Origin of the sequence: Streptomyces sp. NPDC002734, assembly GCF_040295685.1 — a bacterium.
Classification (GTDB): Bacteria; Actinomycetota; Actinomycetes; order Streptomycetales; family Streptomycetaceae; genus Streptomyces.
The window spans coordinates 1-57671 of record NZ_JBEOVU010000037.1 but is presented as its reverse complement, the minus strand read 5'-3'; the positions used below and the strand labels follow the sequence as shown (position 1 = coordinate 57671).

The 57671-nt window shown below is 72.5% G+C and carries 48 protein-coding genes, 1 tRNA gene and 1 pseudogene (1 of these 50 running past the window's edge); 28 read left to right on the top strand and 22 right to left on the bottom strand.

Annotated features, from left to right (window positions below):
- Positions 1-1288 carry the 5' portion of a bifunctional metallophosphatase/5'-nucleotidase gene (locus ABT026_RS27080; protein ID WP_351117770.1) on the bottom strand. Its footprint begins 533 nt before the window's first position, so only the first 1288 of its 1821 coding nucleotides appear in the window; its start codon is at positions 1286-1288; its stop codon lies off the left edge, out of view.
- Positions 1289-1460: 172 nt separating this feature from the next.
- Here ABT026_RS27080 and ABT026_RS27075 point away from each other — a divergent pair, with 172 nt between their 5' ends.
- Both ABT026_RS27075 and pyk read left to right on the top strand, forming a co-directional pair.
- Positions 1461-2189: an SIMPL domain-containing protein gene (locus ABT026_RS27075; protein WP_351117769.1), complete on the top strand. Its 729-nt coding sequence runs from the start codon at positions 1461-1463 to the stop codon at positions 2187-2189.
- A 111-nt stretch (positions 2190-2300) separates the two neighbouring features.
- The gene (pyk, locus tag ABT026_RS27070; protein WP_351117768.1) at positions 2301-3725 is read left to right on the top strand and encodes a pyruvate kinase; all 1425 of its coding nucleotides are present in this window, start codon (positions 2301-2303) and stop codon (positions 3723-3725) included.
- 11 nt (positions 3726-3736) lie between these two features.
- Here pyk and ABT026_RS27065 read toward each other — a convergent pair whose 3' ends face one another.
- Both ABT026_RS27065 and ABT026_RS27060 read right to left on the bottom strand, forming a co-directional pair.
- Entirely contained in the window at positions 3737-4510 is a 774-nt protein-coding gene (locus ABT026_RS27065) for a transcriptional regulator (protein ID WP_351117767.1), read from the bottom strand.
- 103 nt (positions 4511-4613) lie between these two features.
- Positions 4614-4687, bottom strand: a tRNA-Leu gene (locus tag ABT026_RS27060).
- Positions 4688-4790: 103 nt separating this feature from the next.
- On the opposite strand from ABT026_RS27060, the gene ABT026_RS27055 reads away from it, so the two are divergent.
- Positions 4791-5441 (top strand): ANTAR domain-containing response regulator, encoded by a 651-nt coding sequence (locus ABT026_RS27055; RefSeq protein ID WP_351117766.1) that lies wholly within the window; start codon positions 4791-4793, stop codon positions 5439-5441.
- A gap of 94 nt (positions 5442-5535) precedes the next feature.
- On the opposite strand, the gene ABT026_RS27050 is transcribed toward ABT026_RS27055, so the two are convergent.
- The 7 genes from ABT026_RS27050 to ABT026_RS27020 all read right to left on the bottom strand — a co-directional run bounded on the left by ABT026_RS27050 (position 5536) and on the right by ABT026_RS27020 (position 14486).
- Entirely contained in the window at positions 5536-6252 is a 717-nt protein-coding gene (locus ABT026_RS27050) for an ABC transporter ATP-binding protein (protein ID WP_351117765.1), read from the bottom strand.
- The gene (locus ABT026_RS27045; protein WP_351117764.1) at positions 6249-7148 is read right to left on the bottom strand and encodes an ABC transporter ATP-binding protein; all 900 of its coding nucleotides are present in this window, start codon (positions 7146-7148) and stop codon (positions 6249-6251) included. The genes ABT026_RS27050 and ABT026_RS27045 overlap by 4 nt, the downstream gene beginning before the upstream one ends.
- Positions 7149-7153: 5 nt before the next feature.
- A complete protein-coding gene (locus ABT026_RS27040) occupies positions 7154-8929 on the bottom strand; it encodes a branched-chain amino acid ABC transporter permease (protein WP_351117763.1) in 1776 nt (591 codons plus the stop codon).
- 5 nt (positions 8930-8934) lie between these two features.
- Entirely contained in the window at positions 8935-9864 is a 930-nt protein-coding gene (locus ABT026_RS27035; protein ID WP_351117762.1) for a branched-chain amino acid ABC transporter permease, read from the bottom strand.
- Positions 9865-9974: 110 nt separating this feature from the next.
- A complete protein-coding gene (locus ABT026_RS27030; protein ID WP_351117761.1) occupies positions 9975-11204 on the bottom strand; it encodes a branched-chain amino acid ABC transporter substrate-binding protein in 1230 nt (409 codons plus the stop codon).
- Between the two features lie 448 nt (positions 11205-11652).
- Positions 11653-12105 carry a hotdog fold thioesterase gene (locus ABT026_RS27025; RefSeq protein ID WP_351117760.1) on the bottom strand — a complete coding sequence of 151 codons (453 nt, stop codon included), beginning with the start codon at positions 12103-12105 and terminating at the stop codon, positions 11653-11655.
- Positions 12106-12206: 101 nt separating this feature from the next.
- Positions 12207-14486 carry an FdhF/YdeP family oxidoreductase gene (locus tag ABT026_RS27020; protein ID WP_351117759.1) on the bottom strand — a complete coding sequence of 760 codons (2280 nt, stop codon included), beginning with the start codon at positions 14484-14486 and terminating at the stop codon, positions 12207-12209.
- Between the two features lie 253 nt (positions 14487-14739).
- Here ABT026_RS27020 and polA point away from each other — a divergent pair, with 253 nt between their 5' ends.
- A complete protein-coding gene (gene polA / locus ABT026_RS27015; protein ID WP_351117758.1) occupies positions 14740-17472 on the top strand; it encodes a DNA polymerase I in 2733 nt (910 codons plus the stop codon).
- A gap of 208 nt (positions 17473-17680) precedes the next feature.
- The gene (locus tag ABT026_RS27010) at positions 17681-18064 is read left to right on the top strand and encodes a hypothetical protein (protein WP_351117757.1); all 384 of its coding nucleotides are present in this window, start codon (positions 17681-17683) and stop codon (positions 18062-18064) included.
- On the opposite strand, the gene ABT026_RS27005 is transcribed toward ABT026_RS27010, so the two are convergent.
- A complete protein-coding gene (locus ABT026_RS27005) occupies positions 17967-18896 on the bottom strand; it encodes a DUF4184 family protein (protein WP_351117756.1) in 930 nt (309 codons plus the stop codon). The two genes, ABT026_RS27010 and ABT026_RS27005, sit on opposite strands and share 98 nt — an antisense overlap.
- A 334-nt stretch (positions 18897-19230) precedes the next feature.
- On the opposite strand from ABT026_RS27005, the gene ABT026_RS27000 reads away from it, so the two are divergent.
- Positions 19231-20934 (top strand): lytic transglycosylase domain-containing protein, encoded by a 1704-nt coding sequence (locus ABT026_RS27000; protein ID WP_351117755.1) that lies wholly within the window; start codon positions 19231-19233, stop codon positions 20932-20934.
- A 155-nt stretch (positions 20935-21089) separates the two neighbouring features.
- Here the strand turns inward: ABT026_RS27000 and hrpB are convergent, their stop codons facing one another.
- Together hrpB and ABT026_RS26990 are read right to left on the bottom strand one after the other, a co-directional pair.
- The gene (hrpB, locus tag ABT026_RS26995) at positions 21090-23675 is read right to left on the bottom strand and encodes an ATP-dependent helicase HrpB (RefSeq protein WP_351117791.1); all 2586 of its coding nucleotides are present in this window, start codon (positions 23673-23675) and stop codon (positions 21090-21092) included.
- A gap of 119 nt (positions 23676-23794) precedes the next feature.
- On the bottom strand, positions 23795-24748 hold the full coding sequence (locus ABT026_RS26990; protein ID WP_502968061.1) for a class I SAM-dependent methyltransferase: 954 nt from the start codon (positions 24746-24748) through the stop codon (positions 23795-23797).
- Positions 24749-25072: 324 nt separating this feature from the next.
- Here ABT026_RS26990 and rpsA point away from each other — a divergent pair, with 324 nt between their 5' ends.
- The 5 genes from rpsA to ABT026_RS26965 all read left to right on the top strand — a co-directional run bounded on the left by rpsA (position 25073) and on the right by ABT026_RS26965 (position 30757).
- The gene (gene rpsA, locus ABT026_RS26985; RefSeq protein WP_351117753.1) at positions 25073-26572 is read left to right on the top strand and encodes a 30S ribosomal protein S1; all 1500 of its coding nucleotides are present in this window, start codon (positions 25073-25075) and stop codon (positions 26570-26572) included.
- A gap of 280 nt (positions 26573-26852) precedes the next feature.
- Entirely contained in the window at positions 26853-28469 is a 1617-nt protein-coding gene (locus ABT026_RS26980; RefSeq protein ID WP_351117752.1) for a flavin monoamine oxidase family protein, read from the top strand.
- Positions 28470-28566: 97 nt separating this feature from the next.
- Entirely contained in the window at positions 28567-29508 is a 942-nt protein-coding gene (locus tag ABT026_RS26975; RefSeq protein WP_351117751.1) for a PAC2 family protein, read from the top strand.
- Between the two features lie 61 nt (positions 29509-29569).
- A complete protein-coding gene (gene coaE, locus ABT026_RS26970) occupies positions 29570-30172 on the top strand; it encodes a dephospho-CoA kinase (protein WP_351117750.1) in 603 nt (200 codons plus the stop codon).
- 186 nt (positions 30173-30358) lie between these two features.
- A complete protein-coding gene (locus ABT026_RS26965) occupies positions 30359-30757 on the top strand; it encodes a tetratricopeptide repeat protein (protein ID WP_351117749.1) in 399 nt (132 codons plus the stop codon).
- Positions 30758-30808: 51 nt separating this feature from the next.
- Here ABT026_RS26965 and ABT026_RS26960 read toward each other — a convergent pair whose 3' ends face one another.
- The gene (locus ABT026_RS26960) at positions 30809-31066 is read right to left on the bottom strand and encodes a DUF6343 family protein (RefSeq protein WP_351117748.1); all 258 of its coding nucleotides are present in this window, start codon (positions 31064-31066) and stop codon (positions 30809-30811) included.
- Positions 31067-31239: 173 nt separating this feature from the next.
- Positions 31240-31647 (bottom strand): RNA-binding S4 domain-containing protein, encoded by a 408-nt coding sequence (locus ABT026_RS26955; RefSeq protein ID WP_351117747.1) that lies wholly within the window; start codon positions 31645-31647, stop codon positions 31240-31242.
- Between the two features lie 140 nt (positions 31648-31787).
- Between ABT026_RS26955 and ABT026_RS26950 the strand changes: the two genes are divergently transcribed.
- Both ABT026_RS26950 and ABT026_RS26945 read left to right on the top strand, forming a co-directional pair.
- Positions 31788-33314, top strand: coding sequence for a YfcC family protein (locus ABT026_RS26950; RefSeq protein ID WP_351117746.1), 1527 nt, complete (start codon positions 31788-31790; stop codon positions 33312-33314).
- Between the two features lie 27 nt (positions 33315-33341).
- A complete protein-coding gene (locus tag ABT026_RS26945; protein WP_351117745.1) occupies positions 33342-34097 on the top strand; it encodes a uracil-DNA glycosylase in 756 nt (251 codons plus the stop codon).
- Here the strand turns inward: ABT026_RS26945 and ABT026_RS26940 are convergent.
- Complete coding sequence (locus ABT026_RS26940) at positions 34079-34543, bottom strand: GNAT family N-acetyltransferase (protein WP_351117790.1); 465 nt, start codon at positions 34541-34543, stop codon at positions 34079-34081. The two genes, ABT026_RS26945 and ABT026_RS26940, sit on opposite strands and share 19 nt — an antisense overlap.
- Before the next feature lie 57 nt (positions 34544-34600).
- Positions 34601-34933: pseudogene (locus ABT026_RS26935) on the bottom strand (RidA family protein); the annotation flags it as partial.
- A 229-nt stretch (positions 34934-35162) separates the two neighbouring features.
- Between ABT026_RS26935 and ABT026_RS26930 the strand changes: the two are divergent.
- On the top strand, positions 35163-37031 hold the full coding sequence (locus ABT026_RS26930; protein ID WP_351117744.1) for an FUSC family protein: 1869 nt from the start codon (positions 35163-35165) through the stop codon (positions 37029-37031).
- 97 nt (positions 37032-37128) lie between these two features.
- Positions 37129-37800 (top strand): DUF899 family protein, encoded by a 672-nt coding sequence (locus tag ABT026_RS26925; protein ID WP_351117743.1) that lies wholly within the window; start codon positions 37129-37131, stop codon positions 37798-37800.
- Here the strand turns inward: ABT026_RS26925 and ABT026_RS26920 are convergent.
- Positions 37790-38236, bottom strand: coding sequence for a hypothetical protein (locus ABT026_RS26920; RefSeq protein WP_351117742.1), 447 nt, complete (start codon positions 38234-38236; stop codon positions 37790-37792). The two genes, ABT026_RS26925 and ABT026_RS26920, sit on opposite strands and share 11 nt — an antisense overlap.
- Positions 38227-38802 carry an ATP-binding protein gene (locus ABT026_RS26915; RefSeq protein WP_351117741.1) on the bottom strand — a complete coding sequence of 192 codons (576 nt, stop codon included), beginning with the start codon at positions 38800-38802 and terminating at the stop codon, positions 38227-38229. The genes ABT026_RS26920 and ABT026_RS26915 overlap by 10 nt, the downstream gene beginning before the upstream one ends.
- Positions 38803-39032: 230 nt before the next feature.
- On the opposite strand from ABT026_RS26915, the gene ABT026_RS26910 reads away from it, so the two are divergent.
- The 5 genes from ABT026_RS26910 to ABT026_RS26890 all read left to right on the top strand — a co-directional run bounded on the left by ABT026_RS26910 (position 39033) and on the right by ABT026_RS26890 (position 42647).
- A complete protein-coding gene (locus ABT026_RS26910) occupies positions 39033-39896 on the top strand; it encodes a Sco1979 family transcriptional regulator (RefSeq protein ID WP_351117740.1) in 864 nt (287 codons plus the stop codon).
- Positions 39893-40129, top strand: coding sequence for a DUF397 domain-containing protein (locus ABT026_RS26905; RefSeq protein WP_108953941.1), 237 nt, complete (start codon positions 39893-39895; stop codon positions 40127-40129). The genes ABT026_RS26910 and ABT026_RS26905 overlap by 4 nt, the downstream gene beginning before the upstream one ends.
- A 138-nt stretch (positions 40130-40267) precedes the next feature.
- A complete protein-coding gene (locus tag ABT026_RS26900) occupies positions 40268-41083 on the top strand; it encodes an SAM-dependent methyltransferase (RefSeq protein WP_351117739.1) in 816 nt (271 codons plus the stop codon).
- Positions 41084-41156: 73 nt separating this feature from the next.
- Complete coding sequence (locus tag ABT026_RS26895; RefSeq protein ID WP_351117738.1) at positions 41157-41789, top strand: nucleoside/nucleotide kinase family protein; 633 nt, start codon at positions 41157-41159, stop codon at positions 41787-41789.
- A gap of 30 nt (positions 41790-41819) precedes the next feature.
- Positions 41820-42647 (top strand): methyltransferase domain-containing protein, encoded by an 828-nt coding sequence (locus ABT026_RS26890; RefSeq protein WP_351117737.1) that lies wholly within the window; start codon positions 41820-41822, stop codon positions 42645-42647.
- 111 nt (positions 42648-42758) lie between these two features.
- Here the strand turns inward: ABT026_RS26890 and ABT026_RS26885 are convergent, their stop codons facing one another.
- On the bottom strand, positions 42759-43334 hold the full coding sequence (locus ABT026_RS26885) for a methylated-DNA--[protein]-cysteine S-methyltransferase (protein ID WP_351117736.1): 576 nt from the start codon (positions 43332-43334) through the stop codon (positions 42759-42761).
- A 52-nt stretch (positions 43335-43386) separates the two neighbouring features.
- On the bottom strand, positions 43387-44259 hold the full coding sequence (locus ABT026_RS26880; RefSeq protein WP_351117735.1) for a glycerophosphodiester phosphodiesterase: 873 nt from the start codon (positions 44257-44259) through the stop codon (positions 43387-43389).
- Positions 44260-44541: 282 nt separating this feature from the next.
- On the opposite strand from ABT026_RS26880, the gene ABT026_RS26875 reads away from it, so the two are divergent.
- The 7 genes from ABT026_RS26875 to aroQ all read left to right on the top strand — a co-directional run bounded on the left by ABT026_RS26875 (position 44542) and on the right by aroQ (position 53730).
- A complete protein-coding gene (locus ABT026_RS26875; protein ID WP_351117734.1) occupies positions 44542-45450 on the top strand; it encodes an MHYT domain-containing protein in 909 nt (302 codons plus the stop codon).
- 131 nt (positions 45451-45581) lie between these two features.
- Positions 45582-47711, top strand: coding sequence for an excinuclease ABC subunit UvrB (gene uvrB / locus ABT026_RS26870; RefSeq protein ID WP_351117733.1), 2130 nt, complete (start codon positions 45582-45584; stop codon positions 47709-47711).
- Positions 47712-47932: 221 nt separating this feature from the next.
- Positions 47933-48511: a TerD family protein gene (locus ABT026_RS26865; RefSeq protein ID WP_351117732.1), complete on the top strand. Its 579-nt coding sequence runs from the start codon at positions 47933-47935 to the stop codon at positions 48509-48511.
- A gap of 58 nt (positions 48512-48569) precedes the next feature.
- Positions 48570-50777: a TerD family protein gene (locus ABT026_RS26860; RefSeq protein WP_351117731.1), complete on the top strand. Its 2208-nt coding sequence runs from the start codon at positions 48570-48572 to the stop codon at positions 50775-50777.
- A 221-nt stretch (positions 50778-50998) separates the two neighbouring features.
- Positions 50999-51991: a TerC family protein gene (locus tag ABT026_RS26855; RefSeq protein ID WP_351117730.1), complete on the top strand. Its 993-nt coding sequence runs from the start codon at positions 50999-51001 to the stop codon at positions 51989-51991.
- Between the two features lie 96 nt (positions 51992-52087).
- Complete coding sequence (locus ABT026_RS26850) at positions 52088-53197, top strand: calcium:cation antiporter (RefSeq protein ID WP_502968060.1); 1110 nt, start codon at positions 52088-52090, stop codon at positions 53195-53197.
- Between the two features lie 59 nt (positions 53198-53256).
- Complete coding sequence (aroQ, locus tag ABT026_RS26845; RefSeq protein ID WP_351117729.1) at positions 53257-53730, top strand: type II 3-dehydroquinate dehydratase; 474 nt, start codon at positions 53257-53259, stop codon at positions 53728-53730.
- Positions 53731-53749: 19 nt separating this feature from the next.
- On the opposite strand, the gene ABT026_RS26840 is transcribed toward aroQ, so the two are convergent.
- Positions 53750-54406 carry an MBL fold metallo-hydrolase gene (locus ABT026_RS26840; protein WP_351117728.1) on the bottom strand — a complete coding sequence of 219 codons (657 nt, stop codon included), beginning with the start codon at positions 54404-54406 and terminating at the stop codon, positions 53750-53752.
- Between the two features lie 240 nt (positions 54407-54646).
- Between ABT026_RS26840 and uvrA the strand changes: the two genes are divergently transcribed.
- The gene (gene uvrA / locus ABT026_RS26835; protein WP_351117727.1) at positions 54647-57547 is read left to right on the top strand and encodes an excinuclease ABC subunit UvrA; all 2901 of its coding nucleotides are present in this window, start codon (positions 54647-54649) and stop codon (positions 57545-57547) included.
- Positions 57548-57671: the final 124 nt, after the last annotated feature.

Genomic DNA, 57671 nt, shown 5'->3' with positions numbered 1-57671 from the left:
CCTGCGCCACCACCGGCAGCGAGGCGTACTCGGTGCCGGCCAGCGCGGCCTTCACCACGTCCTCCTGCACCTTCGCGATCAGGTCGATGATCGGCTCGTCCTTGTACCGCGCCTCCACCGTCGTCAGCGTCACCGTGGCCGTGCCGACCACCTGGTTGACGTACTCGACGACCGCGTCGTGCTGCTCCTGCAGCAGCCCCACGATCTCCGGGTCCTCGACCGCGTCCTTGGAGTCGCGCAGCGACGCCTTCACCGACTCCACCGACCAGCGGCCCTTGTCGAAGACCAGCTCGATGTCGAAGAGCGACAGCCGCTCACCCCACATCAGCGGCTCGGACAGCACGACCTCCTTGCCCGACTCCTCGTTCACCACCCGCAGCTCGGCGATCTCCTTGTGGGCGTGACCCACCAGGATCGCGTCGATGCCCGGAACCAGCCGCGCCACGTTCGCCGCGGAGTTCTCCACATACGGAAGCTGGTCGCTCCACGAGGACGTGCCCGAGGTGCCCGAGTGCGCCGAGACGATCACCACGTCCGCGCCCATCGCCCGCAGCTTCGGCACCCACAGCGCGGCCTGCTCCTCCAGACCCGGGAACTTCAGCTTGCCCTGCACATAGGCCTTGTCCCAGATCGCGATGCCCGGGTTCGTCAGACCCAGGACCGCCACCTTCACCGGACGCGCCGAACCGGGGACGTGGAAGGACTTGAGGAAGTACGGGGGGAACGCCGGCTTCAGCGTCGTCGCGTCCACCGCGTTGGCGCCGAGCAGCGGGAAGTCGCACTGCGACTCGAACTTCCGCAGCAGCTCGATGCCGTAGTTGAACTCGTGGTTGCCCAGCGCGACCGCGTCGTAGCCGATCTTGTTCATCGCCCGCGCCATCGGGTGCACCGGACCGCCCGCGGCGGTGATCGGGTCCACCTTGGCGTAGTAGTACGTCAGCGGCGTGCCCTGGATGGTGTCACCGGCGTCGATCAGCATCGTCCGCCCGGCGCCCTTCTCCTGGCGCACCTCCTTCACCAGGGAGGAGATGCGCGCCAGACCCAGCGCGTTGCCCGCCGCGTCCTTGTACTGGGCGTCCTTGTAGTAGTCCCAGTTGAAGACGTTGCCGTGCAGGTCGGTGGAGCCCATCACCGTCAGGGAGAAACGCTTCCCCGGACGACCCTGGGCCTCGACGGCCGCCACCGGGGCCGCCTGAGCGGCCGGAGCTCCCATCACACCTCCCGCCAGCGCCACACCCGCACCCGTCACAGCGGACTTCTTCAGAAACTTCCGGCGATCCAACGCCATGCTCCCGCACCTTCCCGACAACACATCCGGACAACAAGCCCAACGCTCAATACCAACGCGCGTAGATTCTTCACCACGCGCCCCCGTCGCCGACAGATCCGCCAGGTTGCGATCCGGTAAGCGACCAGCCAAAACCCGGCAACCCGCACCCGCGCCTGCCACCGTGACGCCCATGAGCGCCGAACCCGCCACCGAAGCGACGCCCCTCCCCGCCGCCGGCCCCACCGCCGAACACCCCCGCGTCGCCGTCCGCGGCGAGGCCCACCTCGAGGTCGACCCCGAGGTCGCCCGCATCACCCTCACCGTCACCGCTCGCGGCACCGACCGCCGCGACGCCGTCGGCAACCTCACCCGACGCAACAACGCCGCCCTCGAACTCCTCAAGACCTACGGCGACGCCGTCGCCCACACCGAGACCGGCACCCTCTCCATCACCCCCGAGACCGCCCAGCGCGGCCGCGGCGAACGCATCCGCGCCTACAACGGCCGCGTCACCCTCACCGCCGAGATCACCGACTTCACCGTCCTCGGCGAACTCACCACCCGCCTCGCCGACCTCGACCACACCAGCGTCCACGGCCCCCACTGGTCCCTGCGCCCCGACTCGCCCGCCCACCGCCGCGCCCGCCAGGAAGCCGTCCGCCAGGCCGTCGTCCGCGCCCGCGAATACGCCGAGGCGCTCGGCACCACCCTCACCGGCGTCATCGACATCGCCGACATCGGCGCCGACACCGGCGCCGCCTCCCGCAGCGGTGGCCGACCCGGCCTCGGCGGACCCGCGGCCGCCCCCGGAGCTTCCCGCGGAGCCGCCGAGGAGCCCGCCCTCGCCCTCGAACCCCGCCGCCAGCACGTCCGCGCGACCGTCAACGCCCGCTTCACCATGGCCCCGCCGACGCTCTGAACCGGTCCCGATATCGAACCCTCATTCACCTCAACCACTGTTGCCGTGCAGGTTGTTGAACAGAACGCCAACACGAACGGCCTACCCGCCGGTAAGCCCTAGGGTCGAACCATGCGCCGAGCAAAAATCGTCTGCACCCTGGGGCCCGCCACCCACGCCTACGACCGCGTCAAGGCACTCGTCGACGCCGGCATGGACGTGGCCCGCTTCAACCTCAGCCACGGCAGCTACGCCGAACACGAGGAGCGCTACCACCGCGTGCGCCAGGCCGCCGACGACACCGGCCGCAGCGTCGGCACCCTCGCCGACCTCCAGGGCCCCAAGATCCGCCTTGGCAGCTTCCGCGAAGGCCCCGTCCTGCTCGAGCGCGGCGACGCCTTCACCATCAGCGTCGAACCCGGCGCCGAGGGCGACCGTCACCGCTGCGGCACCACCTACCACGGCCTCGCCAACGACGTCGCCGTCGGCGAACGCGTCCTCGTCGACGACGGCAAGGTCACCCTCGAGGTCCGCCGCATCGAAGGCCCCCTCATCCACACCGTCGTCGTCGAAGGAGGCATGGTCTCCGACCACAAGGGCCTCAACCTCCCCGGCGTCGCCGTCTCCGTGCCCGCCCTCTCCGACAAGGACGAGGCCGACCTGCGCTGGGCGCTGCGCACCGGCTTCGACGTCATCGCCCTCTCCTTCGTCCGCAGCGCGCTCGACGTCAAGGACGTCCACCGCATCATGGAGGAGGAAGGCCGCCGGCTCCCCGTCATCGCCAAGATCGAGAAGCCCCAGGCGGTCGAGAACATCGAGGAGATCGTCGCCGCCTTCGACGGCATCATGGTCGCCCGCGGCGACCTGGGCGTCGAACTGCCCCTGGAACAGGTGCCGATCGTGCAGAAGCGGGCCATCAAGCTCGCCAAGCGCAACGCCAAGCCCGTCATCGTCGCCACCCAGATGCTCGACTCGATGGTCGACAACTCCCGGCCCACCCGCGCCGAGGCCTCCGACGTCGCCAACGCCGTCATCGACGGCACCGACGCGGTCATGCTGAGCGGCGAGACCAGCGTCGGCAAATACCCCGTGGAGACGGTGCGCACCATGGCGCGCATCGTCGAGGCGGCCGAGGAGGACATCCTCGCCAAGGGACTGCCCCCGATGACCGAGCGGAACAAGCCGCGCACCCAGGGCGGGGCGGTGGCCCGCGCCGCGGCGGACATGGGCGACTTCCTCGGCGCCAAGTTCCTCGTCGCCTTCACCCAGTCCGGCGACACCGTGCGCCGGCTCGCCCGCTACCGCTCCCCGATCCCGGTCCTCGCCTTCACCCCCGAGCCCGCCACCCGCTCCCAGCTCAGCCTCACCTGGGGCGTCGAGACCTTCCTCGGCCCGCACGTCGACTCCACCGACGCGATGGTCGACCAGGTCGACGAGCTGCTCCTGAAGTACGGGCGCTGCGCCAAGGGCGACACGGTGGTCATCACGGCGGGCTCCCCGCCCGGGGTCTCCGGCACCACCAACCTGGTGCGGGTCCACCACATCGGGGTGGACTGACCGCCCGGGGGTCAGTACTTGGGGCCGACGTGGGCGTCCATCAGCGCGACCGACGCCTTCCGGGCGACGGAGACGTTGAAGGGGTTCCCGTTGCGGGAGCAGACCTTCCACTCGACGCCGAGCCGATCGAGGGTGTCGGTGAACAGGCGCCGGATGTCGGCGGAGACGTTGGTGAAGAAGTACCGGGGATACTCGTAGCGCTTCACCTCGCCGCCCACCGTGCGGGTCGTCCAGTTGGTGACGCGGCACCCGTCGGAGTGGATCAGCCCTCGGACGAACTCCCAGGGGTGGGCCTCCACGACGGACTGCTGCCACGGGGCGAGGACGATGGCTCGGTCGTGCTTGCGTCCCGGGCCGTGCTGCGGGAAGAGGCAGGTCCAGTGCTTGCTGGCCATGGTCACCATCGTGCAGCCCTGTTTCGGTACACGGAACGCGCTGTGGTCGGGCCGGACCGCGCGAAGCGCGCTCTCGCACGCGTCGATCAGGCCCGGCCAGGCGTCGGCGCAGGCGATCCGCATGACGTAACTCGACGCGCGGCTCCTGCTGATGCATCCATCGCCGAGGTAGAGCCCCAGCAGGTACGAGTAGGCGGCGGGGTCGCCGGGCGGCTGCGGAATCGGCAGGCACCGCTCGCAGGAACCGCCCGTGCGCTGAAGGGGGATCAGCCGCACCTGCCATTCCCGGATCGCGGCGCGGGAGACACCCAGTTCCTTGCTCACGGAGTTGAGACTCCGGCCCTGGGCGACGAGGGCGAGGGCTCGTGCTCGTGTGGCGATGTGGTGCATGCGCTCACTGTCAGGTACTAGTGAGGGCGGCGCACAGCAAAAAGCGGATGTTCACCGAAAGGGAAGCATCCGCCGAATTTGCTGCCTTCGCATCGAAGGAAAGTGCCCCGGGTGGGATTCGAACCCACACTGAATACCTTTTGAGGGTATCGTCTCTGCCGATTGGACTACCGGAGCTCCTGCGAATCCAAGGTTCCTTAGGACCCGCTGTGTCTTTACCTTACCGCAGCTAGGTAAGGTCTTGTCAGCAGTACCCTGCCCTGATGCCCGAGGAGCCAGCGTGACCGCCCCCGAGTCCCCGCAGCCCGTTGAAGACGACGACAAGTCCCACGTCCCCCCGCAGACCACCCGTGTGGTGATCGCCGAGGACGAGGCCCTGATCCGGCTGGATCTCAAGGAGATGCTGGAGGAGGAGGGCTACACGGTCGTCGGTGAGGCCGGGGACGGCGAGCGGGCCGTGGAGCTGGCGCGGGAGCACCGGCCGGACCTGGTGATCCTGGACGTGAAGATGCCCAAGCTGGACGGCATCTCCGCCGCGGAGAAGATCGCCGAGGAGTCGATCGCCCCCGTGCTGATGCTGACCGCGTTCTCCCAGCGCGAGCTGGTGGAGCGGGCGCGGGACGCCGGCGCGATGGCGTACCTGGTGAAGCCGTTCTCGAAGAGCGACGTGGTGCCGGCGATCGAGATGGCGGTGTCCCGCTTCACGGAGATGAAGGAGCTGGAGAAGGAGATCGCCGATCTCTCCCAGCGGCTGGAGACCCGCAAGCTGGTGGACCGGGCGAAGTCGATCCTGCAGACGGAGTACGGGCTGAGCGAGCCGGCCGCGTTCCGGTGGATCCAGAAGACGTCGATGGACCGCCGGATGTCGATGCAGCAGGTCGCGGAGGCGGTTATCGCGGACTCCGAGGAGAAGAAGGCCGGCCGCGGCTGACCGCGGGCGGCGGCGTGCGTGAGGTGCGACGGGCGAGGCCCGTACCCCGGTTGCCGGGGTACGGGCCTCGTGCGTGGTGCGGGCGGCGGGGCGGTCAGTCCTCGCCGAGGTAGGCCTTGCGGACGGACTCGTCGTGGAGGAGTTCCCGGCCGCTGCCGGTGAGGGTGATCTTGCCGACCTCCATCACGTAGCCCTGGTCGGCGAGCGAGAGCGCCGCCTGGGCGTTCTGCTCGACGAGCAGGATGGTGGTGCCCTGGGACTTGAGCTCGGTGATGGTCGCCATGATCTTCTGCATCATGATCGGCGAGAGACCCATGGAGGGCTCGTCGAGCATGAGCAGCTTGGGCTGCGACATCAGGGCGCGGCCCATGGCGAGCATCTGCTGCTCGCCGCCGGAGAGGGTTCCGGCGGCCTGCCTGCGGCGTTCCCCGAGGATGGGGAAGAGGTCGTAGGCGCGCTGGATGTCCTTGGCGATGCCGGCCTTGTCGTCGCGGAGGTAGGCGCCGAGCCGCAGGTTGTCCTCGATGGACATGCGGGGGAAGATGTGGCGCCCTTCGGGCGAGTGGGCGAGGCCGAGGCTGACGACCTTGTGCGCGGGGACCTTGCTGAGGTCCTTGCCCTCGAAGCGGATGTTGCCGCCGCTGGGCTTGAGGAGTCCCGACAGGGTGCGCAGGGTGGTGGTCTTGCCGGCGCCGTTGGTGCCGATGAGGGTGACGACCTGGCCGGCGTCGACCTTGAAGCTGATGCCCTTGACGGCTTCGATCTTGCCGTAGGCGACGCGGAGGTCCTCGACCTCGAGGAGTGCGGTCATCGGTCGTTCTCCTTGCCGGTTCCGGCGTCGTCCTGCTCCGTGCCGTCGGCCCGGGGGGCCTCGGGTGCGGGGGCGGGTGCGGCGCTGTCGGCGGCGGTGGTGTCTTCGTAGGGTTCGCCGAGGTAGGCGGCGATGACGCGTTCGTCGCGCTGGACGACTTCGGCGGGGCCCTCGACGATCTTCTCGCCCTGGACGAGCACGGCGACGCGGTCGCACAGGTTCATGATGAACCGGATGTCGTGCTCGATCACGACGATGGCGATGCCGCGGTCGCGGATGGCGAAGACGAGTTCCTCGGTGGCCCGGGTCTCGGCGGGGTTCATGCCGGCGGTGGGCTCGTCGAGGAGGAGGAGGCCGGGCTCGCTGGCGAGGGCGCGGGCGATCTCGAGCTTGCGCTGCTCGCCGTAGGGGAGGTTGCGGGCGAGGTGGTCGGCCTTGTGGTCGAGGCCGACGAACTCGAGGAGTTCCATGGCCTTCTCGCGGGACTCCTCCTCGGCCCGCTTGAAGCCGGGCAGGCGCAGGAGGGCCGACCAGAGGCCTTCCTTGGTCCTGGTGTGGCGGCCGACGAGGACGTTCTCCAGAACGGTCATGTTGGCGAAGAGCCGGATGTTCTGGAAGGTCCGGGCGATGCCCGCCTGGGTGACCAGGTGCGGCTTGGGCGGGAGGACGGTGTCCTTGTACCGGACCGTGCCGCTGGTGGGGACGTAGAGGCCGGTCAGGCAGTTGAAGAAGGTGGTCTTGCCCGCGCCGTTGGGTCCGATGAGTCCGACGATCTCGCCGCTGTTGACGGTGAGGTTGACGTCGCGGACGGCGGTGAGGCCGCCGAACTTCATGGTGACGCCGGTGACGTCGAGGACCTTGGTGATGGTCGCTGCGGTGGTGCTCGTAGTGGTCATGGCGGTCACGCCCCTGCCTTGGCGACGCCGGTGGCGCCCTCGGGAAGCGTCGCGTCGTCCGGTACGTCGGTCTGTCCGGTCTCGTGGAACTCCAGCTGCTTGCGGCGGTCGGCGACCAGGCCTTCGGGGCGGAAGCGCATGAGGAGCATGAGCGCGATGCCGAAGAGCAGCAGCTGCCACTCCGCCATGAACTGGAGTTTGGCCGGGATGAGGTAGAGCAGGGCGGCGCCGATGAGGGGGCCGCTGATGGTGCCCATGCCGCCGAGGATGACGGCGGCGAGCAGGAAGGCCGAGTTGGGCGGCACGGAGCCGGCGAACTGGTACTGCTCGGGCGTGATGCTGTAGGAGACGTGGGCCTGGACCGAGCCGGCGAGGCCGGCGAGGCCGGCGCCGAGGGCGAAGGCGAGCAGCTTGAGCCGGAAGCCGTTGATGCCCATGGCGGTGGCGGCGGTCTCGTCCTCGCGGATGGCGACCCAGGCGCGGCCGATGCGGGATTCCGCGGAGCGGCGGAAGACCATCACGACGATCGCCGTGAAGAGGAGCATCAGCAGGTAGTAGTTGCCGGGGCGGGTCAGCTGGAAGCCGAGGACGTCGTGCGGCAGCCCGAAGTTGAACCCGAAGAGTTCGAGGTCGGGGATGTTGGGGATGCCGTTGGAGCCGTTGGTGACGTCGGGTCCGCTGGTGCCGTTGAGGCTGTTGACGGTGATGCGGAAGATCTCACCGAAGCCGAGGGTGACGATGGCGAGGTAGTCGCCGCGCAGCCGCAGGGTGGGGGCGCCGATGAGGACGCCGAAGATCAGGGACGCGGCGACGCCGGTGAGGGCGGCGGCCCAGAAGGGGAAGTGGACGCCGATGGTCGACTGCGGGGAGCCGGAAACCAGGGCGGCGGCGTAGGCGCCGACGCCGAGGAAGGCGACGTAGCCGAGGTCGAGGAGGCCGGCGAGGCCGACGACGACGTTGAGGCCCAGGGCGACCGTGGCGAAGATCAGGATGTTGGCGCCGATGAGCGCGAACTGGTCGTTGGTCTGGGTGAAGGGGAAGCAGATGGCGGCGGCGAAGGCCGCGGTGAGGGTGACGGTGCGGTGCTTGGCGGTGAGTGCCGAGAGCCGCTTGAGGAGTCCGGCGCGCAGGACGGCGGCGAAGCCGAAGGCGGCGAGGACGACGAACCCGATGAAGAGTTCGGAGTACTCGGTGGCGATGCCGTAGGCGAAGATCCACAGGCCGATGCCGAAGGCGGCGGTGATGATCAGGATCTCGGCCCAGGCGGGGAGGTCCTTGGCGCGGGCCGGGTCGGGCGCGGAGAACGCGTTGCGGAACCTGCCCAGGGCGTCGGCGTGGTCGTCGTGGGGCTGGTCGGCGGGGAGGCCGAGGGCGCCGATGACGGCGAGGAGGGCGCCTGCGCCGGCGAGCCAGCCGCCGGGCTCGAGGTTGACGAGGCCGCCGAGTTCGTAGCTGATGGCGCCGATGGCGTAGCCGGTCACGCCGAACACGCTGAGGGCGGCGAGGCGGACGGGGCTGTTGGTGCCGCCGGGGGTGAGCCAGGCGAGGCCCCGGATGCGGTATCCGGAGAGGGTGAACAGCAGGGTGAGGACGGCGCCGACGAGGGTGAGGACCTGGAGGCCGCCGGGGTAGCCGGTGACGGTGAGGTCGCCGGGGAAGGCGCTGGTCCAGGTCCAGGGGAGGAAGGTGCCGGCGAGGGCCAGGACGGCTCCGGCGAGGGTGACGACGCGTGCCGTGGAGGCCGGCAGGGAGATGAGCGGGCTGGTGTTCGTGCTGGTCATCGGTATCACGCCCTGTCCGCGACGCGTTCGCCGAGCAGGCCTTGGGGCCGGACCAGGAGGACGATGATGAGGAGGGCGAAGGCCCACACGTCCTTCCAGCCGCCGCCTCCGAAGAGTTCCATGCCGGGGATCTCGCTGATGTAGCCGGTGGCGAGGGACTCGGCGACGCCGAGGACGACGCCTCCGAGCATGGCGCCGTAGATGTTGCCGATGCCGCCGAGCACGGCGGCGGTGAACGCCTTGAGGCCCATGAGGAAGCCCATGCGGAAGCCGATCTGGCCGTTCTTGAGCCCGTAGGCGACGGCGGCGACGGCGGCGAACGCGGCACCGATGGCGAAGGCCATGACGATGATGCGGTCGGTGTTGATGCCCATCAGCTTCGCGGTGTCGGGGTCCTGGCTGGTGGCCTGCATGCCGCGGCCGGTGCGCGTCTTGTTGACGAAGAACCCGAGGGCGATCATGCACAGCGGTGCGGCGATCAGGACGAAGAGGTCACCGCGCTGGATGTGGGCGCCCAGGATGCTGAGGGCGTCGCCTTCGAAGCGGGGGAAGGGCACGTCCTTCTTGGCGTCGGGGTATCCCATCCAGACGAGCTGCTGGAGCGCGATGGAGAGGCCGATGGCCGTGATGAGGGGGGCCAGCCGCGGTGCGGTGCGCAGGGGGCGGTAGGCGAACCGTTCCGCCGCCACGGCGACGAGGACCGACACGATCACGCCGCCGAGGATCATCAGGGGGATGGCGGTGATCAGGCCGAGGCTGCTGGGCAGGGCCGTGTAGACGGTGAGCGCCCCGAAGCCTCCGACCATGAATATCTCGCCGTGGGCGAAGTTGATGAGCTGGACGATGCCATAGACCATCGTGTAGCCGATCGCGATGAGTCCGTACATCGCGCCGAGGATGAGTCCATTGGCCAGCTGTTGCGGCAGTTCGTGCACCGCAGGGCCTCCGTTGGGTGGTTCGGATATGGCGCCGCGCGGGAGCGCTGGTGGGCGCGCCCGCGCGGCCTAGGTCAATGCGTGGTGCCGGCCTGCTCGGCCTGCGTAGGTCAGCCGAGCTCGGGAGCGCCGCTGAACTCGGAGGCCCAGGCTCCGCTCTTGACCTTGTAGGCGGTCATCGTCTTGTTGGTGGTGTCACCGAACTCGTCGAAGGAGATCGGGCCGGTGACGCCGTCGAACTTGATCTTGCTCATGGCGTCCAGGACGGCCTTGCGGCTGTCGTCGGGGAGCTTGCCGTCGTTGCCCTCGACGGCCAGCTTGACGGCCTCGATGATGGCCCAGGTGGCGTCGTAGGTGAGGCCGCCGTAGGCCTCGTAGGCGTCCTCGTAGCCCTCGGCCTCGTAGTTGGCGAGGAACTCCTTGGCGGAGTCGAGCTTCTCGACGGGCTCGCCGACGGAGGTGGCGAGGTCGCCCTCGGCCTTCTTGTTCAGCTTCGGGTACTCGCCGGAGTAGATGCCGTCGCCGCCCATGAGCGGGATGTCCTGGCCGCTGTCCTTGAGCGCCTGGCTCAGGGGAGCGGCGGCCGGGTACTCGCCGCCGTAGTAGAGGGCGTCCGCGCCGGTCTTCTTGATCTTGGTGACGACGGCGTTGAAGTCACGGTCGTCGGGGTTGATGTGGTCCGAGCCGACGATCTTGCCGCCGAGCTTGGTGTAGTTCGCCTTGAAGGAGGCGGCGAGACCGGCGCCGTAGGTCTTCTGGTCGTCGATCAGGTACGCCTTCTTGATGCCCGCCTCCTTGTAGAGGTACTCGGCGGCGAACGCGCCCTGGACCTCGTCGGTGGTGGCGGTGCGGAAGAAGGTCTTGAACGGGCGGACCGAGTTGCCGGTCTTCCAGCCGTCGCCCTGGGTGAGCTCGGTGCCGGTGTTGGCCGGGGAGACCTGGGTCAGGCCGGCGTCGTTGAACGGCTTCTGCATCTGCTGCGAGACGCTGGAGTTCAGCGGGCCGACGACGCCGACCACGGTCTTGTCGCTGATGAACTTCTGCGCGTTCTGCGCACCCACGCCAGGCTGGGCCTGGTCGTCGAGGGGCTGGACCTCGAAGGTGACGCCTTCGACGAACTTCTTCTTGTTGGCGATCTTCGCGGCGAGGTCGGCGGAGTTCTTCATGCCGAGGCCCAGTGCGGAGAGGTCGCCGCTGAGCGGGGCGTCGAGGCCGATGACGACCTTGACGTCGCCGCCGGAGTCGCCGCCCTTGCCGCCTTCGTCGCGCGATCCGCAGGCGGTGAGGGTGAGTGCTCCCGCCGCCAGCGCGGCGGTCAGTGCGAGGAGACGTTGACGCACGTTGTGTCCTTTCCCTGGCACGGCCGTTCCGGTCCGGAGCGCGGCCGAGTCGAGGCGCTGGGCGGATTTGCTGTTCCCACGGCGCGGTGACTGGCGGTGACTCTAGGCGGGAGGTGGTTATGCGGAGGAGTGCCTGACCAATGCTGTGACGCTCTTGTTATGACACGAGGTAATGCAGAGCGGTAAGGAGTGGGTGGAAGAGGTTAATTCCGGCGGATTCAGCCGGTCCACATGTTGAGAAATCGCAGACGGGAGCCCATCGGTGTTCAGGTGTCTTTTCGTTTTGACTCATTACTTGACATCGCTGTCGCCCTGAGAGCCCGAGATAGATGAATGCGCCACGCATTCTTTTTGCGAAAGTTACACTGCGTTACTTTCGGAAACCGCGAAGGCGCCCGGCCGTATACGGCCGGGCGCCTTCGGGTCGTGCGGGGGAAGGGCTGCGGTGTCAGGCGTCGCGCAGGAGACAGGTGAGGCGGGCGCTGCAGACCCGGCGGTCCTGCTCGTCGCTGATCACGATCTCGTAGGTGGCCGTGGAGCGGCCGCGGTGCACGGGGGTGGCGACGCCGGTGACGGAACCGGACTGGAGGCCGCGGTGGTGCGTGCAGTTGAGGTCCACACCGACCGCGATCTTGGCCGGGCCGCCGTGCAGCATCGAGCCGACCGAGCCCAGGGTCTCCGCGAGGACCGCGGAGGCCCCGCCGTGCAGCAGGCCGTAGGGCTGCGTGTTGCCCTCGACCGGCATGGTGCCCACGACGCGCTCGGCGGAGGCCTCCAGGATGTCGATGCCCATGCGGTTGCCGAGGGCCCCGGCGGAGAAGAGGGCGGGCAGGTCGACGCCGAGGCTGGCGTACTCGTCGAGGACTTCCTGCGGAAACTTCACGGTGTTCTGCTCGCCCATGGGGCCGGCTCCAATTCGTTCGGGGAGACCTGGTGCGGTGGTGCCGCCGAGGACCGGCGCCTCGGGTGGCGACGCCGGAACGGCTGCGCCTGAGCAAACGCTCAGTCGGTTCGGGATTGTTCCAGACGGATCACCACGGACTTGCTGGCCGGGGTGTTGCTGACGTCCGCGGTGGAATCCAGCGGTACGAGGACATTTGTCTCCGGATAGTAGGCGGCGGCGCAGCGCCGCGCCGTGGGGTAGTGCACGAGCCGGAATCCGGGAGCCCGGCGCTCCACGCCGTCGCTCCACTCGGAGACCAGGTCGACGTAGGAGCCGTCGGCGACGCCGAGTTCGGCGGCGTCCTCGGGGTGCACCAGGACGACCCGGCGGCCGCCGTGGATGCCGCGGTAGCGGTCGTCGAGGCCGTAGATCGTGGTGTTGTACTGGTCGTGGGAGCGCAGGGTCTGCAGCAGCAGGCGTCCCTCGGGGATCTGCGGGAACTCGACCGGCGCGGCGGTGAAGTTGGCCTTGCCGGTGGCGGTGGGGAAGCGGCGCTCGTCGCGCGGGGCGTGCGGGAGGGTGAAACCGCCGGGGCGCGCGATGCGGGCGTTGAAGTCCTCGAAGCCGGGCACCACGCGCGCGACGCGGTCGCGGACGGCGGCGTAGTCCTTCTCGAACTCCTCCCAGGGGGTGGTGCTTCGGGCGCCGAGGACGCGGCGGGCGAGGCGGCAGACGATGGCGGGCTCGGAGAGCAGGTGCGGGCTCGCCGGCACGAGGCGGCCGCGGGAGGCGTGCACCATGCCCATGGAGTCCTCGACGGTGACGAACTGCTCGCCGCTCGCCTGCAGGTCGCGCTCGGTGCGGCCGAGGGTGGGCAGGATCAGGGCGCGGGCGCCGGTGACGGCGTGCGAGCGGTTCAGCTTGGTGGAGACGTGGACGGTGAGGCGGGCGCGCCGCATCGCGTTCTCGGTGACGTCGGTGTCGGGGGTCGCGGCGACGAAGTTGCCGCCCATGGCGAAGAAGACCTTGGCGGCTCCGTCGCGCATCGCGCGGATGGCGTTGACCACGTCGAGGCCGTGGTGGCGGGGCGGGGCGAAGCCGAACTCGCGCTCCAGGGCGTCGAGGAAGGCGGGGGCGGGGCGCTCGAAGATGCCCATGGTGCGGTCGCCCTGGACGTTGGAGTGCCCGCGCACGGGGCAGACGCCGGCGCCCGGCCGGCCGATCGCTCCGCGCAGCAGGAGGAGGTTGACGACCTCGCGGATGGTGGGCACCGAGTGCTTGTGCTGGGTCAGGCCCATGGCCCAGCAGACGACGGTGCGCTCGGAGGCGAGGATCATGTCCAGGGCGCGCTGGATCTCCTCGCGGGTCAGACCGGTGGCGGCGAGGGTCTCCTCCCAGTCGGCGCAGCGGGCCGCCTTCTCGAACTCCTCGTAGCCGTGGGTGTGTTCACGGACGAAGTCCTCGTCGACGGCGCCCTCGGTCTCCAGGACGAGCTTGTTGAGGAGGCGGAAGAGGGCCTGGTCGCCGCCGATGCGGATCTGGAGGAACAGGTCGGTGAGGGCGGTGCCGGTGGTGAGCCCCTTGGGCGTCTGCGGGTTCTTGAACCGCTCGAGCCCCGCCTCGGGCAGCGGGTTGACGCTGATGATCCTCGCGCCGGCGGCCTTGGCCTTCTCCAGGGCGGTGAGCATGCGCGGGTGGTTGGTGCCGGGGTTCTGCCCGGCGACGATGATCAGGTCCGCCTGGTGGAGGTCCTCGAGGCTGACGCTGCCCTTGCCGATGCCGATGGTCTCCGTCAGGGCGGAGCCGGAGGACTCGTGGCACATGTTGGAGCAGTCCGGCAGGTTGTTGGTGCCGAGCTCGCGGGCGAACAGCTGGTAGAGGAAGGCCGCTTCGTTGCTCGTGCGCCCCGAGGTGTAGAAGACGGCCTGGTCGGGGGAGTCCAGGGCGTGGATCTCCTCGGCGATCACGTCGAAGGCCTCGTCCCAGCCGATGGGCTCGTAGTGGGTGGCGCCCTCGGCGAGGTACACGGGGTGGGTGAGGCGGCCCTGCTGGCCCAGCCAGTAGCCGCTGCGGCCCGCGAGGTCGGCGACGGAGTGGGCGGCGAAGAACTCGGGGGTGACGCGGCGGAGGGTGGCCTCCTCGGCGACGGCCTTGGCGCCGTTCTCGCAGAACTCGGCGGCGTGCCGCTTGTCGCCCTCCGGCCAGGCGCAGCCGGGGCAGTCGAAGCCGTCCTTCTGGTTCACCCGCAGCAGGGTCAGGGCGGTGCGGCGGACGCCCATCTGCTGCTGGGCGATGCGCAGGGTGTGGCCGAGGGCGGGCAGGCCGGCCGCGGCGTGCTTGGGGTCGGTGACGCGGGGGGCGTCCTGCGCGGGATCGGCGGCGGGGGGCTTGCTCGCCATGGCGCTCACCTCTTCTGCACCGGTGGTGCGGGGGTCTCTCCGGCTGCGGTCCGGCTGTCTCCAAGATCCTTGCACGGGGCCGCCGCGGCGCGGGAGGGCTGTGGACAAGCCTCCGCGAGACCTGTGGACAACGCCCGCGAAGCCGCCCCGGGCGTCACCGTCAGGAGTGACGGGCGCTCGAGCGGCGGTGGAGGGGCGCTGCGGTCTGCCGCAGGTGGGCGCGGCTGTCGGCGGGGCGTGGCAGGATCGGGGTGTGGTGGATACAGCATCGAAGAAGACCGACACGAACCCCGCCGGTGAGCGTCCGCGGCTGATGCTCATGGACGGGCACTCCCTCGCGTACCGCGCGTTCTTCGCGCTGCCCGCGGAGAACTTCACGACGGCGCAGGGGCAGCCGACCAACGCGATCTACGGCTTCGCGTCGATGCTGGCGAACACGCTGCGTGACGAGGCGCCGACGCACTTCGCCGTGGCGTTCGACGTGTCCCGCAAGACGTGGCGGGCCGAGGAGTTCACCGAGTACAAGGCGAACCGGGCGAAGACGCCGGACGAGTTCCGGGGTCAGGTGGAGCTGATCGGCGAGCTGCTGGACGCGATGGCCGTGCGGCGGTTCGCGGTGGACGGCTTCGAGGCCGACGACATCATCGCGACGCTGGCGACGCAGGCCGAGGCGGAGGGCTTCGACGTCCTGATCGTCACGGGCGACCGCGACTCGTTCCAGCTGGTCTCCGAGCGCACCACGGTGCTGTACCCGACCAAGGGCGTCTCGGAGCTGACCCGGTTCACGCCGGAGAAGGTGTTCGAGAAGTACGGTCTGACGCCCGCCCAGTACCCGGACTTCGCGGCGCTGCGCGGTGACCCGTCGGACAACCTGCCGGGCATCCCGGGCGTGGGCGAGAAGACGGCCGCGAAGTGGATCAACCAGTTCGGCTCGTTCGCGGAGCTGGTCGAGCGGGCCGAGGAGGTCAAGGGGAAGGCCGGGCAGAACTTCCGCGACCACCTGGAGTCGGTGAAGCTGAACCGCCGGCTGACCGAGATGGTCCGGGACGTCGAGCTGCCGGCGGGCGTCCCCGCGCTGGAGCGCGCCGCCTACGACCGCAAGGCGGTCGCGATGATCCTCGACACCCTGGAGATCAGGAACCCCTCGCTGCGGGAGCGGCTGTTCGCGGTCGACCCCGGCGCCGAGGAGGAGGAGGGCCCCTCGCCCGCCGCGCAGAGCGGCGTGGAGCTGGACGGCTCCGTGCTGTCCACCGGCGAGCTGGCGCCGTGGCTGGCGGAGCACGGGCAGGACGGGCCGCTGGGCGTGGCCGCGGTCGGCGCGTGGGCGCTGGGCGCGGGTTCGGTGGCCGAGGTGGCGCTGGCAGCCTCGGGCGGCGAGGCGGCCTGGTTCGACCCGTCGCAGCTGGACGAGGCCGACGAGAAGGCGTGGGCGGCCTGGCTCGCGGACGAGGCGCGGCCCAAGGTCTTCCACAACGTCAAGCACGCGATGCGGCTGTTCGGCGAGCACGGCTGGACGGTCGCGGGCGTGAGCATGGACACCGCGCTCGCGGCCTACCTGGTGAAGCCGGGCCGCCGCTCCTTCGACCTGGACGCGCTGTCGCTGGAGTACCTGGGCCGCGAGCTCGCCCCGGCCGCGGCGGCCGGCGGGCAGCTCGCCTTCGGCGCGGACGACGACGCCGAGGCCGAGGCCCTGATGGTGCAGGCGCTGGCGGTGCTGGACCTCGCGGTCGCCTTCGAGGGCAAGCTGGAGGACGTGGGCGCCGCCGGGCTGCTGCGCGACATGGAGCTGCCGACCTCGGCGCTGCTGGCGCGCATGGAGCGGCACGGCATCGCCGCCGACCGCGAGCACCTGCGGAACATGGAGCAGATGTTCGCGGGCGCGGTCCAGCAGGCCGTGCGGGAGGCCCACGAGGCCGCCGGCCACGAGTTCAACCTCGGCTCCCCGAAGCAGCTGCAGGAGGTCCTCTTCGGCGAGCTGGGCCTGCCGAAGACCAAGAAGACCAAGACCGGCTACACCACGGACGCGGACGCGCTGGCCTGGCTGGCGGCGCAGACCGGGAACGAGCTGCCGGTGATCATGCTGCGCCACCGTGAGCAGGCGAAGCTGCGCACCACGGTCGAGGGCCTGATCAAGACGATCTCCGCGGACGGCCGCATCCACACCACCTTCAACCAGACGGTGGCGGCCACCGGCCGGCTCTCCTCGACCGACCCCAACCTTCAGAACATCCCGGTCCGCACGGACGAGGGGCGGGCCATCCGCCGCGGGTTCGTGGTCGGCGCGGGCTACGAGTCGCTGATGACGGCGGACTACAGCCAGATCGAACTGCGGGTGATGGCGCACCTGTCGGAGGACGAGGGCCTGCTCGAGGCGTTCGCCTCCGGCGAGGACCTGCACAACACGGTCGCCTCCCAGGTGTTCGCGGTGGACCGCTCACAGGTCGACCCCGAGATGCGGCGGAAGATCAAGGCGATGTCCTACGGCCTGGCCTACGGACTGTCCGCGTTCGGCCTCTCGCAGCAGCTGAACATCGAGGCCGGTGAGGCGCGGGCCCTGATGGACACGTACTTCGAGCGGTTCGGCGGCGTGCGGGACTACCTCCACCGGGTGGTCGAGGAGGCCCGCGCGACGGGTTACACCGAGACGATCCTCGGCCGCCGCCGCTACCTGCCCGACCTCAACAGCGACAACCGGCAGCGCCGGGAGGCGGCGGAGCGGATGGCGCTCAACGCGCCGATCCAGGGCACGGCGGCGGACATCGTGAAGATCGCCATGCTGAAGGTGGACGCGGCGCTGCGGGAGGCCGACCTGACCTCGCGGCTCCTGCTCCAGGTGCACGACGAAATCGTGCTGGAGATCGCCCCCGGCGAGCGGGAGGCGGTGGAGGAGCTGGTCCGCCGCGAGATGGCCGGGGCGGTCACGCTGCGGGCGCCGCTGGACGTGTCCGTCGGCGTCGGCCCCGACTGGGAGTCCGCGGCGCACTGACCGCCCCCCGGGCCCCGGCCCCGGGACGGTCGCCGGCGGGGCGCCCCCAATGTGCGGGTGGCCCGCCGTCGCGCGGACCTGCCGGTACGGTGACCTGCTGGTACGGTCCCGCAGACCTGGCCGGGAGCGGCCCGGCGGCAGGCGGCGTGTCACTCGGGCGGACCCCGTGGGGGCGACGTGGTGCGGGGGCCGGAGAAGGATGCGGGGCATGGGTATACGCATGCTCGGCCGGCCCACGGCGGGAGCGGAAGCGGTCATATCCGCGCTGCGCCCGCCGGTGCGCCCCGTCGCCCCCGCCGCGAGCACGGTCCGTCGTCACCTCGGGTGGACGACGGGGGCGCGCAGGCAGGCCCGTGACCTCTGGGAGGCGGTGGCCGGCCGTCAGCCGGTGGTCGTCCTGTCCCTGGCCGTGGGCCCCGCGCAGGCGGTGGCCCGCCGGACCTGGGGGCTGGTGATCCGCGTGGTCCGCCCGGGCGCCTCCCGCCGGATCGCGGTCACCGTGGTGCCGCTGCGCGGCTTCCCGTCGCTTCCTTCGCCTCCGTCCCCCCGGCCGCCGCACGCGGGCCCCGGGGCGGGCGCCGCCACACCCTGACGGCGGTCCCGTACACCAGCAGCCCCACGGCGAGCCCGGCGCCCGCACCGAAGCAGAGCGTCGGGATGATCTCCCAGGGCCGGGCGACGTGCCCCCAGTGGGCCCACCAGCGCATCACCCGCGTCGTCGCCGCGGACCCCGCGCACAGCGCGAGCAGCGCCCCGGCCGCCCACCGGTCCCGCCGTGACAGCTCCGGCAGCCCCGGCAGCCCCGCCCGGTCGTCGACCGAGCCGCTGATGAAGCCGCCGTCCGAGCCGTCGCCGCCGTGGGGCACGGAGCGCCGCAGCGCGCGGACCAGGAACCACAGGATGACCACCGCGGCCACCGCCGATCCTCCGTACTGCATGTACCAGTACAGCGGCGAGCCGGCGATCTCCTCGCCCAGCACGGGGAAGACCCGCATGCCCCACTGGTCGAGGTGCGTGAACGCGTCCCACACCACGTGGGTGAGCGCCCCCAGCACCGCCGACAGGTACCAGGCGGCCGCCAGGCGCGGCCGGGGCCTCGCCCGTGGTGTCCCGCAGCGCGTCAGCACCGCGGCCCGCCCGCGCACCCGTCGCGGCAGCAGCGCCACCAGCGGTTCCCGCAGCAGCAGCCACGCCCCCACCAGCAGCCAGGTGATGGCCACGTCGACCGTGAGGACTCCCGCGAACGAGTGGGTGACGTCCCCGAAGACCATGGCGTCGGGCAGCGCGCTCGCCGCGTAGTACGTCATGTCGGGGGCGAACGACCCGGCCACCAGGACGGAGGGCACCAGGAGGGCGGCCCGACCGGTGCCGTCGGCGCGCATCGCGGGCAGGACGGCCACGGCGTGGCTGAGGGTGAACGGCAAGAACGGCTCCCGGTCCCGGAGGGCGCGGCGGTGGCGGCGCGGCACGACGGTGCGCGCGACGGCTCCGCGGCGCGACGGTGCGGCGGCGCGGAGGGGACCGCGCCCGCGGTGAGAAGGGACGTCGGTGGTCGCCCAGCGGTTCCCGGGGCGACCGACGTCCGAATTCCGTACGCGCAGCCCTGTAGATGTCCTTTCCAATCGCCTGAAATCGGACACCAACGGGTAGGCGGGCGACTCAAGTTGTCGTAGGGTCACCTGATTGTGGTATCGAATCCCTGTCCGCGTGACGGGCCGGGAGGGCAAGAGGTCGGTCGTCCAGGGAGGGGAACGCTCGATGGCGGCGCATATCGGCAGGCATCTGCGCAGGGGAGCGGCGACCACGGCGGTGGCCGCGGTCGCGGTCGCGGCGCTGACGGCTTCGCAGGCGCCGGGGGTGGCCGAGAGGCCCAGATCCGAGACCGGCGACTCCCAGCCGATACCGGACCCCGCCGAGCTTCCGGGCGACGACTCGTACTTCACGGATCTCCCGCAGCTGAAGTCCCCGGCCGGCGGCAAGGCCGAGTCCGCCATTCCGGCGACCGTCCTCGACGCCTACAAGAAGGCCGAGGCGACGCTGCGCCAGGAGAAGCCCGGCTGCAACCTGCCCTGGGAACTCCTCGCCGCCATCGGCCAGGTGGAGTCCGGTCAGGCCCGCGGCGGCAAGGTCGACAGTGCGGGCACCACCCCACCGGACAAGCCGATCCTCGGCCCGCCGCTCAACGGCAAGGGCTTCGCGCACATCAGCGACACCGACAACGGCGCCTTCGACAACGACACGAAGTACGACCATGCCGTCGGTCCCATGCAGTTCATCCCCTCGACCTGGGCCTGGGCCGGCAAGGACGGCAACGCGGACGGGAAGAAGGACCCCAACAACGTCTACGACGCGGCGCTGGCGGCCGGCAACTACCTGTGCCGCTACAACTGGGACCTCTCCGACAAGGCGGACCTCGAGCGGGCGATCCTCAGCTACAACAACTCGCGTGACTACCTGAACACCGTGCTGCGGTGGATGGAGACCTTCCGCGACGGCGTCCAGGAGATCCCGGACGGCACGGGCAGCGTGCCGGTCCACCGCAACGACGACCCGCTCCTCGTCACGCCCACCTCGCCGTCCGCCCCGCCCTCCTCGGGCCCGGGCGGCGGCACGAACTCCGGTGGCGGCAGCGGCAACAGCGGCGGCGGCAACGGAAGCGGCACGCCCGGCGGCGGCTCGACCAAGCCGCCCACCGCTCCGCCGACCACGCCGCCCGCCCCGGGCGAGCCGGCGACGCCCACCGACAGGGTGCACCACCTGGAGCACGCCACCGACGCCTCCCTCAGCACGATGGCGGGCACCACCTTCGGCGAGGACATCGCGGCCCGGGCCGAGACCGCCGCGGGCGTCGGCGTCGGCACGGTGCGGATCAGGTTCACCATCGTCGGCGACACCGACACGGTGTTCACCGGCGGCGAGGACGTCGCCACCGTGCGGACCGACAGCCGCGGCGTCGCGACCGCGCCCGCGCTGGTGGCCGGTGAGCGCACCGGAGAGTTCACGGTCCGCGCCACCGTCGTCGGCCGTGACGTCACGGCCGTCGAATGGGAGGCGGCGGTCACCGTCCGCACGGCGGACAAGATCGCCCTGATCGAGGGCGAGCCGCTGGTGTGCGCGGTGGGCGGGAAGTTCGACGAGGCGGCGCTCACCTTCTCCGCCACCCGCAACGGCGCCCCCGCCGCGAAGGTCGGGGCCACCGTCACGCTGGTGAAGGCGGCGGACGACCTCACCGAGAACGACAACGGCCCCTACTTCGAGGACGCGGACGGCAAGGCGGTGCGCACGCTGGAGCTCACCACCGACGCCGACGGCGTGCTGGAGCTGCCGACGCTGTTCGCGGGCGACACGGCCGGCACCTACCTGCTGCTCGTCGAGACGCCGGGCGGCGGCAAGAAGACCGTGGAGCTCACGGTGGACGCCGCCGGGGACGCCACCGCCGGTGAGGCCGCCGACACGGCCTGACCGTCCCACCCCTCAGGCATCCCAGGCTTCTCAGGCAACGACGCCGGGGCCGCCCCACCGGGCGGCCCCGGCGTCTGCCGTTCCCGGGGCTGCATCCCGTCCCGTTCCCGGCAGCCCGTTCCGTTCCCGGGGCGGCACCCCGGGCTCCCGCGCGCTCAGCGGCGGAGACGGGCGTTGGTGTGCCGGGTGGGGGTCGCCGAGGACGGATCCTCGGGCCACGGATGCTTCGGGTAGCGCCCCCGCAGCTCCGCCCGCACCCCCCGGTACCCGTCACGCCAGAACGACGCCAGGTCCGCCGTGACCGCCGCGGGACGCCCGGCCGGCGACAGCAGGTGGACCAGGACCGGCGCCCCCGCCACCGTCGGGGACGTGGCGAGGCCGAACATCTCCTGCAGCTTCACCGCCAGCACCGGCTGCCGCGGGTCGCTGTAGTCGACGCGGACGCGGGAGCCCGACGGCACCTCCAGCCGCTCCGGCGCCAGCTCGTCCAGCCGCGCCGCCTCGCCCGACGCCCACGGCAGCAGGCGGGACAGCCCCTGCCCCGCCTCGATCCGGGACAGGTCGGCGCGGCGCCGCGCCCGCCCCAGCTCCGGCTCCAGCCACTCGTCGGCCCGCTCCAGCAGGGCCTCGTCCGACACCTCGGGCCAGGGGTCGCCCAGGCGCCCGCGCAGGAAAGCCAGCCGCTGCCGCAGCACCCGGGCGTCCTGCGACCAACGCAGCAGGCCGAGGCCCTCCGCGCGCAGCCCGTCCAGCAGCGCCGCGCGGATCCGCTCCGGGGCGGCGTTCCGCAGCGGCCGGACCACCAGCTCGACGGCGCCGAGCCGCTCCACCCGGCGGGCCACCACGTCGCCGTCGGCCCAGCGGACCTCCTCGCCCTCCGCGTACAGCGGCGCCGCCGCGCGGCGGGCGGTGTCCTCGTCGACCACCGCGGCCAGCCGGATGCGGGCGTGGTCCTTCCCCACCGGGCGGTCGGCCACCGCCACGGCCAGCCAGGACCCGTCCCGCAGCGGCGAACCCTCCGGGAGCCGGGCCCGCGTGCCGCCGGCCATCAGACAGGACCCGCCCTCCACCCGGCCCACCCGCTCCGGGAACGCCAGCGCCGCCACCACCCCGGCCACCGCGTCGTCAACCGACGGCCGGCCGCTCCCGTCCCGGGAATCCGCAGCGGGCCCCGCGGCCGGGGAGGCGGCGTGACCTGAAGCGGCCCCCGCACCCCCCGCCCCCTCCCCGGCCAGGGACCGCAGCCGGCGGGCCTCCGTCCGCCAGCGCCCTCCGTACGCGTCGCCGCCCCGGCGGGCCGAACGCAGGGCCGAGGCCAGGTCGTCGCCGTAGGAACGCGGCACCTCCTCGCTGAGCAGCGCCACCACCTCGGCCGCCGCCCGGGCGCCGACCAGCGGCGCGGCGTCCAGCAGGGCCCGGCCCAGCCGGGGGTGCAGGCCGAGCCGGGCCAGCCGGACGCCCCGCCCGGTGGCCCGGCCGTCGTCGCCGATCGCACCGACCGCCGACAGCACCGACCGCGCGGCGGCCATCGCCCCGGCCGGGGGAGGGTCGAGCAGGGCCAGCCCGGCGGCGTCGGGGGCGCCCCAGCAGGCGGCCTGCAGGGCGAACGCCGTGAGGTCGGCGACCTGGATCTCCGGCGCGGGGAAGGAGGGCAGCCGGACGTCCTCCGCCTCGCTCCAGCAGCGGTACACCGTGCCCGGCGCCTCACGCCCCGCGCGGCCCGCCCGCTGCCGTCCGGCCGCCCGGGAGGCGCGCACGGTGGCCAGCGACCCCAGGCCCCGGGCGTGGTCGACGCGCGGCTCGCGGGCCAGACCCGAGTCGACCACGACGCGGACGCCCGGGACGGTGAGCGAGGACTCGGCCACCGACGTGGCGAGCACCACCCGGCGGCGCCCGGCGGGAGAGAGCACGGCGTCCTGCACCGCGGCGGGCGCCCGGCCGTGCACCTGGAGCACGTCCACGCCGTCCGCGGACAGGCCGTCCAGGGCGCCGGCGACCCGGGCGATCTCACCGACGCCGGGGAGGAAGCACAGGACGTCGCCGTCCCGCTCGGTCAGCGCGCGGCGGACCACCTGGGCGACGTGGGACAGCAGGGCGGGGTCGACGCGTGTGCCGTGCGGCGGGCGCACCGTCCCCGGCGGCGGCGCCCACACCGTGTCGACCGGGTGGGCGGTGCCGTGCGCCTCCACCACGGGGGCGTCGCCGAGGAGCCGCGCCCAGCCCTCGGCGTCGGTGGTGGCGGAGGCGGCGACCAGCCGCAGCTCGGGGCGCAGGTTCTCCCGGACGTCCAGCAGGAAGGCCGCGGCGGTGTCGGCGTCCAGATGACGCTCGTGGCACTCGTCCAGGACGACGGTGTCCACCCCGGCGAGTTCCTGGTCGCGCTGCAACCGCTGCAGCAGGACGCCGGTGGTGACCACCTCGACCCGGGTGCGGGAGGAGACGGAGCGGTCGCCGCGGACCGTGTAGCCGACCGTCCCGCCGACGTCCTCGCCCAGCAGCCAGGCCATCCGGCGGGCCGCGGCGCGGGCGGCGATCCGGCGTGGCTCGGCCACGACCACCTTGCCGCCCTGCCCGCCGGCCAGGCCCTGCCCGTCGGTCAGCCCGGCCAGGGCGAGGGGGACGAGGGTGGTCTTGCCGGTTCCCGGCGGCGCGCAGAGGACGGCCGCGCCGTGGCCCTCCAGCGCCCCCGCGAGCAACGGCAGGGCGGATCGGACGGGCAGGTCACGGGCGGCGTCTCGCATCACCCGCCCAGTCTCCCAGGGGCCGCCGGACCCCGGCCCCCAGGAGCAGAGGCAGAGGCAGGGGCAGGTGCGCGGACGGGCCGCGGACGGGGGCCCGTCCGCGGCCGCCGGACGTCAGGTCAGTCCCGGTCGCAGACGAACACTGCGGTGCCGGGGATGAGGGCCCCGCGCAGCGGCGACCAGCCGCCCCAGTCGGCGTCGTTCCACACCGGCCACTCCGGCTCGACCAGGTCGGTCAGCCTGAACCCGGCGCCCACCACGTCGCGCACCCGGTCGCCGAGCGTGCGGTGGTGCTCCACGTAGACGGCCCGCCCCTGCTCGTCCTGCTCCACATAAGGGGTGCGGTCGAAGTAGGAGGACGCCACACTCAGCCCCTCCGGCCCGGGCTCGTCGGGGAAGGCCCAGCGGATCGGGTGGGTGACCGAGAAGACGAACCGCCCGCCGGGTCGCAGCACCCGCCGCACCTCGCGCAGCACCAGGCCGGGGTCGGCGACGAACGGGATCGCGCCGTAGGCCGAGCAGGCCAGGTCGAAGGAGCCGTCGGCGAAGGGCAGGACCGAGGCGTCCGCCTCCACCAACGGGAACGCCGCGCCGATCCGCAGGGCGTGCTGGAGCTGGCGGTGCGAGAGGTCCAGGGCGACCGGCCGGGCGCCCTGCGCGGCCAGCCAGCGCGAGCACTGGGCGGCGCCGGCGCCGATCTCCAGGACGTCGCGTCCGGCCAGCGCCTCCGCGGGGCCGAGCAGACGGGCATCCTCCTCGTCGAGCCCCTCCGGGCCCCAGACGAAGCGGTCGTCACCGAGGAAGACGCCGTGCTCGCTCTGGTACTCGTCGGCGTTGCGGTCCCACCAGCCGCGGCTGGCCCTGGCGCTCTCGGCGGCCGAGGTGTCACGCCGCGTCGCCTCGGCGTCCTCGGCGTCCTGCGCGCCGTGGCTCCCGGCCGCCCCCGCCGCCCCGCCCGGAGGTCCGGCCGCCCCGGTCACCTGAAAACCGCTGGACTCTTGGATGACCGGCTCCTCACCGCTAATGTTCGAACCGTCCGCGCGATGTCCGCGCCGGCTCCAGGAGTCCTTCACAGACGCCTGCCGGTGGGTGTCGCGCGCTCGCGGCGGCGACCTCGCACGACGGAATTTCTGCCGGGATTGTGGCATTTCGCCCGTGGTGCGCGCTTCGCGCATTGACCCTGCCCGGCTGCCCCCGTATGCTACAAGTTGCGCTGCGGGCCTGCGCACCTCAGACGTAGCAGGTCGCGCTCGCATCTGTTGTATGTCCCCTCGGTTCTCGAGGCGCTGCTTGAAAAAGTGGCGCTTACTTGGCTGTCCGGCTTCTGCAGAGCGAAACGGGCTCCCGGCGTAAGCAGTACCTACGACTTCAATGTCCGTACCGGAGCCCTTTCCCACATGACGAGCAGCACCGAGACCACCGCCACCACGCCGCAGGTAGCGGTCAACGACATCGGTAACGAGGAAGCCTTCCTCGCCGCGATCGACGAAACGATCAAGTACTTCAACGACGGCGACATCGTCGACGGCGTCATCGTGAAGGTCGACCGGGACGAGGTCCTGCTCGACATCGGTTACAAGACCGAAGGTGTCATCCCGAGCCGCGAGCTTTCGATCAAGCACGACGTCGACCCGAACGAGGTCGTCAAGGTCGGCGACGAGATCGAGGCCCTGGTCCTTCAGAAGGAGGACAAGGAAGGCCGCCTGATCCTCTCGAAGAAGCGCGCCCAGTACGAGCGCGCCTGGGGCACCATCGAGAAGATCAAGGAAGAGGACGGGATCGTCACCGGTACCGTCATCGAGGTCGTCAAGGGTGGTCTCATCCTCGACATCGGTCTCCGTGGCTTCCTCCCGGCCTCCCTGGTCGAGATGCGCCGTGTCCGCGACCTCCAGCCCTACGTGGGCAAGGAGCTCGAGGCCAAGATCATCGAGCTGGACAAGAACCGCAACAACGTGGTCCTGTCCCGCCGTGCCTGGCTCGAGCAGACCCAGTCCGAGGTCCGCCAGACCTTCCTCACGACCCTGCAGAAGGGTCAGGTCCGCTCCGGCGTGGTCTCCTCGATCGTCAACTTCGGTGCCTTCGTGGACCTGGGTGGCGTCGACGGTCTGGTCCACGTCTCCGAGCTGTCCTGGAAGCACATCGACCACCCCTCCGAGGTTGTCGAGGTCGGCCAGGAGGTCACCGTCGAGGTTCTCGACGTCGACATGGACCGCGAGCGTGTCTCCCTGTCGCTGAAGGCGACGCAGGAGGACCCGTGGCAGCAGTTCGCCCGGACGCACCAGATCGGTCAGGTCGTCCCGGGTAAGGTCACCAAGCTGGTTCCGTTCGGTGCGTTCGTCCGCGTGGACGAGGGCATCGAGGGTCTGGTCCACATCTCCGAGCTGGCCGAGCGCCACGTGGAGATCCCGGAGCAGGTCGTCCAGGTCAACGACGAGATCTTCGTCAAGGTCATCGACATCGACCTCGAGCGTCGTCGCATCAGCCTCTCGCTGAAGCAGGCCAACGAGGCCTTCGGCGCCGACCCGTCGGCGGTCGAGTTCGACCCGACCCTGTACGGCATGGCCGCGTCGTACGACGACCAGGGCAACTACATCTACCCCGAGGGCTTCGACCCCGAGACCAACGACTGGCTCGAGGGGTACGAGAAGCAGCGCGAGGAGTGGGAGCGCCAGTACGCCGAGGCGCAGACCCGCTTCGAGCAGCACCAGGCCCAGGTCATCAAGTCCCGCGAGGCCGACGAGCAGGCCGCTGCCGAGGGTGGCGACGCCGCTCCGGCCGCGACCAGCGGTGGCGGCGGCGGTTCGTACTCCTCCGAGGGCGGCGACACCTCCGGTGCGCTGGCTTCGGACGAGGCGCTGGCCGCGCTGCGCGAGAAGCTGGCCGGCGGCCAGAGCTGAACGCGTTCCGCGTGATCTGACGCGAGCCTGAGGAAGGCCCCGTGCGCTCCCGAGAGGGAGCGGGCGGGGCCTTTCCCGTTGCCCGGGGCGTGGCGGCGGTCGGCCGGCAGCCAGTAGCCAGCAGCTGGCGGTCGGCAGGCAGCCGGCGGCCGACCGATCATTGGCATGTACTTGTAACGCACAGAAACGTGTGCGATACACCTGAATCCCCGGGCGCGTAACACACCGCTGTGAGGATCCCTCTCGGTTGCTCAAGATCACTACCGAGAGGGGTCCCGCCATGGCACACGTTCAGCCGGGTACCGGCACCAGCCGCCGCAGCTTCCTGAGAGCCGTGGGCGTCACCGGTGGCGCCGGGGCGATGTTCGCGACCATGGGCGCGCTCGGCCTCGCCCCCACCGCGGCCTACGCGGCCGAGAAGGAAGCTCCCTTCCGGGCTCCCAGCAGGGGCGACTTCACCCTTCAGGGCCGCTCCGGCAAACCCGCCAGGGTGGTGGTGGTCGGCGGCGGCATCGCCGGTCTCACCTCGGCCTACGAGCTCGGCAAGGCCGGGTACGACTGCGTCGTCCTGGAGGCCCGCGACCGGGTCGGCGGACGCAATCTCACCATCCGCGGCGGCGACAGCGTCACCGACCTCGACGGCGTCACCCAGACCGCGCGCTTCAGCAAGGGCCAGTACATGAACGCGGGCCCCGGCCGGCTCGCCCAGTGGATGAACACCCTCGACTACTGCCGCGAGCTCGGCGTGGAGATCGAGGTCTTCACCAACAGCAACGCCAGCGCCCTGATCTACAACGAACGCAACGGCATGACCGGCCCGGTCCGCTACCGCACCGCCAAGGCCGACGTCTACGGCTACGTCTCCGAACTGCTGGCCAAGGCGACCAACGCCGGGGCGCTGGACGGGGAGCTGACCGCCGACGACAAGGAGCGGCTGCTCGGCTTCCTGCGCAGCCACGGCGCCCTCGGTGGCGACTACCGGTACACGGGCACCGAGCACCGCGGCATGAGCGTCGACCCCGGGGCGGCCGGACAGCCCGGCGAGGTCCTCGGCGACGTGCCCGCCCTCACCGACGTCCTCGCCTCGAACGTCGGCCGCTACTTCTCCTTCGAGTTCGGCTACGACCAGGCCATGCTGATGTTCCAGCCCGTCGGCGGGATGGACGCGATACCCAGGGCCTTCGCGCGGGCCGTCGGACAGCATCGGATCCGCACCGGCGCCGTCGTGACCGGCGTCCACAACACCTCCGAGGGGGTGGAGGTCACCTACACCCGCTCCGGCCGCGCCGAGGTGGTCAAGGCGGACTACTGCATCGCCACTCTCGCCCCCTGGATCCTCGCCCGGACCCCGCACAACCTCGGCACCCCCGTGCAGAGCGCCCTGCAGGCGGTGAAGGCGTCCTCGGCGGCGAAGATCGGACTGGAGTACCGCAGCCGCTGGTGGGAGAAGGATCTCAAGATCTTCGGCGGCATCACCGAGACCGACCTCGACCTCAGCCACATCTGGTACCCGTCCTACGGACACCTGGGCGAGCGGGGCCTGGTCATCGGTTACTACAACACCGGCGCCAACGCGGACGCCTACTCGGCCCTCACCCCCGCCCTGCGTCTGGAGAGGGCGCTCGCCCAGGGGGTGAAGATCCACGGGGAGAAGTACCGCACCGAGCTGGCCTCGTCCTTCTCCCACCAGTGGAAGCTGATCCCGCACATCGAAGGCGCCTGGCACTCGATGCCGGGCGGCCCGGACGCGCCGGCGTTCGCCCCGCTCAACCAGGCACAGGGCAACGTCTACTTCGCCGGCGACCACCTCAGCCACCTCGACGCCTGGCAGCACGGAGCCATCTCGTCGGCCCGCAAGGTCGTCACCGCACTCCACCGGCGCGTGCTGGCTTCGTGACGAGTTCGCCCGTTCGGCGGGTCCTCGCTCCGGGGGCGCGGGAATGTCCGCGCCTCCGGGCACGTTCTGTGATCAAGGAACGACGGGAGGACCCACAGTGCTTGATCCGCAGGGTTTGTACGCATGGGAGCCGAGTGGTCTGGCCGTGGCCGAGATGGCGCTCGCGCAGGAGTCGGCCGGGCTGGTCATGCTCTACCACTTCGACGGATACATCGACGCGGGTGACGCCGGCGATCTGATCGTCGACCGTCTGCTCGACTCGCTGCCCCACCAGCTCGTCGCGAAGTTCGACCACGACCGGCTCGTGGACTACCGCGCCCGCCGCCCGCTGCTGACCTTCGACCGGGACCACTGGTCCGGCTACGAGGAGCCGAAGCTGGAGCTGCGACTCCTCCAGGACGCCACCGGAGCGCCCTTCCTGCTGCTGTCCGGCCCGGAGCCGGACGTCGAGTGGGAGCGGTTCGCCGCGGCCGTCCGCGACATCGTCGAACGGCTCCAGGTGCGGCTCAGCGTCAACTTCCACGGCATCCCCATGGGCGTCCCGCACACCCGCCCGGTCGGCCTCACGCCGCACGGCAACCGCTCCGACCTGGTGCCCGGGCAGCGCAGCCCGTTCGAGGAGGCCCAGGTGCCGGGCAGCGCCGAGGCGCTGGTCGAGTACCGGCTGACCCAGGCCGGGCACGACACGCTGGGCGTCGCCGCCCACGTCCCGCACTACATCGCCCGCTCCCGCTACCCGGACGCCGCCCTCACCGCGCTGGAGGCGATCACCTCCGCCACCGGCCTGGTCCTGCCCGCCGTCGCGCACTCGCTGCGCACCGACGCGCAGCGCACCCAGACCGAGATCGAGCGGCAGATCCGCGAGGGCGACGAGGAACTGGTCGCCCTGGTCCAGGGACTCGAGCACCAGTACGACGCGGCGGCGGGCGCGGAGACCCGCGGCAACCTGCTCGCCGACCCGGCCGACCTGCCCTCCGCGGAGGAGCTCGGGCGGGAGTTCGAGCGGTTCCTGGCCGAGCGCGAGGGCGGCGAAGGCTGACCCGCGCCGCCCGGCCGGGCCCCTGTTCGCCCGACCGGCGCCGCGCACTAGGCTGCCGCCCATGCTGAATGTGGGGCTGACCGGCGGAATCGGCGCCGGCAAGAGCGAGGTGTCCCGGCTGCTCGTGGCGCACGGGGCGGTGCTGATCGACGCGGACCGCATCGCCCGGGAGGTCGTCGAGCCGGGCACGCCGGGGCTGGCCGCCGTGGTGGAGGCCTTCGGCCCCGAGGTGCTGGCCGCCGACGGGAGTCTGGACCGTCCCCGGCTCGGCGCGATCGTCTTCGCCGACCCGGAGAGGCGGGGCGTTCTCAACTCGATCGTCCACCCGCTGGTGGGCGAGCGGAGCCGCGAACTGGAGGCGGCGGCCCCGGCCGACGCCGTCGTGGTGCACGACGTGCCGCTGCTGACCGAGAACGGGCTGGCGCCGCTGTACGACCTGGTCGTGGTGGTGGACGTCGGCCCCGAAACCCAGCTGGAGCGGCTGACCGGACTGCGCGGCATGAGCGAGGAGGACGCCCGCGCCAGGATGGCGGCGCAGGCGACCCGCGAGCAGCGGCTGGAGATCGCGGACATCGTGATCGACAACGACGTCTCCCTGCCGGAGCTGGAGCGCCGGGTCGCCGAGGTCTGGCAGGAACTGCGAGGCCGCGCCCGCCCGGCGTGACGGTCACGGCGCGAGGCCGGGTCTCGGGGTGACGTCACCGCCGGAGGCGCCGGTCACCGCCGACGGCGGCGGCGTGGTGGCGGGCACGGCCGGGGCGTGGCCGGGCGCGGGGGAACAGCCGAGGTCCTCGGGGCGTTGAAGGCGTTCACCGAGGGAAGGCTGCTCACCGAGAGAAGGAGGGCAGACGTGCCCGACACCAGTGGCGCGTCCGGGAACACCCCGGAGACGCATGTCATCGACTTCCGGGCCGCCGAGCAACTGCTGGCCGCCCGCGATCCGCGCGGCGCGGTGAAGCTGCTCGACGCGGTGATCGCCGCGCACCCGGAGAACACCGCGGCCCGGCTGCTGCGGGCCCGGGCGTTCTTCGCCGCCGCGCAGCTGCGGCCTGCCGAGCTGGAGTTCACCGTCGTGCTGGAGCGGGAGCCGGACAACGCCTACGCGCACTTCGCGCTCGGGCGGACCTACGAGCGGCAGGGCCGGGACGACCAGGCCCGGCGGCACTTCCGGCTGGCCGCGGCCCTGGACCCGCGGCCCGACTTCGTGCGCGCGGCCCGCTTCGATCCGCCCGCGGGTTCCGGAAGCTGACCAGCCGCGCGGCCGCGCGGCCTCGCGCCGCACGCTGCCACCGCGGACGCGTCACTCCGGGTGGTGGTACGGCGGGATGTCCGGCCCCGGCTGGTAGTGCGGGCCCTGACGGATGTGGCGGACCACGACCGCCAGGTCGAACAGGACCACCAGCAGGGCCGCCCCGCACACCAGCGCCCAGCGGGGGTGACCGGTGAAGGCGAACACCGCGATGCCGAACACCGAGGCGGCCACGCCCCACAGGCTCAGCCACAGCCGCAGGCGCAGGGCGCTGCGGGCGTGCCTCGGCTCGTCTCCCGAACGGCGCATGCTGCATCACTCTCCCTGACGGACGACCCGGCGGTCACCGCGGGACGAACGACCCCCGGCGGTCACCGCGGGACGACGGACGACCCCGGCGGCCACCCCGGGACGACGAACGACCCTGCGTCCGCCCCGGGACGACGGGCGACCCGCCGACGGACCGGCCCCGACGCGCCCCGTCAGCCGCGCGGTTCGGCGGCTGCCGCCGCCCGGCGGGAGGCCTCGAGCCCGCGCAGCCGGTCCATCTCGCGGCGGTCCCGCTTGGTGGGCCGGCCCGTGCCGCGGTCACGGATCCCGGCCGGGGCCACCGCCTCACGCGGCGGGGGCGGCGGGCTGTTGTCCACGTAGCAGTCGACGGCGACGGGCGCGCCGACCCGCTTGCGGATCAGCTGCTTGACCACGGCGACCCGCTCCCGGCCCTCCTGCCGGATCCGGACCTCGTCGCCGGTCTTCAGCGCGTGGGCGGGCTTGACCCGCTCGCCGTTCACCCGGACGTGCCCGCCCCGGCAGGCCGCGGCCGCCAGGGAGCGGGTCTTGACCAGCCGCACGGACCAGATCCAGACGTCCACCCGAACGCTCTCACTCATGCCGTCGACTCTACTGCGCGCGGCCCGGCCGGCGGGGTGGTCCGGCGCCGCCCGCTGATCGGCCCACCCGGCGTGCGACGCGAGAGCGACCGTCCCACGCTGGGTGGACGCGGGCGACGCCAGAGGGGAGCAGCCGGGCCATGAGCAGTGCCGAACCGCCGGACCCGGCCGCCGGCCGACGGCCCGGGCGCGGGGGCTTCGTCTTCCCGAGCGCGCTGACCGTGCTCGTGCTGGTCACCCTGGCGGTCTGGCTGCTGGCGTTCCTCATCCCCTCCGGCGCCTACGACCGCGACCGCGACGGCGCGCCGGTGCAGGGCACCTACCACCGCGTCGACGCGGAGCTCAGCTTCCTCGACCGGCTGAACGACCTGTTCCTCGCGCCGGTCAACGGCCTGTACGGCATCCGCGGCGAGGACGGCGCGGTCGCCCCGGACCTGACGGGGGAGCTGTACGGCGCGGCCGGCGTCTTCCTCTACGTCCTGGCGATCGGCGCGTTCATCACCATGGTGTTCGCGACCGGGGCCCTCAACCACGGCATCGAGCGGCTGGCCCACCGGCTGCGGAACCGCAGTGCGCTGCTGATCGTGGCGATCATGCTGGTCTTCGCGGTGCTGGGCACGGTGTCCGGGTTCGCGGAGGAGACGCTCGGCTTCTACGGCCTGGTCGTGCCGCTGATGCTGGCGCTGGGCTACGACCGGATGACCGCGCTCGGGGTGACCGTCCTCGGCGCGGGCGTCGGCGTGCTGACGTCGACGGTGAACCCGTTCGCGACCGGGGTGGCGTCCTCGGCGGCGGACATCTCGCTGGGCGACGGGATCGTGCTGCGGTTCGTGATGTGGGTGACGCTCACCGCGGTGACCGTCACCCACGTGCTGCTCTACGCCCGCCGGGTGCGGCGCGACCCGGAGCGCTCGCTGTCCGGGTTCCGCTCCGGCGACCGGGAGCTGGCCGCCGAGTCGCGGCGCGAGGTGCCGCCGCTGGCCGGTGTGGAACGGGCCGTGCTGACCACCATGGTGCTGGTCTTCACCTTCATGATCTTCGCGGTGGTGCCGTGGTCCGCGGCGCTGACCGGCGACGCCGACGCCGAGCCCTACGGTTTCGAACTCGGCTGGTACTTCCCGCAGCTGGCCGCCATGTTCCTGGTGGCCGCGGTGCTGGTGGGCATGATCGCCAGGATGGGGGAGCAGCGGGTCAGCGAGACGGTGGTGCGGGGCGCGGCGGACTTCATCGCGCCCGCCCTCGTGGTGGTGCTGGCCCGCGGGGTCACGGTGATCATGAACAACTCGATGATCACCGACACCGTGCTGCACGGGGTGGAAGGGGCGGTGAAGGGGACCTCGTCGGGGATCTTCGCGATCCTGGTGTTCGTGGTGAACCTGCCGCTGGCGTTCCTGATCCCCTCCACCTCCGGGCACGCCACGCTGGCCATGCCGATCATCGCGCCGCTGGCCGACTTCGCCGGTGTCCCGCGGGCGGTGGCCGTCACCGCGTGGCAGGCGTCCAGCGGAATCATGAACCTGTGGGTGCCGACGAGTGCGGTGATCATGGGCGGCTGCGCCCTGGCGAAGGTCGGCTACCACCGCTACATCCGGTTCGTGCTGCCGTTGCTGGGACTGCTGTTCGTGCTGATCTGCCTGTTCCTGGCGGTGGGCGCGACGATCACCTGACCGACCGCTCGCCTACGCTGGGACGACATGGACGACGACCTCGCCGCGCTGGACCGGCGGATCAGCGCGTGCCGGGCCTGCCCGCGGCTGGTCGCCTGGCGGGAGGAGGTCGCCCGGGTCAAGCGGGCGGCGTTCGCGGACCAGGACTACTGGGGGCGTCCGGTGCCGGGCTTCGGGCCCCCGGACGCCCGGCTCGCCGTGATCGGGCTGGCCCCCGCCGCGCACGGCGGCAACCGCACCGGCCGGATGTTCACCGGGGACCGCTCCGGTGACGTGCTGTACGCCGCGCTGCACGAGGTGGGGCTGGCCTCGCAGCCGGTCTCCACCCACCGGGGCGACGGGCTGGAGCTGTACGGGGTGCGGGTGACCGCGCCGGTGCACTGCGCCCCGCCGGAGAACAAGCCGACCCCGCTGGAGCGGGACACCTGCCGCACCTGGCTGGTCCAGGAGCTCACCCTGCTGCGGCCGACCGTGCGCGCGGTGGTGGTGCTCGGCGCGTTCGGCTGGCAGGCGGCGCTGCCCGCCCTGGCGGCGGCCGGCTGGACGGTGCCGCGGCCGCGCCCGGTGTTCTCCCACGGGACGCGGGCGCGGCTGGAGCCGACGGTGCCGGGGGCCGCCCCGCTCCAGGTGTTCGGCTGCTTCCACGTCAGCCAGCGCAACGTGTTCACCGGGAAGCTCACCCCGGCGATGCTCCGCGAGGTCCTGACCGCCGCGGCAGGTGAGGCGGGGCTCCGCCCCCGGACGGAGGGCGAAGCCCGGGACGCTCAGGGGCGCCAGGCGTAGCGGACGTCCGGTTCGCGCTCCTCGTTCGCCGCGCCGTCCGTCCGCTCGACGGCGACGAAGCCGTGCCGCTCGTAGAACCGGGCGGCCCGCTCGTTCACCTGGAACGTCCACAGCCGCAGGCCCTCGGGCCGCAGTTCCTTGGCGAGCGCCACGAAGCGGTCGCCGATCCCCCTGCCCCGCCACTCGGGAGCCAGGTACAGCTGGGCCAGCTCGGCGTCCGCGCCGGCGCCCTCCAGGACCATCACCCCGGCGGTCTCCCCGTCGACGACCGCCACGTACGTCTCCAGCGACGGCACCACCACGTGCGCGAACCACCCGCGCACCTCGTCGTCGGTGTGCGCCCGCCGCACCGTCGGCAGCGCGGCGTCGTAGGACCGGAGGTACACCTCGGCCGCCGGACCCGCGTCGGCCTCCTCGGCACGCCGGAGCACCACCTCGGGCGCCACGGCGGTCGCGGTGATCTCCACCAGCTGCCCGGGGTAGCCCAGGCAGGCCACGCCGATCAGCGTGGAGGAGTGCGGGCCGGCGGCCAGCCCCGAGGCGGTGACCACCTCCCAGACCCGGGCGAGGACGGACGGCTCGTCGCTCACCACGTGGACCTCGGTCCGCACCACGTCCGCCAGGGTGCTGCCCACCGCCGCCAACTGCCGCCGCAGGTTGGCGATCACCTGCCGGGCCTGGGCCCGCGGGTCGCCCTCCCCGACGAGCTCGCCGTCCGCGTCCAGCGGCACCGTTCCGGCGAGCAGGGCGAGCCGGGCGCCGGCCTCCACGACCGAGACGTGCGAGTAGGCGGGAGGGGCGAACAGGCCCCGGGCGGTCACGACGCGCTCGATCATGCGGTCTCCGGTGGTCTCGGTCGGGCGGACCCCGTCGCGGAGCCCGCCCGATCATGCGGGGAACGGCGCCGCGCCCGCATCCGGATTTCGGCCGCCTCCGCGTGCCGATCAAGGTGTCACGCGTCCGCAACACCGCTGTTCGCGCCTGTTCGCGGAGCCTCGGTACGGTGGACGCGTCCCGCTCGGCCGACGACGCCCGAAGACGCCCACCGCACCGACGGGAGTCTCCGTGACCGCTCGCACCCGCACCCCTCTGCCGCCGTGGCTGGCGCACGCGCTGAGCGCGCGGAGCGAACCGGTGCCGTGGGGCGCCGTGGTCCGGGGCGCCTGCGCGGCCGGCCCGTTGCTGGCGACGGCGCTGCTCGCCGGGTGGCCCTCCGCGGGCGTGACGGCGGCGCTGGGCGCCATGTTCGCCGGCATCAACGACCGCCCCGGCGGCCGCCGCGCCGCGGTCCACCGGCTGGGCACGCCCGCGGTGTGCGGTGCGGCGGGGCTGGCGTTCGGCACGGTGGCGGGGGACGCCTTCGCCGCTCTCGCGCTCACCCTGGTCCTCGCGGTGGCCGCACTCGTGGCCGGGGCGGTCAGCGCGGTCGGGCCGGTGGCCTCCGCGGCCGGCACCCAGTTCCTCGTGATGTGCGCGGTCGGGGCAGGCGCGCCGCTGCCCGCCCTGGCCTGGCAGCGGGCCGTGTGCTTCCTGCTCGGCGCGCTCTGGCTGATCGCGCTCCGGCAGGCGGCGGCCCGCCCGGCCGGACTGCGCGCCGTCACCCGCGAGCGGCGGGCCGCCGCCGTCGAACGCGCCGCCGTCGCGCAGGCGTACCGCGCGGTGGCCGCGCTGCTGGAGGCCGCCGGGACCCCGCACGCCACCGCCCGGCGCGCCGCGCTGACGGCCGCCCTCGACCAGGCGCAGGACGCCCTCGCCGGCCCCTGGTGGCGCGGCCACGCGAGCACCGCCGCCGAGAGGCGGCTGCACGCCCGGTTCGCCGCCGTGCTGCCGCTCGCCGAGGCCGCCACCGCACTCGCCTGGGCCGGTGAGACGGTGCCCCACCGCGCGGTGGAGTCGCTGCGCAGGCTGGCCGCCGCCGTCGGCGAGGCGGACCGCCCGGGCCCGCTGCCCGCCCCGGAACGCGCCAGTGCGGCGCTGCGCCGACTCGACGAGGCGCTGCTGCAGGCCGCGCTCACCTTCGACCGGGGCGACGACACCGGCCGCCCGCACACCCTGCGGCGCGGTCCCGGCGCCGCCGTGCGCACCGCGCTGGGCCCGGGCGGCCGGGAGTACGGGCTGCGGGTCGCCCTCTGCTTCGGCGCGGGCGCCGCCGTCGCCCAGGCCCTGCACCACACCCACTGGTACTGGCTGCCCGCCACCGCCGTGTTCCTGGTCAAGCCCGACCTGGGGCCGCTGGTCTCCCGGGTGCTGTGCCGGGCGGCCGGCACCGTGCTGGGCGCCGCGCTGTTCGCCGGGGCGGTGGCACTGCTGCCCCGTCCGGCCGGAGAGGTGGCCCTGGTGGTGGCCGCCGGCTCCCTCATCCCCCTCGCCACCCGCCACTTCGCGGCGCAGACCGCGGTGGTGACCGTCCTGGTGCTCGCCCTGATGGTCGCCGGAGGGGAACCGCAGGCCGCCGCGGCGCGCATCGGGGAGACGCTGCTGGCCTGCGGCATCGTGCTGCTGGTGGGACACCTTCCGGTGCCCGGCCGGGCCGGCGGCCGGGTCGGCGCGCAGCTCGCGGACGCCGCGCGGGCGGCGGACGCCTACCTCGCCCACGTCCTCGGCGAGAGCGACGCGCCCCGCACCGGCGACCACCGGGCCCAGGGCCGGACGCTGCGCCGGGAGGCCTACCGCACGCTGGCACGGGCCCGCGCCGCCGCGGCGCTGGCGGCCGCCGAACTCCCGCTGCCCGCCCACATCCGCGGCGCCGCCGGAGCCGGCCGCACCGCGGTGCTGCTGGAGGAACTGGTGGACACGGTCACCGCCTGCGCGGTCCAGCTCGACGACACCGGGCGCCTCACCGCACGCCACACCCGCCGGCTGGCCCAGCTGCTCGAGGAGCTCGCGGCAGCGCCCCGCCCCCGTCCCCGCACGGCCCTGCTCCGGGCGCCCTGAGCAGGACGCGGAAAAAACTCCGAACGGAGCGATGAGTTCTCCGGTGACGCCCGGTCAGCACTGCTGTCGACGCATCCACCGGCTCCGAGGAGGGGACGTGAGTCTTCCGCAGATCGTCACGCGGGAGGAGTGGCGTGCCGCGCGCGAGGCGCTGCGTGCCCAGGAGGAGGAACTGGACAGGGCCCGGCGCGCCCTGAACGACCGGCGGCGGCAGCTGCCGATGGTGGAGGTCGGCGACGAGTACGTCTTCGGCGGCGGGGACGGCAGGGCCACCCTCCGCGACCTCTTCGAGGGCCGTCAGCAGCTGATCGTGCACCACTTCGTGTTCCCGCCGGAGGGGGAGGACGACGGGGCCGACCGCCCCGGGAGCACCGCCCTCCTCGACCAGATCGGCCCGCTGACCCACCTGTGGACGCGGCACACCACCTTCGCCGTGGTGTCGCGCGCGCCGTTCCGGCGGATCCTGCCGTTCAAGGCACGGATGGGCTGGGCGGTGCCCTGGTACTCGTCCGCGGGCAGCCCCTTCGACGCGGACTTCGACGCCACCGTGGTGCGCGGGGGACGGCCGGTCGACCGGCCGGGGCTCAGCTGCTTCCTGCGGGACCGGGACCGCGTCCTCCACACCTACTCGGCCTTCGAGGACGGCCTGGCAGGCATCGGGTCGCTGACCGGCCTCCTCGACCTGACCGCCCTGGGGCGGCAGGAGGAGCGGGAGGAGACGCCGGGGCGCGCCCCGGCGGTCCCGGCCGTCGGGGCGGTCAGGCGGTGACCGGCGTCGACCAGGCCGGCGCCGCGCCCGTCACCTGGCACAGCGCCAGGTACAGCGGGATGGGCGGGGTGTACGGCACGGTCCCGTCGGGGGCGTGGAGCAGCTCGGGCAGGGTGCGGGGCACCTCCGGCAGCACCGCCCCGGGCACGTACCGGACCGGCTCCGGCCAGGTCATGGCGTAGTCGGAGTCGGCGGGCACGATCCACCACCACTGTGTGCCGTCGGCGTACACACAGCCCACCCGGGGCAGGTGGGGCAGGGCGCGGGCCGCCAGGTCCGCCGGGACCACGACGGCGTCGCAGCCCAGCGGAAGGCTCATGCGTTCCGGCACGGCCAGACGCCGGGCCGCCGCCGGACCGCCCGTTCGGCGAGTCATGCGTACCAGTGTGTCCATGGTCATGCTCCGGCCTCCGGCGAATCCCGCGCTCACACCCATTCGGCCCCCGTCCCCGTCCCGTCCGACCCGGGCCGGACAGCGGCCCGGCTCTCCTTCTCGCACTCGCCGTCGGCGTCGTCCTCCGGTTCGGGCGGCGCGCCCCAGCCCAGGTCCAGATGGGCCACCTCCGCCCACACCAGCATGCCCGCGTCGTGCCGCTGGGCGCCCCAGGCGCGGCACAGCGCGTCCACCAGCAGCAGGCCCCGCCCGTGTTCCCGCTCCGGGTCCGAGGGCCGCACCTGGATCTCCTCGGCGGCGCACCCCTCGTCGCGCACCGTGATCCGCAGCGCGCCGGTGACCGGCCGTACCTCACAGACCACGCCCTGCCCCCCGGTGTGCACCACAGCGTTGGTCACCAGCTCGGAGATCACCAGCAACGCCGTGTCGTAGGCGTCCCCCGCGATCCGCCAGCCGGCCAGCCCGACGCGGGCCAGGCGGCGAGCCCGGGCCGGCGTGGAGGGATGCGCGGGGAGCTGGAACCGGAACCTCCGCTCGGCGGTGGGTCCGGCCGCCGGAGACGGCTTCCCCTCGGCGGAGGCGGCACTTAAGGGTGCGGGCGGAATCACGCATGCCACTATCGCGGCGTCAAGAACACTTGGCAAGAGCCACTCTGAAAGTTGCAGAGTGCCTGGAGACTCTCTGAGTCGGCCATGGCACACTGCTTCCCGATGCCGCGGGAGGACCTCCCCACCGTCCCCAACAGCGGTTTCACCAGAACGTGTCGGACAGACGTGCGAGACAAACGGGGGTATCGCGTGGCAGCCGGTCCGGTGACCCCGCCGCCAGGAGGCCAGGAATGAGCGAGCCGAGATCCGCGCCCACCGTCGGACAGGTGGTGCTCGGCCGTCGCCTGCTCGATCTGCGGGAGAGCGCCGGGATGAAGCGCGAGGAGGCCGCCCGCCTCCTGCACGTCGCCCCGGCGACGGTCCGGCGCATGGAGACCGCCGAGGTCGCGCTGAAGATCCCGTACGTCCACCTGCTGCTCAAGGCGTACGGGGTGGACGACGAGGAGGCGCAGGCCTTCGTCCGGCTCGCCGAGGACGCCAACAAGCCCGGCTGGTGGCAGCGTTACCACGACATCCTGCCCGGCTGGTTCTCCCTCTACGTCAGCCTCGAGGGCGCGGCCTCGCTGATCCGCGGCTACGAACCGCACTTCGTGCCGGGCCTGCTGCAGACCGAGGACTACGCGCGGGGCGTGATCCGGGCCGGGGCCACCGGCCGGGAGGACCTGGAGCAGACCGAGCGGCTGGTGGCGCTGCGGATGCGCCGCCAGCGGCTGCTCACCCGTCCCGAAGCCCCCCGGTTCTGGGTGGTGATGGACGAGACGGCGCTGCGCCGCCCGGTCGGCGGGCCCGAGGTGATGCGCGCCCAGATCGACCGGCTGCTGGAGGCCGCCGATCTCCCCCATGTGACGTTGCAGGTCGCCGAGTTCTCGGCCGGCCCGCACGCCGGGACGTACGGCCCGTTCGTGCTGTTCCGGTTCGCCGTGCCGGAACTGCCGGACATGGTCTACAGCGAGTACCTGACCGGGGCCGTCTACCTGGACGCACGTGCCGAGGTGTCGGCCCATCTACAGGTCATGGACCGCATGGCGGCGGCAGCCGCCACCGCACAACGCACCAAGGAGATCCTCCGCGATCTCCGCGAGGAGTTTGAATGACACCCATCTACAACGGGATGCCGGCCGGCCTGCTGGGGAGCGAGGGCTGGCGCAAGCCCTGGAGCGGCCCCAACGGGGGCAACTGTCTGGAGGCGATGAAGCTCGCCGACGGCCGGGTCGCGCTGCGGCAGTCGACCGACCCGGAGGGCCCCGCGCTGATATACACCAGCGCCGAGATGACCGCCTTCATCGAGGGCGCCAAGGCGGGTGAGGCCGACTTCCTCCTCTCCTGACGACCGGTGCGCCGTCAAGACGCCGCTGCCGGGCGGCGATCGACGGGCCGGTGTTTGTGCCTGCACTCAACTTGCTTATATTTGCGTTTACTTGATTCTGCTGTTGCTCAACGTTGCCGCACCGAACAGGAGTCGACGATGTCCGGACAGGGGACCGGCGGCGACGCCGCGGGGATCGACACCACCCGGCCGCATCCCGCGCGGATGTACGACTGGTTCCTCGGCGGCAAGGACAACTACCCCGTGGACGAGGCCATGGGCCGCCGGCTGCTGGCCGTCGAGCCCAACGTCCCGGTGATGGCCAAGGTCAACCGGGCCTTCATGCAGCGCTCCGCCCGCTGGCTGGCCCAGCAGGGCGTCCGCCAGTTCCTCGACGTCGGCACCGGCATCCCCACCGAGCCCAACCTGCACCAGATCGTGCAGGGCGTCGCCCCCGAGTGCCGGGTCGTCTACTGCGACAACGACCCGATCGTGCTCGCCCACGCCGAGGCCCTGCTGTGGGGCACCCCCGAGGGCGCCATCGACTACGTGCAGGCCGACGCCCTGCGGACCGACCTCATCCTGGAGCGGGCCGGCAAGATCCTGGACCTCGACCGGCCGGTCGCCGTCTCGCTGATCGCCCTGCTGCACTTCGTCAAGGACGAGGACGGCGCCTACGAACTGGTGGAGAGGCTGGTCGCGGCCCTGGCACCGGGCAGTTACCTGGTGATCTCGCACGCCACCGCCGACGCCGACCCGGAAGCGGCCGCCCAGGCGGACGCGATGTACCGCAGCAGCGCCATGAAGCTGGCGCTGCGCAGCCGCGAGGAGTTCACCCGCTTCTTCGACGGCCTGGAGCTCGTCGAGCCGGGCGTGGTGACCCCCGAGGTCTGGCACCCCGAGCTCGGCGAGCCGGTCCCCGGGCAGGAGGACATCGTCGTCCCCGGCTACGCCGCCGTCGCCCGCAAGGTCTGACCGCACCGGGGAACCCGCTAGGCCTGACCGCACCGGGAACGGGGGGCGCGCGGCCCCCCGTTACGGTGGGGGAGTGCGACTCGAAGCGATCACCTGGGAACGCCTCGCCGACCGTCTCGCGGACCGCCTCCTCGACCTGCGGCCCGCCGACGGCTCGCCCTGGCCCCGGGTGGCGTTCGACGGAGCGCCGGCCGCCCGCCCCGGCGAACTCGCCGCCCGCGTCGCCGAGGCGCTGCGCCCGCGCGGCCGCGCCGCCGTGGTGGTCGGCGCCGAAGGGTTCCTGCGGCCCGCCTCGCTGCGCTACGAGTACGGCCACAGGGACGTGGACTCCTACTACGACGGCTGGTTCGACACCGGCGCCCTCTGGCGCGAGGTCCTCGGGCCCCTGTACCCCGGCGGCGAGGGGCGCGTGCTGCCCGACCTGTGGGACCCCGTCACCGACCGGGCCACCCGCAGTCCCGCCGTCGCCCTGCCGCCCGGCTCGCCGCTCCTGCTGCACGGCCCGTTCCTGCTCAAGGAGGGGTTCCCCTTCGATCTCACCGTCCACCTGGCCCTCTCCGCCGGCGCGCTGCGCCGCCGGACCGGCGAGGAGGAGCATTGGACCCTCCCGGCGTACGAGCGCTACGACCGCGAGACGGGGCCCGCGCAGGCGGCCGACGTCCTGGTGCGGGCCGACGACCCGCGCCACCCGGCGTGGAACGGCTGACCGAACCGGGCGAACTGGGATGATTCCGGCATGACGACACTCGACGGTTTCCAGACCGACGACCGGACGGACCGGACCCCCGAACCGCACGACAGCCGCCTGCGGGAGGTGGCCGCCGCCCGCCAGGAGGCGCTCGCCGCCCTCTTCGACCCCGTGACCTGCCGCCACCTGGAGGAGCTGGGCGTGGGTCCCGGCTGGCGCTGCTGGGAGGTCGGCGCCGGAGGGGCGACCGTGGCGGCCTGGCTGGCCAAGAGGGCCGGTCCGACCGGGAAGGTCGTCCTCACCGACACCGACGCCTCCCGGGCCGAGGCCGCCGCCCGGCCGGTGGAGAGCCGCGTGCACCGCCTGGGCCGTGACGAGCCGCCCGGCGAGGGCTTCGACCTGGTGCACGCGCGGCTGACGCTGGCCGGGACGCCGGACCCGGACCGCGCGCTGCGGACGATGATCCGGGCCCTGCGGCCGGGCGGACGGCTGCTGGTGGAGGAGGCCGACCTGGAGCTGCAGCCGCTGCTGTGCCCCGAGGAGTCCGGCGCCGAGCAGCAGCTGGGCAACCGGCTGCGCCTCGGGCTGCGGCACCAGCTCGCCCGGCACGGGGTGGACCTCGCCCACGGCCGCCGCCTGCCCCGACTGCTGCGCGAGGCGGGGCTGCTGCGGGTGGAGGCCGACGTGTACGTCCCGCTCGCCTCCGAGGCGTGCGGGCGGCTGGAGACGGCCACCGTCGCGCAGCACCGGGCGACGCTCACCGCGGCGGGCGTCGCCACGGACGAGGAGATCGACCGCCACCTCGCGCACGTCGCCGCCGGCGGCATGGACCTCGCCGCCACCCCCCTCGTCTCCGTCCGGGGCCGCCGCCCCTGACGCCGGCCCGCGCGGCCCGCGCGGCCCGGCGGCGCGGGCGGCCCGGCCGGTCGCGGGCGGCGGGTCCGGCGGGCGGTGTGCGGGCAGGGGGCCCGGCGGTGTGCGGGCGGGTCAGAAGAGCGGTTCGGGGAGCACCCCCTCCAGGGCGAGGAGGCGGCGCTTGGTCTCCAGGCCGCCGGAGAACCCGCCGACCCCGCCGTCGCTCTCCACGACCCGGTGGCACGGCACCACGACCGGCAGCGGGTTGGAACCCATCGCCGCCCCCACCGCCTGCGCCCCGCCGGGCCGCCCGACCCGGCGGGCCAGCTCCCCGTACCCGACCACCGACCCGAACGGCACCGACGCCGCCAGCTCCCGCAGCACCCGGCCGTTGAACCCCGCCTCGCCGGGCAGCAGCGACCAGTCCAGCGGGAGTGAGAACTCCCGCCGAGCGCCGGACAGGTACTCCTCGAGCTGGCGTATCGCCTCCGCGAGCGGCGGCGCGCCGGGATCCCGCGCGGGCCGCACGCCCAGGCGGGCGGCGGCCCTGGCGAGGAACCGCTCGCACACCTCGGGCCGGGCGTGGAACACCACGCCGGCCAGCCCCCGCGGCGTGACGAGGAGGAGCACCGGCCCCAGCGGCCCCTCCACGACCTCGTAGGCGGCCCACCGGCCGTCGTCGGCCCCGCCCTGCTCCGAGCTGTTCATGCGCCCACCGTACGACCCGCCGCCGACAACGGGCGCCCGGCCGCCGGACCCGTCAGAACACCGACAGCGCCCGCCGCACCACGTCGGGCCGGTTGGTGATCAGGCAGTCGACCCCGTAGGTCGCCGCGATCAGCGTGTCCACCGGCCGGTCCACGGTCCACGCGCAGACCTCCACCGGCCGTCCGTGCGGCCCGCGCAGCCGCTGCACCGCGGCCACGTAGCCCACCGTGAGCTTCAGGTGCTGCGGGTTGATCTGGTCGGCGAACCGCGCGTACTCCCGCAGCCGGTCCACCGACGGCGCGCCCAGCACGGCCGTGCGCACGGCCGGCCGGAGCCGGTGCACCGTGCGCATGGTCGGCGCGTCGAAGCTCTGGATCACCAGCCGCTTCAGGTGGGCGCGGTCCAGCCACCCGGAGCGGCGCAGCTCGGCCAGCACCTGCCGGGCGATGCCCGGGTAGAGCGTCGGGTTCTTGAGCTCCAGCAGCAGGCTCTGCCGGTTGCGGTCCACCCGGGCCAGGTACTGGCGCAGCGTCGGCACGCGCGCTCCCTTGAACCGGCGCCCGAACCAGCTGCCCGCGTCCAGCCGGGCGATCTCCGCCGACGTGAAGTCGCGCACCCGCCACGGGGCGCGGCCGGGGAAGACCCGCTCCACGTTCGTCGTGCGGGCCAGCCCGACGTCGTGGAGCACCACCAGGACGCCGTCCTTGGTGCGCTGGACGTCGTTCTCCACCCAGGTGAAACCCAGTCGGCGCGCCCGGTCCACGGCGAGCAGCGTATTCTCGGGCGCCATGGCGGACGCGCCCCGATGGGCGATGACCGCGGGGTGTCCGCTCTCGTGGTCGGCGCGGGCGCCGGAGATCGGGAGCAGAAGGGCGACCAGGCCCAGAAGCGCCGAGGCGGTCGCGGCGACTGCGCGCGCGTGCATGCGTTCTCCTCGCGTCGACTGTCACGGACGGTTCCAGAGTGACAGCAGTCAGTGCGCGAGGCCGGGATGCCGGATCGGGCGTGGAGCGGCCCCTGATGCCCAATTCGGCCCGTGGGCACCCTCACAAGTGGGTCGACGATGTGATTCTTTGACGCAGAATCGTTGGTCCCATCAGGTGAGAGTCATACTCTCCCCACCGGTACCCGGCCGCTTGGGCGGGTACCGGACAGGACGGACGCGACGCATCCACACGGACGACACGGGGCGGAAGGGAAACCGCGCATGCACGGCACGGTCGACGGTTTCAGTCACGGGCTCATCACGCCGGTGGCGGCCTTCGTGATGGCCTGCCTCGGTGGAGCCCTCGGGCTGCGCTGCACCACCCGGGCGCTGCTGGTGGGCCGCCGCAGGGCGGCCTGGCTGGCCCTCGGGTCCGCAGCCATAGGCTCGGGCATCTGGACGATGCACTTCATCGCGATGACCGGGTTCGCGATCGACGGGACGGTGGTCAACTACGACCTGCCGACCACCTTCGCCAGCCTCGCGGTGGCCATCGTCATGGTCGGCATCGGCACCTTCCTGGTGGGCTACTGGAACGCCACCGGTACGGCGCTGTTCACCGGCGGCACCCTCACCGGCCTGGGCATCGCCTCCATGCACTACCTCGGCATGGCCGGAATGCGCTTCGGCGGCGAACTGCGCTACGACACCGCCACCGTCGCCCTCTCCGCCCTCATCGGGGTGGTCGCCGCCACCACCGCCCTGTGGGCGGCGAGCCAGGTGCGCGGCCTGCTGTGGAGCGTGGGGGCCAGCCTGGTGATGGGGCTCGCGGTCACCGGCATGCACTACACCGGGATGGCCGCTGCCAGCGTCCACCTGCACGACAGCCCCACGGGCACGGTCGCCGGCACCTCGGCCGAGGTGCTGCTCGGCCCCGTGCTGGCGGGCCCGCTGGCCTTCCTGCTGCTGGCCGGGATCGTGGTGATGTTCGACCCGCAGATGGTGATGAGCCGCCCCGCCCCCCAGCGCGCCGGCGAGGACCTGTACGGCCCGGTCCCCGGCTCGGTGCCCGCCTCCCGCCCGTCCGGCCCGGCCTCCCGCCCCGGCCCCCGGCCGGAGCCGCGCGGCGCCCGCCGCGGGTCCCTGGCCGGCAGCCGCGAGGAGGACCGCAGCGCCGCCTGGTACGGCTGACGCAAGCCGTCCGTCCGGGCCCCGGCACGGGCCGTCCGAGGGTGCGCGATCCGGCCACCCGAGGGTGCCGCACCGGCCCCGCGCGACCGCGGCCCGGGGACGTTGTCGGCGGCGGGTCGTAACGTGGAGGCATGCGGCCCGTTTCCCACATCGAACGCACGGTGGCGCCCTTCGAGGTCGTCAGCCCCTACCAGCCGAGCGGTGACCAGCCCACCGCGATCGCCGATCTGTCCCGGCGCATCAAGGCCGGCGAGAAGGACGTCGTCCTGCTCGGCGCGACCGGCACCGGCAAGTCCGCCACCACCGCCTGGATGATCGAGCAGCTCCAGCGGCCGACGCTGGTGATGGCGCCCAACAAGACCCTCGCCGCCCAGCTGGCGAACGAGTTCCGCGAGCTGCTGCCGAACAACGCCGTCGAGTACTTCGTCTCGTACTACGACTACTACCAGCCCGAGGCGTACGTTCCGCAGTCGGACACCTACATCGAGAAGGACTCCTCGATCAACGAGGAGGTCGAGCGCCTGCGCCACTCCGCGACCAACTCCCTGCTCACCCGCCGGGACGTCGTCGTGGTCGCCTCCGTCTCCTGCATCTACGGCCTGGGCACGCCCCAGGAGTACGTGGACCGGATGGTGTCCCTCAAGGTCGGCGAGGAGATCGACCGGGACGATCTGCTGCGCCGGTTCGTGGACATCCAGTACACCCGCAACGACGTGGCGTTCACCCGCGGCACCTTCCGGGTGCGCGGCGACACGATCGAGATCTTCCCGGTGTACGAGGAGCTCGCCGTCCGCATCGAGATGTTCGGCGACGAGATCGAGTCGCTGACCACCCTCCACCCGCTCACCGGCGAGATCATCAGCGACGAGCGTCAGCTCTACGTCTTCCCCGCCTCGCACTACGTGGCCGGCCCCGAGCGGCTGGAGCGTTCGGTGCGCGACATCGAGGCGGAGCTGGAGCAGCGCCTCGCCGAGCTGGAGAAGCAGGGCAAGCTGCTGGAGGCCCAGCGGCTGCGCATGCGCACCACCTACGACCTCGAGATGCTCCGCCAGATCGGCACCTGCTCCGGCGTGGAGAACTACTCGATGCACTTCGACGGCCGCAGCCCCGGCACGCCGCCGAACACCCTGCTGGACTACTTCCCGGAGGACTTCCTCCTGGTCATCGACGAGTCCCACGTGACGGTCCCGCAGATCGGCGCCATGTTCGAGGGCGACGCCTCCCGTAAGCGGACCCTGGTGGACCACGGCTTCCGGCTGCCGTCCGCGATGGACAACCGGCCGCTGAAGTGGGAGGAGTTCCAGGAGCGGATCGGGCAGGCGGTCTACCTGTCGGCGACCCCCGGCGCCTACGAGCTCTCCCGCTCGGACGGCCAGGTCGAGCAGATCATCCGCCCGACCGGCCTGGTCGACCCGGAGGTCGTGGTCAAGCCCACCGAGGGCCAGATCGACGACCTGGTGCACGAGATCCGCGAGCGCGTCGAGCGCGACGAGCGGGTCCTGGTCACCACCCTCACCAAGAAGATGGCCGAGGACCTCACCGACTACTTCCTGGAGCTGGGCATCCAGGTCCGCTACCTGCACAGCGACGTGGACACCCTGCGCCGCATCGAGCTGCTGCGCGAGCTGCGCGCGGGCGAGTACGACGTCCTCGTCGGCATCAACCTGCTCCGTGAGGGCCTCGACCTGCCCGAGGTGTCCCTGGTGGCCATCCTGGACGCCGACAAGGAGGGCTTCCTGCGCTCCGGCACCTCGCTGATCCAGACCATCGGCCGCGCGGCGCGCAACGTCTCCGGCCAGGTGCACATGTACGCCGACCGGATCACCCCGGCCATGGCCAAGGCGATCGACGAGACCAACCGGCGCCGCGAGAAGCAGGTCGCCTACAACAAGGCGAACGGCGTCGACCCGCAGCCGCTGCGCAAGAAGATCAACGACATCGTGTCGCAGATCGCCCGCGAGGAGGTCGACACCGAGCAGCTGCTCGGCTCCGGCTACCGGCAGGGCGGCGGCAAGGCCGCCGGCACGGCCCCCGTCCCCGCCGCCTCGTCCAAGGCGGCCCGCAAGGGCAGGGGCGCCAAGGCCGACGGCGCGGTGACGGACCGCCCGGCCGCCGAACTCGCGCAGCAGATCGAGGAGATGACCCAGCGGATGCGCGCCGCCGCCGCCGACCTCCAGTTCGAGGTCGCCGCCCGGCTGCGGGACGAGGTCTCGGAGATGAAGAGGGAGCTGCGGCAGATGAAGGAGGCGGGGGTGGCCTGAGCGGTCCGCCGCGGCCCCGGGGCCGGCCCGCCCCGGGGCCGCCCGGGCCGGCGCCGCGGCGCTGTCCCGCAGCACAGTGCCGCCGCGCTGTGTTGCAGGACCGACACAAATCCCGTGAGGGACGGGCGCGGCGGTGGCGCGCACCCATAGGGTCGGAGGGCTCGCGGGGGGCCGCGGGCGAGGGGATTCACGGGGACTTCATGTCCGAGAGGGGACCGCGCGTGACCGTCAACATGACCAAGGGCCAGGCGATCAGTCTGCAGAAGGACGACGGCGGTAGTCTCACCGCGGTCCGCATGGGACTGGGCTGGCAGTCCGCCCCGCGCCGCGGTCTGTTCGGCCGCCGCGTCCGGGAGATCGACCTGGACGCCTCCGCGCTGCTGTTCGCCGGAGGACAGCTGGTGGACGTGGTCTTCTTCCGTCACCTCGTCAGCGACGACGGCTCGGTGCGGCACACCGGCGACAACCTGGTCGGCGGCGCCGGCACCGGAGGGGACGACGAGGCGATCCTGGTCGACCTCCAGCGGGTCCCGGTGCACGTGGACAAGATCGTGTTCACGGTGAACTCCTTCACCGGGCAGACCTTCGAGGAGGTCGCCAACGCCTTCTGCCGTCTCGTCGACGAGACCAACGGCCGCGAGCTGGCCCGCTACACGCTGGCCGGCGGCGGGGCGTACACCGCGCAGATCATGGCGAAGGTCCACCGCAGCGGACCGGGCTGGACGATGACGGCCATCGGCGCGCCGTCCAACGGCCGCACGTTCCAGGACCTGCTGCCGGACATCTCCCGGCAGCTCTGACGCAGGAGGCGGGCCCGCCGCACAACCGGCGGCGGGCGTACGGAGGGGAAAGACGGCGATGACGGCCGAGCTGGTGCGGGGCCAGAACCATCCGCTCACCGAAGCCCGACCGGAGGTCCGGGTCTCGGCCGGCCGCCCGGTGACGGTCGGGGCGGTCCTCACGGACGAGCAGGGCCGCCTCGCGGGCGTCGAGGGCGTGCTGCTGCCGGGAGGGCCCACCGGGCCGCCCGGCGTCGCGCTCCCCGAGCGGGCCGCCGGGGGCGAGCACCGGGTGACTCTCGAACCGGCCGCGCTGCCGGAGACCGTGCACCGGGTGGGGATCGTCCTGGTCCTGCCGTCCGGGGAGCGCTTCGGGGGCGGGCCGGCGCCCTTCACCGCCGTCGTCGCGGGCGGCTCCGCGGGGCCGCCGCTGGTCAGCTACACCATCACCGGGCTGGACAGCGAGTGCGCGGTCGTCGCGCTGGAGCTGTACCGCAGGCAGGGGGCGTGGAAGGTCCGCGCCGTCGGGCAGGGGTACGCGGCGGGGCTCGCGGCCCTGCTCGCCGACCACGGCCTGCCCTCCGCCGAGGCCCAGCGGCTCGCCGCCGTCACCCCCGTGACGCAGGACGGCGACCGGGTGCTGCCGTCGCCTCCCACCACCGGTTCCTCCGCCGCCGTGGGTTCGCCCGCCGTGGGGACGCCCGCTTCCGGTGTGCCGTCCGCTGCCGGAACACCCGCCGTGGGGACGCCCGCCTCCGCCGGTGCGACCGCGCAGGGTCTTCCCGGCGGCACGGCCGTTCCGGGTACGCCCGCCGCCGAGGGTGTCCCGGCCACGCCGGGCGGCGCGCACACCGACGGGGGAGCCGCCTCGGCGGCCGTCTCCGGGGTCACGGGCCTGCCGTCCCTCGGCGACCCCGCCGCGACCTTCAGGACGCCGCCGGCGGACACGGGAACACCGCCCGCCGGCACGGCGCCCGCCGGCTCCGGCGACCCCGGAGCCTCCGTTCCCGCCCCCGAGGGCGCGTCGCGGGTCGACTACCGCCACCCGCGACGGGGGCAGACCCCGTCGGCCCAGGCCCAGGCCCGGACGCACACCCCAGGCCAGGCGGCCCAGCCCCAGGCCGGGACCCACGGCTACGCCGAACCCGGGGCCGATCAGCACCCCGCCCCCGTGGCGGGGGACGCCGCCGGATGGTCGATGGAGGAGCGGCTCTACAACCAGGTCTGGGGCATGTTCGAGGACCTGGCCCGGGCCGTCGCCGCCTTCCGCAGCGCGGTCGAGTTCGCCGACAACCGGCGGGACCAGGAGATCGACGGCGTGCTGGGCGACTACCGCGCCCGCGCCGACGGGACGGTCGACCGCGCCTGCCGGGAGGCCAAGGCCCGCCGCGAGGAACTGGTGGGCCGCGCCCAGCAGGTCCTCGACCAGCAGCTCGCCCAGCTGACGGCCGAGTCCGCGGTGGTCGAGCCCGCCCTGCCCCCGGCGTACGCCCGCTGGGAGAGCCCGGCGTGGCAGTCCTACCAGGCTCCGGAGGAGCAGCCGTTGGCTCTGCGCCTGGGCGACGTGAGCCTCCCGGAGAGCGGCGCCCTGCGCATCCCCCTGCTGCTTCGGCTGCCGCTGGAACGCGGCCTGTGGATCGACAGCGGCGCCGCCGGCGGGGCGAGCGCGCTTCTGGTCACGCCCGAGGAGCTGCGCCGGCTCGCCCTCGACATGGCCGTCGCGCTCGCCACCCGGCTGCTGGCAGCCCACCCGCCCGGTGGGTTCACCGTCCACGTGATCGACGCCGCCGGGGCGGGAGCCCGGGCGCTGACCCCGCTGGCGCGTGCCGGCGTGCTCGCCGAGCCCCCGTCCGTCGGCCCCGCCGCCGTCTCGGGCCTGCTCACCCGTCTGGCCGGTCACGTCGACCTGGTGCAGATGGCCGTGCGGGCCGGCGCCGCCGAGTCGCTGCCGCCCGGCACCGACCTGTCCCAGCGGCTGCTGATCGTGCACGACTTCCCGCACGCCTTCGACGACCGGGCCGTCACCGCCCTGCGCTATCTGGCCGACGAGGGACCGCGGGCCGGGGTCCACCTGCTGATGGTGGCGGACCGCGAGGACGCCGCCGACTACGGCGCCCTCCTCGACCCGCTGTGGCGGTCGCTCCTGCGCCTGACCCCGGTGCCCGAGGACCACCTGGCCGACCCCTGGGTCTGCCACGCCTGGACGTACGAGCCGTCGCTGCCTCCCCGGAACGGTGCCACTCTGGAAGGGGTGCTGGCCCGGGTCGCCGCCGCCCGCCGCGAGTGACTCTCCGTGGTCGACATCGCACCAAGGAAAGGTAAAGGAGCTCTTTACCCTCCCTTGGTGATTGGTGTACCTTCGAACAGACGGAGGGGAGTACTCCCTGTCTGATGCGGCGTTCCCGTCAATACGGCCCGGGCCAGAAGCCCCGGGCCCGGGGCGTCGGCCCGCGGTTTCGACCGCGGGTGGAAGAGACCTCCGGTTTCTCTCTGTGACCGGAGGTATCGGTGGAAGTTTCCTTGACCCTGTGGGTCGCCACGGTGGCCGTCCTGGCCCTGCTGATCGGCGCCGACTTCTTCATCGGCCGCAAGCCGCACGACGTGTCGGTCAAGGAGGCCGGCATCTGGACGGCGGTGTGGATCGGCCTCGCCTGTCTCTTCGGCCTCGGCCTGCTCGTCTTCGCCGGCGGCGCGCCCGCCGGCGAGTTCTTCGCGGGCTTCGTGACCGAGAAGTCGCTGAGCGTCGACAACCTGTTCGTCTTCGTCCTGATCATGGCGAAGTTCGCGGTGCCGTCGCACCTCCAGCAGCGGGTGCTGCTGATCGGTGTGCTGATCGCCCTGGTGCTGAGGGCCGTGTTCATCGCGGCGGGCGCGGCGATCATCGCCAGCTTCTCGTGGGTCTTCTACATCTTCGGCGCGTTCCTGATCTACACCGCCTGGAAGCTCATCCAGGAGGCCAGGTCCGGGGGCAGTGAGGAGGAGTACGAGGAGAACCGCCTGCTCAAGGCGGCCGAGCGCCGCTTCGGCGTCGCCGACCGGTACCACGGCACCAAGCTGTGGATCCGGGAGAACGGCAAGCGCGTGATGACGCCGATGATGGTCGTCGTCCTCGCCATCGGCACCACCGACGTGCTGTTCGCCCTGGACTCGATCCCGGCGATCTTCGGTCTGACCCAGGACCCGTACATCGTCTTCACCGCCAACGCCTTCGCCCTGATGGGTCTGCGGCAGCTGTACTTCCTGATCGGCGGCCTGCTCGAGAAGCTGGTCCACCTGTCGTACGGCCTCTCCGTGATCCTGGGCTTCATCGGCGTGAAGCTGGTGCTGCACGCCCTGCACGAGTCCGGGGTGCACGTCCCCGAGATCTCCATCCCCGTCTCCCTCGGCGTCATCTGCACCGTCCTGGTGGTCACCACGGTCACCAGCCTGATCGCCAACCGGAAGACCCGGGAGGCCGAGGCCAGGGCCAAGGCCGCGGAGGCCGACAGGGCCGACGCCTGACCGAAGGCGGCAACGACACGGCGGCGGAGCCCACGCGGGGTACCCCCGGGGCTCCGCCGCCGTGCGACCGAAGTCATCGACTGAGAGGATCGGCGTATGAAGGCCCTGTCTGCCCGGAAGCGACCCCCCATGTCGCTCTGGGCGGTGGCGGCACCAGCTCTCGCAGTGGTCGCCCTGGCCCTCACCTGGGGCCGCAGCGTGCCGCCAGGGGTGATCGTGCTGATGACGGCGGCCCTGGCCGCCGCCGTCCTCGCCGCGGTGCACCACGCCGAGGTGATCGCCCACCGGGTGGGCGAGCCGTTCGGCTCACTGATCCTCGCGGTGGCGGTCACCGTCATCGAGGTCGGGCTGATCGTCATGCTGATGGCGGGAGGCGGCGAGCAGAGCACCACCCTGGCCCGGGACACCGTCTTCGCGGCCGTGATGATCACGCTCAACGGCATCACCGGCATCTCGCTGCTGGTGGCCTCGCTGCGACACCGCACCGCCATCTTCAACCCCGAGGGGACGGGCGCCGCCCTCGCCACCGTCGCCACGCTGGCCACGCTGAGCCTGGTGCTGCCCAACTTCACCGCGAGCGTCCCGGGACCCGAGTTCAGCGGCGCCCAGCTGGTCTTCGCCGCGGTGGCGGCCCTCGTCCTCTACGGCCTGTACGTCGCCACCCAGACGCGCCGGCACCGCGACTACTTCCTGCCGGTCACCCGGGAGGGCGGCGTCGTCTCCGAGGAGGACCACGCCGAGGTGCCGTCGAGCCGCAGGGCGCTGTTCAGCGTCGCTCTGCTGCTCGTGGCCCTGGGCGGCGTGGTCGGCCTCGCCAAGGGCGTGTCGCCCGCCATCGAGAGCGGCGTCGCGGGCGCCGGGATGCCGCACGCGGTCGTCGGTGTCGTCATCGCCCTGCTGGTGCTGCTGCCCGAGACGATCGCCGCGGTGCACGCCGCCCGCAAGGACCGCGTGCAGACCAGCCTCAACCTCGCCATCGGCTCCGCCATGGCCAGCATCGGCCTGACCATCCCGGCCGTCGCCGTGGCCTCGATCTGGCTGGACGGCCCGCTGCTGCTCGGGCTGGGCGCCACCCACATGGTGCTGCTGGCGCTGACCGTCCTGGTCGGCACCCTGACGATCGTCCCCGGGCGGGCCACCCCGCTTCAGGCGGGCCTGCACTTGGCCATCCTCGCCGCCTACCTGGAACTGTCCGTCATCCCCTGAACCGGCCGTGATAGACCCTTCGGAGCCGACCGCACGAGTCACCGCACCGGAGGTTCTCCATGGCCCGCACCCTCGCCGACGCCCCGATCATGATCCTCAACGGGCCCAACCTGAACCTGCTCGGACAGCGCCAGGTCGAGATCTACGGCGCCGGCACCCTCGCCGACGTGGAGGCGATGTGCGCGAAGGCAGCGGCCGCCCACGGCGGGAGCGTCGATCTGCGGCAGTCCAACCACGAGGGCGAGCTGATCGACTGGATCCACGAGGCCCGGCTCGGCCACTGCGGCATCGTGATCAACCCCGCCGCCTACTCGCACACCTCCGTCGCCCTGCTGGACGCGCTCAACACCTGCGACGGGCTTCCGGTGGTGGAGGTCCACATCTCCAACATCCACCGCCGTGAGGAGTTCCGGCACCACTCCTACGTCTCGCAGCGCGCGGACGGCGTGATCGCGGGCTGCGGGCTCCAGGGGTACGTCTTCGCCGTGGAGCGGATCGCCGCGCTGGCCGGCGAGGGCCTCGCCGCCGCCTGACCCGTCACGGCCCCGCCGGTCACCAGCCCCGGGCGCGCCACTCCTCCAGGTGCGGGCGCTCGGCGCCCAGGCTGGTGTCGTCGCCGTGGCCCGGGTAGACCCAGGTCTCGTCCGGCAGGGCGTCGAACAGCTTGGTGGCCACGTCCCGGAACAGGGTCGCGAAGGCCTCGGGGTCCTTGCGGGTGTTGCCCAGGCCGCCGGGGAAGAGGCAGTCGCCGGTGAAGACGTGCGGGTGCCCGTGCGGGTCGTCGTAGACCAGCGCGACGGAGCCGGGGGTGTGGCCGACCAGGTGGCGGGCGGTGAGCCGGACGTGACCGACGCTGACCTGGTCGCCGTCGTCGAGGAGCACGTCGGTGGGGACCGGGATGCCCTCGGCGTCCTCGCGCCCGGCGTAGGTGCGGGCGCCGGTGGCGGCCACCACCTCGGCGAGCGCCTGCCAGTGGTCGGGATGCCGGTGGGTGGTGACGACCGAGGTGATCGAGTCGTCGCCGATGCTGCCGAGCAGGGTGTGCGCGTCGTTCGCCGCGTCGATGAGCAGCTGCTCGTCCGTGGCGCGGCAGCGCAGCACGTACGCGTTGTTGCCCATCGGGCCGACCGCGATCTTGGTGATCATCAGGTCCCGCAGCTCGTGCACCTCGGCCGGGCCGCCGACCTTCACCGCTCCCGTGTACGTCATGTCTCGCAGCCTATAGCGGGACCGGGGAACACGATCGGGTGACGCGTGACGGGAACGCCCTGGATTCGAATGTGCGTGCTATAAGCTCGGTGGCCCACACCGGGAACGCCGGAAGCGTCCGATTTGTTGAAGAGGGCGGAAACCGGTGAAGCCACCGGTGTTGTCAGTGGGCCCCCCTACGCTGAAGAAGGACGGGGGTGTGCCCCTGTCACCTCCCCCCAAGAAAGGTGCGGAACCGGCGTGGCCGACCGTCTCATCGTCCGTGGCGCGCGCGAGCACAACCTGAAGAACGTCTCGCTCGACCTGCCGCGCGACTCGCTCATCGTCTTCTCGGGTCTGTCGGGTTCGGGCAAGTCGTCCCTCGCGTTCGACACGATCTTCGCCGAGGGCCAGCGGCGCTACGTGGAGTCGCTGTCCTCGTACGCCCGGCAGTTCCTCGGCCAGATGGACAAGCCGGACGTGGACTTCATCGAGGGTCTCTCCCCGGCGGTGTCCATCGACCAGAAGTCGACCTCGCGCAACCCGCGCTCGACGGTCGGCACCATCACGGAGGTCTACGACTACCTCCGGCTGCTCTTCGCGCGGATCGGCAAGCCGCACTGCCCGGAGTGCTCCCGCCCCATCTCCCGCCAGTCGCCCCAGGCCATCGTGGACAAGGTCCTGGAGCTGCCCGAGGGCAGCCGGTTCCAGGTGCTCTCCCCGCTGGTGCGCGAGCGCAAGGGCGAGTTCGTCGACCTCTTCGCGGACCTGCAGACCAAGGGATACAGCCGGGCCCGGGTGGACGGCGAGACGATCCAGCTCTCCGAGCCGCCGAAGCTGAAGAAGCAGGAGAAGCACACCATCGAGGTGGTCGTGGACCGCCTGACGGTGAAGGGCTCCGCCAAGCGCCGCCTCACCGACTCGGTGGAGACCGCGCTCGGTCTCTCCGGCGGCATGGTCGTGCTCGACTTCGTCGACCTCGACGCCGACGACCCCGAGCGCGAGCGGATGTTCTCGGAGCACCTGTACTGCCCTTACGACGACCTCTCCTTCGAGGAGCTGGAGCCGCGCTCCTTCTCCTTCAACTCGCCCTTCGGCGCCTGCCCCGACTGCTCCGGCATCGGCACGCGCATGGAGGTCGACCCCGAGCTGATCGTCCCGGACCCGGAGAAGACGCTCGAGGAGGGCGCCATCCACCCGTGGTCCGCGGGCCACGCCAAGGAGTACTTCGGCCGCCTGGTCGACGCGCTCGCCGACGCCTTGGGCTTCCGCACCGACATCCCCTTCGCCGGGCTGCCGGCCCGCGCCAAGAAGGCGCTGCTGCACGGCCACAAGACGCAGATCGACGTCCGCTACCGCAACCGGTACGGCCGCGAGCGCCGGTACACCACGCCGTTCGAGGGCGCCGTCCCGTTCGTCAAGCGCCGCCACGAGGACGCCGAGACGGACAACAGCCGTGAGCGCTTCGAGGGCTACATGCGCGAGGTGCCCTGCTCGACCTGTGAGGGCGCCCGGCTCAAGCCGATCGTCCTGGCGGTCACGGTGCACGGGAAGTCGATCGCGGACATCTCCTCCCTGTCGATCAGCGAGTGCGCCGACTTCCTGGCACAGCTCAAGCTGACCGCCCGCGAGAAGAAGATCGCCGAGCGGGTCCTCAAGGAGGTCAACGAGCGGCTGCGCTTCCTGGTCGACGTCGGCCTGGACTACCTCTCGCTCAACCGCGCCGCCGGCACGCTCTCCGGAGGCGAGGCGCAGCGCATCCGCCTGGCCACCCAGATCGGCTCCGGCCTGGTCGGCGTGCTCTACGTGCTCGACGAGCCGTCCATCGGCCTCCACCAGCGGGACAACCACCGGCTGATCGAGACCCTGGTGCGGCTGCGCGACATGGGCAACACGCTGATCGTCGTCGAGCACGACGAGGACACCATGAAGGCGGCCGACTGGATCGTCGACGTCGGCCCCGGCGCCGGCGAGCACGGCGGCTCCGTGGTGCACAGCGGCTCGCTGGAGGAGCTGCTGGCCAACGCCAAGTCGGAGACGGGCCTGTACCTGTCGGGCAAGAAGGCGATCCCGGTGCCGGACGTGCGGCGCCCGCTCGACCCCTCGCGGCAGCTGACCGTGCGCGGGGCGCGCGAGAACAACCTGAAGGACGTCGACGTCTCGTTCCCGCTGGGCGTCCTCACCGCCGTCACCGGCGTCTCCGGCTCCGGCAAGTCGACGCTGGTCAACGACATCCTCTACACCCACCTGGCGCGCGAGCTCAACGGCGCCCGCCGGGTGCCGGGCCGCCACACCCGGGTCGAGGGCGACGACCTGCTCGACAAGGTCGTGCACGTCGACCAGTCGCCGATCGGCCGCACCCCGCGGTCCAACCCGGCCACCTACACCGGCGTCTTCGACCACGTCCGCAAGCTGTTCGCCGAGACCACCGAGGCGAAGGTCCGCGGCTACCTGCCCGGCCGCTTCTCCTTCAACGTCAAGGGCGGCCGCTGCGAGAACTGCTCCGGCGACGGCACGATCAAGATCGAGATGAACTTCCTCCCGGACGTGTACGTCCCGTGCGAGGTGTGCCACGGGGCCCGGTACAACCGGGAGACCCTCGAGGTGCACTACAAGGGGAAGAACATCGCCGAGGTCCTGAACATGCCGATCGACGAGGCGCTGGACTTCTTCGAGGCCATCCCCGGCATCTCCCGCCACCTGCGCACCCTCAACGAGGTCGGGCTCGGCTACGTCCGCCTCGGCCAGTCGGCGACCACGCTCTCCGGCGGCGAGGCGCAGCGCGTCAAGCTCGCCACCGAGCTGCAGCGCCGCTCCAACGGGCGCACCGTCTACGTGCTCGACGAGCCGACCACCGGTCTGCACTTCGAGGACATCAGCAAGCTGCTGAAGGTGCTCTCCGGCCTGGTGGAGAAGGGCAACACGGTCATCGTCATCGAGCACAACCTCGACGTCATCAAGACGGCCGACTGGGTCGTCGACATGGGTCCCGAGGGCGGCGCCGGCGGCGGCATGGTGGTCGCCGAGGGCACGCCGGAGGAGGTGGCCGCGGTCCCGGCCAGCCACACCGGCAAGTTCCTGCGCGAGATCCTCGGCGACCGCGTCAGCGACGCGAGTCCGGCGGCCAAGCCGCGCAAGAAGGCCGCCGCGCGTAAGCGCTGACGGGGTGGGGTGAGCCCCGGATTCACTGCTCCAGCAGTGTCTCGACGGCGGTGCGCGCCATGATGTCCGCCAGCAGCGGGGCGGGATAGGGGCAGCGGTGTTCCCCGTTGCTGAAGGACAGGTG

What these genes read in the sequence shown, in the direction of transcription:
- ABT026_RS27075 (WP_351117769.1), top strand. Translation starts at nt 1,461, where the DNA reads ATGAGCGCCGAACCCGCCACCGAAGCGACGCCCCTCCCCGCCGCCGGC.
- pyk (WP_351117768.1), top strand. Translation starts at nt 2,301, where the DNA reads ATGCGCCGAGCAAAAATCGTCTGCACCCTGGGGCCCGCCACCCACGCC.
- ABT026_RS27065 (WP_351117767.1), bottom strand. Translation starts at nt 4,510, where the DNA reads ATGCACCACATCGCCACACGAGCACGAGCCCTCGCCCTCGTCGCCCAG.
- ABT026_RS27050 (WP_351117765.1), bottom strand. Translation starts at nt 6,252, where the DNA reads ATGACCGCACTCCTCGAGGTCGAGGACCTCCGCGTCGCCTACGGCAAG.
- ABT026_RS27045 (WP_351117764.1), bottom strand. Translation starts at nt 7,148, where the DNA reads ATGACCACTACGAGCACCACCGCAGCGACCATCACCAAGGTCCTCGAC.
- ABT026_RS27040 (WP_351117763.1), bottom strand. Translation starts at nt 8,929, where the DNA reads ATGACCAGCACGAACACCAGCCCGCTCATCTCCCTGCCGGCCTCCACG.
- ABT026_RS27025 (WP_351117760.1), bottom strand. Translation starts at nt 12,105, where the DNA reads ATGGGCGAGCAGAACACCGTGAAGTTTCCGCAGGAAGTCCTCGACGAG.
- ABT026_RS27020 (WP_351117759.1), bottom strand. Translation starts at nt 14,486, where the DNA reads ATGGCGAGCAAGCCCCCCGCCGCCGATCCCGCGCAGGACGCCCCCCGC.
- ABT026_RS27010 (WP_351117757.1), top strand. Translation starts at nt 17,681, where the DNA reads ATGGGTATACGCATGCTCGGCCGGCCCACGGCGGGAGCGGAAGCGGTC.
- ABT026_RS27000 (WP_351117755.1), top strand. Translation starts at nt 19,231, where the DNA reads ATGGCGGCGCATATCGGCAGGCATCTGCGCAGGGGAGCGGCGACCACG.
- hrpB (WP_351117791.1), bottom strand. Translation starts at nt 23,675, where the DNA reads ATGCGAGACGCCGCCCGTGACCTGCCCGTCCGATCCGCCCTGCCGTTG.
- rpsA (WP_351117753.1), top strand. Translation starts at nt 25,073, where the DNA reads ATGACGAGCAGCACCGAGACCACCGCCACCACGCCGCAGGTAGCGGTC.
- ABT026_RS26980 (WP_351117752.1), top strand. Translation starts at nt 26,853, where the DNA reads ATGGCACACGTTCAGCCGGGTACCGGCACCAGCCGCCGCAGCTTCCTG.
- coaE (WP_351117750.1), top strand. Translation starts at nt 29,570, where the DNA reads ATGCTGAATGTGGGGCTGACCGGCGGAATCGGCGCCGGCAAGAGCGAG.
- ABT026_RS26960 (WP_351117748.1), bottom strand. Translation starts at nt 31,066, where the DNA reads ATGCGCCGTTCGGGAGACGAGCCGAGGCACGCCCGCAGCGCCCTGCGC.
- ABT026_RS26955 (WP_351117747.1), bottom strand. Translation starts at nt 31,647, where the DNA reads ATGAGTGAGAGCGTTCGGGTGGACGTCTGGATCTGGTCCGTGCGGCTG.
- ABT026_RS26950 (WP_351117746.1), top strand. Translation starts at nt 31,788, where the DNA reads ATGAGCAGTGCCGAACCGCCGGACCCGGCCGCCGGCCGACGGCCCGGG.
- ABT026_RS26945 (WP_351117745.1), top strand. Translation starts at nt 33,342, where the DNA reads ATGGACGACGACCTCGCCGCGCTGGACCGGCGGATCAGCGCGTGCCGG.
- ABT026_RS26920 (WP_351117742.1), bottom strand. Translation starts at nt 38,236, where the DNA reads ATGGGTGTGAGCGCGGGATTCGCCGGAGGCCGGAGCATGACCATGGAC.
- ABT026_RS26910 (WP_351117740.1), top strand. Translation starts at nt 39,033, where the DNA reads ATGAGCGAGCCGAGATCCGCGCCCACCGTCGGACAGGTGGTGCTCGGC.
- ABT026_RS26905 (WP_108953941.1), top strand. Translation starts at nt 39,893, where the DNA reads ATGACACCCATCTACAACGGGATGCCGGCCGGCCTGCTGGGGAGCGAG.
- ABT026_RS26900 (WP_351117739.1), top strand. Translation starts at nt 40,268, where the DNA reads ATGTCCGGACAGGGGACCGGCGGCGACGCCGCGGGGATCGACACCACC.
- ABT026_RS26890 (WP_351117737.1), top strand. Translation starts at nt 41,820, where the DNA reads ATGACGACACTCGACGGTTTCCAGACCGACGACCGGACGGACCGGACC.
- ABT026_RS26885 (WP_351117736.1), bottom strand. Translation starts at nt 43,334, where the DNA reads ATGAACAGCTCGGAGCAGGGCGGGGCCGACGACGGCCGGTGGGCCGCC.
- ABT026_RS26880 (WP_351117735.1), bottom strand. Translation starts at nt 44,259, where the DNA reads ATGCACGCGCGCGCAGTCGCCGCGACCGCCTCGGCGCTTCTGGGCCTG.
- ABT026_RS26875 (WP_351117734.1), top strand. Translation starts at nt 44,542, where the DNA reads ATGCACGGCACGGTCGACGGTTTCAGTCACGGGCTCATCACGCCGGTG.
- uvrB (WP_351117733.1), top strand. Translation starts at nt 45,582, where the DNA reads ATGCGGCCCGTTTCCCACATCGAACGCACGGTGGCGCCCTTCGAGGTC.
- ABT026_RS26860 (WP_351117731.1), top strand. Translation starts at nt 48,570, where the DNA reads ATGACGGCCGAGCTGGTGCGGGGCCAGAACCATCCGCTCACCGAAGCC.
- ABT026_RS26850 (WP_502968060.1), top strand. Translation starts at nt 52,088, where the DNA reads ATGAAGGCCCTGTCTGCCCGGAAGCGACCCCCCATGTCGCTCTGGGCG.
- aroQ (WP_351117729.1), top strand. Translation starts at nt 53,257, where the DNA reads ATGGCCCGCACCCTCGCCGACGCCCCGATCATGATCCTCAACGGGCCC.
- ABT026_RS26840 (WP_351117728.1), bottom strand. Translation starts at nt 54,406, where the DNA reads ATGACGTACACGGGAGCGGTGAAGGTCGGCGGCCCGGCCGAGGTGCAC.